Source organism: Pseudomonas sp. HMSC067G02, assembly GCF_001813485.1.
GTDB lineage: Bacteria > Pseudomonadota > Gammaproteobacteria > Pseudomonadales > Pseudomonadaceae > Pseudomonas > Pseudomonas aeruginosa.
In genome coordinates, this window is the sequence record NZ_KV812620.1 from 1 (window position 1) to 49908 (window position 49908).

Below are 49908 nucleotides of genomic sequence, written 5' to 3' on the forward strand. Positions count from 1 at the left end.
AGCCCCTCCTTGTGTTTCCGCGACATTTCCTTATAAGATCGCGCCTTCCCCTATTTTCCCGCACGTTGCGGTCCCGCCGCAGGTCCAGTCCCGTTTTCTCTCGCGAAAGCCGGCCAGTGCCTCGGCCAGCAGTAAAAATAAAAGGTAGTCAGCGATGAGCGTACGGCACTTTCTCTCGTTTATGGATTACAGCCCCGAAGAGCTGATCGGTCTGATCCGCCGCGGCAGCGAGCTGAAGGACCTGCGCAACCGAGGCGTGCTCTACGAGCCGCTGAAGAGCCGGGTCCTGGGCATGGTCTTCGAGAAGGCTTCGACCCGTACCCGCCTGTCCTTCGAAGCCGGGATGATCCAGCTCGGCGGCCAGGCGATCTTCCTCTCCCCGCGCGACACCCAGCTCGGCCGCGGCGAGCCGATCGGCGACAGCGCCCGGGTCATGTCGCGGATGCTCGACGGCGTGATGATCCGCACCTTCGCCCACGCCACCCTGACGGAATTCGCCGCGCACTCGAAGGTGCCGGTGATCAACGGCCTGTCCGACGACCTGCACCCCTGCCAGTTGCTCGCCGACATGCAGACCTTCCACGAGCACCGCGGCAGCATCCAGGGCAAGACCGTGGCCTGGATCGGCGACGGCAACAACATGTGCAACAGCTATATAGAAGCGGCGCTGAAGTTCGACTTCCAGCTGCGCGTGGCCTGCCCCGAGGGCTACGAGCCGAAGGCCGAGTTCGTCGCCCTTGCCGGCGACCGCCTGCGCGTCGTCCGCGACCCGCGCGAGGCGGTGGCCGGCGCGCACCTGGTGAGCACCGACGTGTGGGCCTCGATGGGCCAGGAAGACGAAGCCGCCGCGCGCATCGCCCTGTTCCGTCCCTACCAGGTGAACGCCGCATTGCTCGATGGGGCCGCCGACGATGTACTATTCATGCACTGCCTGCCGGCCCACCGCGGCGAGGAAATCAGCGAAGAGTTGCTGGACGACCCGCGCTCGGTAGCCTGGGACCAGGCAGAGAACCGTCTGCACGCGCAGAAGGCCCTCCTCGAATTGCTGATCGAACACGCCCATTACGCCTGAGCCCATGAGCCACGACCTGCTGCTGAACCTGAAAGATCTCGCCTGCGGCTACGCCTCGCAGAAAGTGGTGCAGGACCTCGACCTGCACCTCAATGCCGGAGACATCGGCTGCCTGCTGGGTCCTTCGGGATGCGGCAAGACCACCACCCTGCGCGCCATCGCCGGCTTCGAGCCGGTGCTGGCCGGGCAGATCGAACTGGGCGGCGAAGTCATCTCGCGTCCCGGCTTCACCCTGGCGCCGGAGAAACGCCGGATCGGCATGGTGTTCCAGGACTACGCGCTGTTCCCGCATCTCAGCGTGGCCGACAATGTCGGCTTCGGCATCCGCAAGCATCCACAACGCGAGCGCCTGGTGCGCGAGCTTCTGGAGCTGGTCAAGCTCGACCACCTCGCCGCGCGCCACCCCCACGAACTCTCCGGCGGCCAGCAACAACGGGTGGCCCTGGCCCGCGCGCTGGCGCCCGAACCGCTGTTGCTGCTGCTCGACGAACCCTTCTCCAACCTCGACGTGGAACTGCGCCGCAGCCTCAGCCAGGAGGTTCGCGAGATCCTCAAGGCACGCGGCACCAGCGCGATCCTGGTGACCCACGACCAGGAAGAAGCCTTCGCCGTCTGCGACCACATCGGCGTGTTCAAGGAAGGTCACCTGGAACAGTGGGACACCCCCTACAACCTCTACCACGAGCCGCTGACGCCCTTCGTCGCCAGCTTCGTCGGCCAGGGCTACTTCATTCGCGGCCAGTTGCTCAGCCCCGATACGGTGCAGACCGAACTCGGCGTGATCCGCGGCAATCGCGCCTACAGCCTGCCTTCCGGCAGCGCGGTAGACGTCCTGCTGCGCCCGGACGACCTGGTGCACGCGCCGCAGGGCGAGCTGAAGGCGCGGATCGTCGGCAAGACCTTCCTCGGCGCCGCCACCCTGTACCGCCTGCAATTACCCACCGGTACCCAGCTGGAATCGATCTTCCCCAGCCATGCCGACCACCAGCCGGGCGATGACGTCGGTATCCGCGTCGCCGCCGACCACCTGGTGGTGTTCGCCGCCCGGGGCAGCGTCGCCGCGCACCTCGCTCCCGTCCAGGCCTGATACCTCGGCGCCGTTCGGTCGGCGGCGCCTTTCCCTATCGACCGCATAGGTGGAGCCGGACGTCTCCAGCCCCTACAATCGCCCGACGATTCGAGGAGCCTGAACGATGCTGATGGTGATTTCCCCCGCCAAGACCCTGGACTACGAGACCCCGCCGGTCACCCACCGCTTCACCCAGCCGCAATACCTGGACCACGCCCAGGAACTGATCCAGCAACTGCGCCAGCTCACGCCGCTGCAGATCAGCGAACTGATGAAGCTTTCCGACAAGCTCGCCGGCCTGAATGCCGCTCGCTACGCCAGCTGGCATCCGGAGTTCACCCCGGAGAACGCCAAGCAGGCGTTGCTCGCCTTCAAGGGCGATGTCTACACCGGCCTCAACGCGGAAGACTTCGGCGAGGACGATTTCGCCTTCGCCCAGGATCACCTGCGCATGCTCTCCGGTCTCTACGGCGTGCTGCGCCCGCTCGACCTCATGCAGCCCTATCGACTGGAAATGGGCACCCGCCTGGCCAACGCCCGTGGCAAGGATCTCTACGCCTTCTGGGGCGAGCGTATCAGCCAGTGGCTGAACGAAGCGCTGGCCGCCCAGGGCGACGACGTGCTGCTCAACCTGGCCTCCAACGAGTACTTCGGCGCGGTGAAGCGCAAGGCGCTGCAAGCGCGGGTCATCGACACCGAGTTCAAGGACCTGAAGAACGGCCAGTACAAGATCATCAGCTTCTACGCCAAGAAGGCTCGCGGCATGATGGCTCGCTACGTGATCCGCGAGCGCCTGCGCGACCCGGCCGGGCTGAAGGACTTCAACGCCCACGGCTATTACTTCAGCGCCGAGCAGTCCGGCCCGGATCAGCTGGTATTCCTCAGGGACGCCCCGCAAGACTGACCTCCCCCGGCCCGCCGCCCTGGCGGGCCGCTCCTCTTTCGGCACGCCGACGCCTCCTGGCGCTACCGTTAGTCCCTCCGACACCCCTGCTGCGTCGCCTTTCTCCCCGGAAAAGCCCTTGTGGCGAATAGGCCTACTCAACCGTTCGTCTGCAAGTCATGCGGAACTGCATCACATTTTTTCACGCCCAGCCCACAGACTTTTCCCCAATTCAAGGCGGAAATGCCATCTCCGGCGTAATCCATTGGCCATTACCAGCCTCCCGCCATTACATGCAAATTACGATTGCAAAGTGCATGGATCGAAGATTAAGGAATCCTTAAGGTTTGCTTAAGGCGGTAAAAGCGGCTTCTGTTTCATTCCGGTGACGCGGAACTTTCAGCCGCCATGCATTCTGCAACTAGTGGCCATTGGCAGGCATTTAACGGAAAGGCCATCAAGTTGGTATCAAGTGATATCAAACGGATATTTCCAAATATTTCGCGAGCGGGACAAACGGCCGGAACTTCCCTCGCAGAGAAAACATCCTATCACCGCGATGCCTATCGATAGTTATGGGCAGAGCAACTTGAAACCGTCTCGAATAATCGGACTCCGCTCCGAGGGACAAACTCAACCTGTTGAAATTAAAGGCCTTTAGAAACTTGAATTCTATGGACCGAACTAAAACGAAGCATCCAAGGTCGGGTTATGCACCGTTATTGAAACCCACCTGAAACATTAAAGGGCATGAACTTATAACTTGCCCTATTAGAGTGCCGAACAACTAAGCACTCTATTCGAAACTGCCTGAAGGCGGATCAAGGGCTCTGGATCGGGGCTCGTAGTAACGGCTCGCCAGATAGGGAAGTGGCCATACGGCCACCTCATTAACGGCGCGACAAACAATCGAGGTGAATGCGATGCGAATCAGCATCTTTGGTTTGGGCTATGTCGGTGCAGTATGTGCTGGCTGCCTGTCGGCACGCGGTCATGAAGTCATTGGTGTGGATGTCTCCAGCACCAAGATCGACCTGATCAACCAGGGCAAGTCGCCCATCGTCGAACCGGGCCTGGAAGCGTTGTTGCAGCAAGGCCGGCAGACCGGACGGCTGTCGGGCACCACCGACTTCAAGAAGGCCGTGCTGGACTCCGACGTATCGTTCATCTGCGTCGGCACGCCGAGCAAGAAGAACGGCGACCTGGACCTGGGCTACATCGAGACCGTCTGCCGCGAGATCGGCTTCGCCATCCGCGAGAAGTCCGAACGCCACACCGTGGTGGTGCGCAGCACCGTACTGCCGGGCACCGTCAACAACGTGGTGATCCCGCTGATCGAGGACTGCTCGGGCAAGAAGGCCGGGGTCGACTTCGGCGTCGGCACCAACCCCGAATTCCTCCGCGAGAGCACCGCGATCAAGGACTACGACTTCCCGCCGATGACCGTGATCGGCGAACTGGACAAGCAGACCGGCGACCTTCTCGAGGAAATCTACCGCGAGCTGGACGCGCCGATCATCCGCAAGACCGTCGAGGTCGCCGAGATGATCAAGTACACCTGCAACGTCTGGCACGCCGCCAAGGTCACCTTCGCCAACGAGATCGGCAACATCGCCAAGGCGGTCGGCGTCGACGGCCGCGAGGTGATGGACGTGATCTGCCAGGACCACAAGCTCAACCTGTCGCGCTACTACATGCGTCCCGGCTTCGCCTTCGGCGGCTCCTGCCTGCCCAAGGATGTACGCGCCCTCACCTATCGCGCCAGCCAGTTGGACGTCGAGCACCCGATGCTCGGTTCGCTGATGCGCAGCAACTCCAACCAGGTGCAGAAGGCCTTCGACCTCATCACCAGCCACGACACCCGCAAGGTCGGCCTGCTCGGCCTGTCGTTCAAGGCCGGCACCGACGACCTGCGCGAAAGCCCGCTGGTGGAGCTGGCCGAGATGCTCATCGGCAAGGGCTACGAGCTGCGCATCTTCGACCGCAACGTCGAATACGCGCGTGTCCACGGGGCCAACAAGGAATACATCGAGTCGAAGATCCCGCACGTCTCCTCGCTGCTGGTCTCCGACCTCGACGAAGTGGTGGCGAGTTCCGATGTGCTGGTGCTGGGCAATGGCGACGAGCTGTTCGTCGACCTGGTGAACAAGACCCCGAGCGGCAAGAAGCTGGTCGACCTGGTGGGCTTCATGCCGCACACCACCACTGCCCAGGCCGAGGGCATCTGCTGGTAGCGGGCCGCCCCTGGCCCCGTGAGCCGGTAAAGAACCTCTTTATCGCCCTCGGACCGAAGGCCGTCTCCGCGGCGTGCGCCATAACAACAACAAGCGCACGCCGGCGTCGAGGCCAAGGTCCCCAGCCCGATGGAACTGATGATGGAAACTTACAAACGTGGCCTCGCCGAAGCCACCGGCTGGCTGGTGTTCCTCAGCCTGCTGATGGTGCTCGCGCTGGCAGTGCCGAAGACCGTGTTCGACGCCGACTCCAAGGATTTCATCCTGCTTATCGGCGCCGTCGGCATCTGGCGCTACTCCATGGGCGGCGTGCACTTCCTGCGCGGCATGCTGTTCCTCCACGTGGTCTACCCGTACTACCGCCGGCGCGTGCGCCAGTTGGCCAGCGCGGCCGACCCGTCGCACGTGTTCCTGATGGTCACCAGTTTCCGCATCGACGCCCTGACCACTGCCATGGTCTATCGCTCGGTGATCCGCGAAGCCATCGACAGCGGCTACCCGACCACCGTGGTCTGCTCCATCGTCGAGATGTCCGACGAGGTCCTGGTCCGTTCTCTGTGGGAGAAGATGAACCCGCCGGACCGGGTCAGCCTCGACTTCGTGCGGATTCCCGGCACCGGCAAGCGCGACGGCCTGGCCTATGGCTTCCGCGCGATTTCCCGGCACCTGCCGGACGACGACGCGGTGGTCGCGGTGATCGACGGCGACACCGTGCTCGACCACGGCGTGGTGAAGAAGACCGTGCCCTGGTTCAAGCTCTTCCCCAACGTCGGCGGCCTCACCACCAATGAATTCTGCGAAGTGCAGGGCGGCTACGTGATGAGCGAGTGGCACAAGCTGCGCTTCGCCCAGCGCCACATCAACATGTGCTCGATGGCCCTGTCCAAGCGCGTACTGACCATGACCGGACGGATGTCGGTGTTCCGCGCCCGGGTGGTGACCAACCCCGAGTTCATCACCGACGTCGAGAACGACCACCTGGAGCACTGGCGCCTGGGTCGCTTCAAGTTCCTCACCGGCGACGACAAGTCCAGCTGGTTCAGCCTGATGCGCCTGGGCTACGACACCTTCTACGTGCCCGACGCGGCGATCAACACGGTCGAGCACCCGCCGGAGAAGAGCTTCATCAAGGCCAGCCGCAAGCTGATGTACCGCTGGTACGGCAACAACCTGCGGCAGAACTCGCGCGCGCTCAAGCTCGGCGCGCGGCGCCTGGGCTGGTTCACCATGCTGGTGCTGTTCGACCAGCGCGTCTCGATGTGGACCAGCCTGCTCGGCCTGGTGGTGGCGATCCTCGCCAGCCTCAAGTACAGCATCGCCTTCCTGCTGGTGTACCTGCTCTGGATCGGCCTCACCCGCCTGGTGCTGACCCTGCTCCTCTCGCTCTCCGGGCACCGCATCGGCCCGGCCTATCCGCTGATCCTCTATTACAACCAGATCGTCGGCGCGCTGGTGAAGATCTACGTGTTCTTCCGCCTCGACCGGCAGTCCTGGACCCGCCAGCCGACCAAGCTGGAGCGCGGCCTGGCCAGCTTCCAGCGCTGGTTCAACGCCTGGTCGTCGCGGGCCATGACCTTCTCTGCCGCCAGCATCTTCGTCGCCGTGCTGCTGACCATCGTATGACCACCGAATCGACTACGGACAACGCCAGGGCCGCGGCCCGCGCGCAAATCGACCCAGATTGGACCGAACAGGACCCGACACCATGAATACAGCCGTCAACGTCAACGTCGTGCACGAATCCGAAGCCCAGCGCCAGTTCGCCCGGGTCAAGCTGCCGGCGCGCATCCGCTACATCGGCGCCAACCGCGAAGGCGTCGACGCACGCCTGCTGGATCTCTCCGCCGGCGGCTTCGCCTTCACCGCGAGCGGCGCGCCGATCCAGCCCGGTGACCTGTACAAGGGCAAGCTGCTGTTCCAGGTCGACAGCATCAGCTTTTCCCTCGAAGTGGAGTTCCAGGTGCGCTCGGTGGACCCCGCCAGCCGCCGGGTCGGCTGCGAGTTCCAGAACCTCAAGCCGCGCGAGGTGGCGGCCCTGCGCTACCTGATCACCTCCTACCTGGCCGGCGAGGTGATCGGCGTCGGCGACATGCTCAATACCCTCCAGCGCGAGAACTTCACCAAGGCCCGCAAGCAGGGCGGCGGCAACGGCGGGATGGGTTTCTTCGGCCGGGTCCGGGCGGTGACCCTGAGCACCGCGATCTTCGTCGTCGGAGTCGGCGCCTTCGCCTTCATCCTCAACCAGATGTACAACCTGTACTTCGTCACCCATGCCGATTCCGGCGTGGTCAGCGTCCCCAACCAGCAGATCACCATGCCCCGCGAGGGCACCGTGCAGAGCCTTCTCGGGCCCAACGCGGAAGTCGCCAAAGGCGCGCCGATCGCCACCTTCTCGGCCAACCTGCTGGACATGCTCAAGGGCAACCTGACCGAGGAGCAGCTCAACCCGGGCAACATCGAGAAGCTCTTCGGCCACCAGATGAAAGGGACCCTGACCAGCCCCTGCGACTGCCGCGTGGTCCAGCAACTGGTAGCCGACGGGCAATACGCCAACAAGGGCCAGGTGATCTTCACCCTCGCGCCGCGCGACAGCGTGGCCAGCATCGAGGCGCGCTTCCCCTACCGCAACGCCGCCGAGCTGGCGCCGGGCACCCGGGTGAACTTCCAGGTCGCCGGCGACGGCGTCAACCGCAGCGGCCGCATCGTCAACACCGCGCCGGTGGACGGCGACCTGTCCTCGGAAATCCGCGTGCAGATCCAGCCCGACCAGCCGCTCGACGCCCAGTACGCCGGCCGCCCGGCCGAGGTCAGCATCGGCGGCCTGCCCGGCCGCACCCTGCTGAACAAGGCCGTGACCCTGGCCACCGCTCGCTGACCGGTACCCGACCATGAAGATGCCCATCCTCCCTCCCCTGCCCCTGGCGTCCCGGCACCTGCTGCTGGCCTCGGCCATCGCCCTGGCCGCCGGCTGCGCCGGGCTGCCCGACCAGCGCCTGGCCCAGGAGGCCCTGGAGCGCGGCGACCTCGCCACCGCCCAGAGCAACTACCAGGCCCTGGCCGCGATGGGTTACGCAGACGCCCAGGTCGGCCTCGCCGACATGCAGGTCGCCAGCGGCGACAGCGCCCAGCAGGCCAAGGCCGAAAAGCTCTACCGCGAGGCCGCGCAGACCTCGCCGCGGGCCCGCGCGCGCCTTGGCAAGTGGCTGGCGGCCAAGCCCGGCGCCAGCGACGCCGAGCACCGCGAGGCCGAGCGCCTGCTCAGCCAGGCCTTCGAACAGGGCGAGGACAGTGCCCTGGTGCCGCTCATCGTGCTCTACCTGCAATACCCGCAGTCCTGGCCGGAAATCGACCCGCAGCAGCGCATCGACCAGTGGCGCGCGCGCGGACTGCCACAGGCCGACCTGGCGCAGATCATCCTCTACCGCACCCAGGGCACCTACGCCCAGCACCTGGGCGAGATCGAGCAGGTCTGCCAGCGCTGGCTGCGGCGCATGGACGTGTGCTGGTACGAACTGGCCACGGTCTACCAGATGCAGGGCAACGCGGAAAAGCAGAAGGCCCTGCTCGAACAGCTGCGCGCCGCCTACAAGGGCGGCGGGGTGCCCGGCGAGCGAGTCGACTCGGTGGCCGGGGTGCTCGCCGACGGCGAACTCGGCCAACCCGACCCGCAGACCGCCCAGGCGCTGCTGGAAGAGATCGCGCCGAGCTACCCCGCGGCCTGGGTCAGCCTGGCCAAGCTGCTCTACGACTATCCCGACCAGGGCGACCTGGAAAAGATGCTCGGCTACCTGAAGAACGCCCAGGACGCCGCCCAGCCACGCGCCGAATTGCTCCTCGGGCGCCTCTACTACGACGGCAAGTGGGCGCCGCAGGACCCGCGCAAGGCCGAGCGGCACCTGCTCAAGGCCGCCGCCAGCGAACCCCAGGCCAACTACTACCTGGGGCAGATCTACCGCCGCGGCTTCCTCGGCAAGGTCTATCCGCAGAAGGCCGTCGACCACCTGATCCTCGCCGCCCGCGCCGGCCAGGCCAGCGCCGACATGGCCCTGGCCCAGCTCTGGTCGCAGGGCCGCGGCATCCAGCCGAACCGGGTCAACGCCTACGTCTTCGGCCAGCTCGCCGTGCAGCAGCAGGTACCGCAGGCCAGCGACCTGCTCGGGCAGATCGAAGCGCAACTGCCGCCGGCCGAACGCAGCCAGGCGCAGCAATTGCTCAAGCGCGAACAACAGAGCCGCGGCAACAACTGGCAGGCCACCGTCAGCCTGCTGCAGAGCCAGGACTCGCCGATCAACGAAGAAGAGCCAGAAAGCCTATGAACAGCTCCCGTTCCGTCAACCCGCGGCCGTCCTTCGCGCCGCGCGCCCTGTCCCTGGCCATCGCCCTGCTGCTCGGCGCGCCGGCGTTCGCCGCCAACAGCGGCGAGGCGCCGAAGAACTTCGGCCTGGACGTGAAGATCACCGGCGAATCGGAAAACGATCGCGACCTCGGCACCGCTCCCGGCGGCACCCTCAACGACATCGGTATCGACCTGCGGCCCTGGGCCTTCGGCCAGTGGGGCGACTGGAGCGCCTACTTCATGGGCCAGGCGGTGGCCGCCACCGACACCATCGAGACCGACACCCTGCAATCGGACACCGACGACGGCAACAACAGCCGCAACGACGGTCGCGAGCCGGACAAGAGCTACCTCGCCGCACGCGAGTTCTGGGTCGACTACGCCGGCCTCACCGCCTACCCCGGCGAGCACCTGCGCTTCGGCCGCCAGCGCCTGCGGGAAGACAGCGGCCAGTGGCAGGACACCAACATCGAGGCGCTGAACTGGAGCTTCGAGACCACCCTGCTCAACGCCCATGCCGGGGTCGCCCAGCGTTTCAGCGAATACCGCACCGACCTCGACGAACTGGCCCCGGAGGACAAGGACCGCACCCATGTGTTCGGCGACATCTCCACCCAGTGGGCGCCGCACCACCGCATCGGCGTGCGCATCCACCACGCCGACGACAGCGGCCACCTGCGCCGCCCCGGCGAGGAAGTCGACAACCTCGACAAGACCTATACCGGCCAGCTCACCTGGCTCGGCATCGAGGCTACCGGCGATGCCTACAACTATCGTTCGAGCATGCCGCTGAACTACTGGGCCAGCGCCACCTGGCTGACCGGCGACCGCGACAACCTGACCACCACCACGGTCGACGACCGGCGCATCGCCACCGGCAAGCAGAGCGGCGACGTCAATGCCTTCGGCGTCGACCTCGGCCTGCGCTGGAACATCGACGAGCAATGGAAGGCCGGCGTCGGCTACGCCCGCGGCAGCGGCGGTGGCAAGGACGGCGAGGAGCAGTTCCAGCAGACCGGGCTGGAGAGCAATCGCTCCAACTTCACCGGCACCCGCTCGCGCGTGCACCGCTTCGGCGAAGCCTTCCGCGGCGAACTGAGCAACCTCCAGGCAGCCACCCTGTTCGGCTCCTGGCAACTGCGCGAGGACTACGACGCGAGCCTGGTCTACCACAAGTTCTGGCGCGTCGACGACGACTCCGACATCGGCACCAGCGGCATCAACGCCGCCCTGCAACCGGGCGAGAAGGACATCGGCCAGGAACTCGACCTGGTGGTGACCAAGTACTTCAAGCAAGGCCTGCTGCCGGCCTCGATGAGCCAGTACGTCGACGAGCCCTCGGCGCTGATCCGCTTCCGCGGCGGCCTGTTCAAGCCGGGCGACGCCTACGGGCCGGGCACCGACTCGACCATGCACCGCGCCTTCGTCGACTTCATCTGGCGCTTCTGAGCCCCGCGAGGAAACCGGACATGCCCGACATTTCCCTTTCGATCCCCCGCCGCCGGCTCCCGCGCCTGCGCCCGCTGGCCGCGGCAGTGCTCGGCGCGGTGCTGCTGCACGGCCAGGCGTGGGCGGCGCAGCCGGTGGAGAAACCGCAGCCGGTCCCGGCGCAGGCCGGCAACGAGCCGGGCCTGACTCAGGGCCTGAAGGAAACCGGCAACTACACGGTGACCACCGCGCCGGCCGAACCGTTGCACCTGGACCCGCCGAAACTGCCCGACCTCTCCGGCTACACCGCCGCCGCGGTGGAAGCCAAGATCGTGCGCAAGCCGGGTGGCCGCGCCAGCGTGCAGCGCATGGTCCAGCAGCAGCCGCTGAAGGAGTTCACCGGTGGCAGCAACCGCCTCGCCGAATGGGTCAAGCGCCAGCGCCAGATGCCCCAGGCGATCTTCATCGAAGGCGGCTACGTGAACCTCGCCCAGCTCGCCGGCAAGCTTCCCGCCAGCGCGCTGGAACAGGTCGAGCCGGGGGTGTTCGTCGCCCGCCTGCCTATCGTGGTCAGCCAGGGCGCGACCCTCGACATCGACAAGCAGGTCAAGGAACTGCGCCTGTCCCAGGAGCGCGGCGCGTTCCTGGTCAACGACGGCATGCTGTTCGTCCGCGACAGCAAGGTCACCGGCTGGAGCGAATCGAAGAAGGAGCCGGCCTGGTTCAAGACGCCCAACGAGTTCCGTCCGTTCCTGATCTCCTGGGGCGGCGCCGAGGTGTACCTGAGCAACAGCACCTTCACCAGCTTCGGCTACAACGCCTCCAAGGCCTACGGCATCTCCATCTCGCAGTACAGCCCGGGCATGGACAAGCAGATGAAGCGCCCGCGCCCCAAGGGCTGGGTGATCGACTCGACCATCGTCGACAGCTGGTACGGCTTCTATTGCTACGAGGCCGACGACCTGGTGGTGAAGGGCAACACCTACCGCGACAACATCGTCTACGGCATCGACCCGCACGACCGTTCGCACCGCCTGATCATCGCCGACAACACCGTCCACGGGACCAGGAAGAAGCACGGCATCATCGTCTCGCGGGAAGTCAACGACAGCTTCATCTTCAACAACCGCAGCTACGAGAACAAGCTTTCCGGGATCGTCCTCGACCGTAACAGCGAGGGCAACCTGGTGGCCTACAACGAGGTCTACCGCAACCATTCCGACGGCATCACCCTCTACGAGAGCGGCGACAACCTGCTCTGGGGCAACCAGGTCCTGGCCAACCGCCGCCACGGCATCCGCGTGCGCAACAGCGTGAACATCCGCCTCTACGAGAACCTCGCGGCGGGCAACCAGCTGATCGGCGTGTACGGCCACATCAAGGACCTCACCAACACCGACCGCAACATCGCCCTCGACCCGTTCGACACCAAGGTCTCGCTGATCGTGGTCGGCGGCAAGCTCGCCGGCAACGGCTCCGGCCCGCTCTCGGTGGATTCGCCGCTGAGCCTCGAACTGTACCGGGTGGCGATGCTCGCCCCGACCAAATCCTCCGGCATCAGCCTGCCCGGCGTTCTCGGCGAGAAGCAGGACCAGATCCTCGACCTGCTGGTGCGCCAGGACAAGGCGGTGCTGATCGACCCCGTGGAAAGCCAGGCCGAACTCCAGGACTGAGGACCCAGACGCATGAAAACCCGCACTTCCCGACTGTTCCGCCTGAGCGCCCTGGCCGCCGGCCTCTGCCTGGCCCAGGCAGCCCTCGCCGCCGACCCCGGCGCGGCGCCGAGCTACCAGGCGCTGCCGGCCGGCAACCTGTGCCCGGCCGCCGCCGACGACTCGCGCTACAACACCAAGTACCTGGGCTTCTTCACCCACCTGGTGCAGGCCCAGGACGACTGGCTGTTCCGCACCACCTACGACCTGCGTACCGACTTCGGCACCAGCGCCGAAGGCTGGCGCGAACTCCGCGCACTGCGCGACGAACTCAAGCGCAAGGGCATCGAGCTGGTGGTGGTCTACCAGCCGACCCGCGGCCTGGTGAACCGCGAGAAGCTCAGTCCGGCGGAAAAGGCCGGCTTCGACTACGAGCTGGCGAAGAAGAACTACCTGGCGACCATCGCCCGCTTCCGCCAGGACGGCATCTGGACCCCGGACTTCTCGCCGCTGTTCGACGAGAAGGAGGAGCACGCCTACTACTTCAAGGGCGACCACCACTGGACTCCCCATGGCGCCCGGCGCAGCGCGAAGATCGTGGCCGAGACGCTGAAGCAGGTGCCCGGCTTCGAGGCGATCCCCAAGAAGCAGTTCGAAAGCAAGCGCGTCGGTCTGCTGTCCAAGCTCGGCACCTTCCACAAGGCCGCCGCGCAGCTCTGCGGCAACAGCTACGCCACCCAGTACGTCGACCGTTTCGAGACCGAGCCGGTGGGCGCCAGCGACAGCGGCGACCTGTTCGGCGACGGCGGCAACCCGCAGATCGCCCTGGTCGGCACCTCCAACAGCGGCCCGGCCTACAACTTCGCCGGCTTCCTGGAGGAGTTCAGCGGCGCCGACATCCTCAACAACGCGGTGTCCGGCGGCGGCTTCGACAGTTCGCTGCTGGCGTACATGACCAGCGAGGAATTCCACAAGAACCCGCCGAAGATCCTCATCTGGGAATTCGCCACCCACTACGACATGGCGCAGAAGAGCTTCTACCGCCAGGCCATGCCGCTGGTGGACAACGGCTGCTCCGGCCGGAAGACCGTGCTCAGCCGCAAGGTCAAGCTGCGCCAGGGCCGCAACGAGGTGCTGCTGAACAGCGCCGCGCTACCGATCCGCAGCGGCAGCTACGTCGCCGACGTGACCTACAGCGACCCTTCGGTACACGAGTTGAAGAACACCATCTGGTACATGAACGGCCGCCGCGAGCAGTTGAAGATCGAGCAGTCGAAAGCCGTCGATACCGGCGGCCGCTACGTCTTCCAGCTACGCAACGACAGCGACTGGGCCGACCAGCAGTTCCTTTCCCTGGAAATCGAAGCGCCGGAGGACATGCCCCAGGGCCTGGAGGTCCAGGCCAGCATCTGCCAGGCGGCGCCCGCCAAGGCCAGCCAGTCGGTGGCCGGGAGGTAAACGATGAAAACGTCCCACCTGATCCGTATCGCCCTGCCCGGCGCCCTCGCCGCGGCATTGCTCGCCAGCCAGGTCAGCCAGGCCGCCGACCTGGTACCCCCGCCCGGCTACTACGCGGCGGTCGGCGAGCGCAAGGGCAGCGCCGGCAGTTGCCCCGCGGTGCCGCCGCCGTATACCGGCAGCCTGGTCTTCACCAGCAAGTACGAAGGCTCCGATTCGGCGCGGGCGACCCTCAACGTCAAGGCGGAGAAGACCTTCCGCTCGCAGATCAAGGACATCACCGACATGGAGCGCGGCGCCACCAAGCTGGTCACCCAGTACATGCGCAGCGGCCGCGACGGCGACCTGGCCTGCGCACTGAACTGGATGAGCGCCTGGGCCCGCGCCGGCGCCCTGCAGAGCGACGACTTCAACCACACCGGCAAGTCCATGCGCAAATGGGCGCTGGGCAGCCTCTCCGGCGCCTACATGCGCCTGAAGTTCTCCAGCTCGCGGCCGCTCGCGGCCCACGCCGAGCAGAGCCGGGAAATCGAGGACTGGTTCGCCCGGCTCGGCACCCAGGTAGTCCGCGACTGGAGCGGCCTGCCGCTGAAGAAGATCAACAACCATTCCTACTGGGCGGCCTGGTCGGTGATGTCCACCGCGGTGGTGACCAACCGCCGCGACCTCTTCGACTGGGCGGTGAGCGAGTTCAAGGTCGCCGCCAACCAGGTCGACGAGCAGGGCTTCCTGCCCAACGAACTCAAGCGCCGCCAGCGCGCCCTCGCCTACCACAACTATGCGCTGCCGCCGCTGGCGATGATCGCCGCGTTCGCCCAGGTCAACGGCGTCGACCTGCGCCAGGAGAACCACGGCGCCCTGCAGCGCCTGGCCGAGCGGGTGATGAAGGGAGTCGACGACGAGGAAACCTTCGAGGAGAAGACCGGCGAGGACCAGGACATGACCGACCTCAAGGTCGACAACAAGTACGCCTGGCTGGAGCCCTACTGCGCCCTCTACCGCTGCGAGCCGAAGATGCTCGAGGCGAAGAAGGACCGCGAGCCGTTCAACAGTTTCCGCCTCGGCGGCGAAGTGACGCGGGTGTTCAGCCGCGAAGGGGGAAGTTGAGGGCGTGGCGGGAAGCGGGCGCACAGGCCGGGGGCCACGCGCCCCTCTACCCCGCTCGCCGACCAGGCGTCCCAACAGGCGCCACACCCCGACCCATGCGCGACAGACGCGGGCGGGCGCAACACCTTAGGCAACACCACGGGGAGGAAAACGGCGGGTCGTCCCGCCTTTCCTCGAGCGCTCCAGGGCGCGGAAAGGCAGGGCCGACCTGAATGGTTGACGCTCTAGAGAGAGAGACGGCATGGTCTTTTCTTCAAACGTGTTCCTGTTCCTGTTCCTGCCGGTCTTTCTCGGCCTGTACTACCTGAGCGGCGAACGTTACCGGAACCTGCTGCTGCTGATCGCCAGCTACCTGTTCTACGCCTGGTGGCGGGTGGACTTCCTCCTGCTGTTCGCCGGGGTCACCGTCTTCAACTACTGGATCGGCCTGCGCATCGGCGCCGCCGGCGTACGCACCAGGGCCGCGCAACGCTGGCTGATCCTCGGCGTGGTGGTCGACCTCTGCGTGCTCGGGTACTTCAAGTACGCCAACTTCGGCGTCGACAGCCTCAACGAGATCATCACCTCGTTCGGCATGCAGCCGTTCGTGCTGACCCACATCCTGCTGCCGATCGGCATCTCCTTCTACACCTTCGAGTCGATCAGCTACATCATCGACGTCTACCGCGGCGATACCCCGGCGACCCACAACCTGATCGACTTCGCCGCCTTCGTCGCGATCTTCCCGCACCTGATCGCCGGCCCGGTGCTGCGCTTCAAGGACCTGGTCGACCAGTTCAACCACCGCACCCACACTGTCGACAAGTTCGCCGAAGGCTGCACCCGCTTCATGCAGGGCTTCGTCAAGAAGGTGTTCATCGCCGACACCCTGGCCGCCCTCGCCGACCACTGCTTCGCCCTGCAGAACCCGACCACCGGCGACGCCTGGCTCGGCGCCCTGGCCTACACCGCGCAGCTCTACTTCGACTTCTCCGGCTACAGCGACATGGCCATCGGCCTCGGCCTGATGATGGGCTTCCGCTTCATGGAGAACTTCAACCAGCCCTACATCAGCCAGTCGATCACCGAGTTCTGGCGGCGCTGGCACATCAGCCTGTCGACCTGGCTGCGCGACTACCTCTACATCAGCCTGGGCGGCAACCGCGGCAGCACCTTCCAGACCTACCGCAACCTGTTCCTGACCATGCTCCTCGGCGGCCTGTGGCACGGCGCCAACTTCACCTACATCATCTGGGGCGCCTGGCACGGCATGTGGCTGGCGATCGAGCGGGCCCTCGGAGTGAACGCCGCGCCGCGCGTGCTCAACCCTTTGAAGTGGGCGTTCACCTTCCTCCTGGTGGTGATCGGCTGGGTGATCTTCCGCGCCGAGAACCTGCAGGTCGCCTGGCGCATGTACGAAGCCATGTTCAGCTTCGGCACCTGGCAGCTCTCCGAACTGAACCGCGCCAGCCTCACCGGCCTGCAGGTCGGCACCCTGGTCCTGGCCTACCTGGTGCTGGCGTTCTTCGGCCTGCGCCAGTTCTACAACCAGCCATTGCAGACCAAGGCGCCCAAGGCCGCGGCGAACAGCGACGAAGTGGCCGCCGACGGCCCGGCCAGTGCCCAGCCGCGCGCCCCGCGCGAGGCCGCCGGCGACCCGGCGGCGATCGCCTACTCGCCGAGCGGCGCGCTGGTCTACCAGCCGAGCTGGCTCAGCCAGTTGCCCGTCCTGGCCACCCGCCTGGCGCTGCTCCTGCTGTTCGCCGCCTCGGTGCTGAAGCTCTCCGCGCAGAGCTACTCGCCATTCCTCTACTTCCAGTTCTGAGCGAGGCCCACGCCATGACACAGAGCATTTCCCGCCCCCTGCAATACGCCTATATCGCCGCCTTCGGCGGGCTGCTGCTGGGGCTCGCCGGATGGTCGCTGAAGAGCGTGCCGGGCTTCTCCGCCGCGGCCGATACGCCACTGCTCAACGGCAAGCTGGCGCACGCCTTCGAAGCCCACTACGACAAGGAATTCCCGATCAAGCGCCTGGGCACCAACCTCTGGGCCGCACTCGACTACACGCTGTTCCACGAAGGCCGCCCCGGCGTGGTGATCGGCAAGGACGGCTGGCTGTTCACCGACGAAGAGTTCAAGCCGGCGCCGAGCGGCCAGCAACTGGAAGACAACTGGGCACTGGTGCGCGGCGTGCAGCGCGAGCTGAACCGGCGCGGCGTCAAGCTGGTGCTCGCGGTGATCCCGGCCAAGGCCCGCCTGTATCCCGAGCACATCGGCCGCGAGCAGCCGGCCGCGCTGCACGACAGCCTCTACCAGGACTTCCTGGCCCGCGCCCGCGCCGCCGGCATCGACAGTCCCGACCTGCTCGGCAGCCTGCGCCAGGCCAAGGACAACGGCGCAGTATTCCTGCGCACCGACACCCACTGGTCGCCGCTCGGCGCGGAAACCGTGGCCCAGCGTCTCGGCGCGGAGATCCGCGAGACGCACCTGCTGGATGTGCCAGCGCAGAACTTCGTCACCCGCGTCGGCGAAGAACGCACGCACAAGGGCGACCTGCTCAGCTTCCTGCCGCTCGACCCGCTGTTCGACGAACTGCTGCCACGTCCGGAGCAGTTGCAGCAACGCACCACCGAAGCCGCGCCGGCACTGCCGGGCGGCCAGCAGTCCGGCGCGGGCGACGACCTCTTCGGCGATAGCCAGCAACCGCGCCTGGCGCTGGTCGGCACCAGCTACAGCGCCAACCCCAGGTGGAACTTCGAGGGCGCGCTGAAACAGGCGCTGTCCGCCGACCTGATCAATTACGCGAAGGAAGGCAAGGGCCCCCTCGAACCGATGCTGGAACTGCTGCAGGACGAAGGCTTCCGCAAGGACCCGCCGCAACTGCTGGTCTGGGAGTTTCCCGAGCGCTACCTGCCGATGGCCAGCGACCTCAGCCAGTTCGACGCCGACTGGGTCGCCCAGCTGAAGGCCAGCGGCGGCCGCGACGAGCGCCTGGCCGCCAGCCGCAACGATTGAACGAACACAGCCAAGGCTGTTTACCCACGGGGCCGAGCGCCCCGCTGAAGAAGAAGCAACGGAGGAATACCCATGAACCCGATGACCCGCCGCCACACCTGGACCCGCCTGGCCTGCGCACTTTCCCTCGGCGTCGCCGCATTCGCCGCGCAGGCCGACGAGGGCGCCCTGTACGGGCCCCAGGCACCCAAGGGCTCGGCCTTCGTCCGCGCCTACAACGCCGGCAACAGCGAACTCGACGTGTCGGTCGGCAGCACCAGCCTGAACGACGTCGCGCCGCTCGGTTCCAGCGACTTCAAGTTCCTCCCCCCCGGCAGCTACACCGCCCAGGTCGGCCAGCAGAGCCTGCCGGTCAAGCTCGACCCGGACAGCTACTACACCCTGGTCAGCCAGCCCGGCGGCAAGCCGCAGCTGGTGGCCGAGCCGCCGTTCAAGAACAAGCAGAAGGCGCTGGTGCGGGTGCAGAACCTCAGCGGCTCGAAGCTGACCCTGAAGACCGCCGACGGCAAGACCGACGTGGTCAAGGACGTCGGCCCGCAAAGCCACGGCGACCGCGAGATCAACCCGGTGAAGGTGAACCTGGCGCTGTTCGACGGCAGCAAGAAGGTCAGCGACCTGAAGCCGGTCACCCTGGCCCGCGGCGAGGTGGTCTGCCTGTACGTCACCGGCAGCGGCGGCAAGCTCGCGCCGGTCTGGGTCAAGCGCCCGGTGAAGGCGGACTGAGACCGACCGGGAGAGGCTCGCCCCTCCCGGCATTCCACACAACAAGACCGGCCCGACACCGGCGCACCAACCGTCAGCGCTCCCGCAGAAGGAGCGCACTGGAGAGGTCACCCGGGGCTCCGTGGAGCCCGGTAACGAGATATCCCGCCGCGCGGCGGGATCCCTAGACAGACGCATCGCTTCAAGGAGAAACAACATGATCCCAGTAATCCTTTCCGGTGGCAGCGGCTCGCGACTCTGGCCTCTTTCCCGCAAGCAGTACCCCAAGCAGTTCCTCGCCCTCACCGGCGACGACACCCTGTTCCAGCAGACCATCAAGCGCCTGGCCTTCGACGGCATGCAGGCACCGCTGCTGGTGTGCAACAAGGAGCACCGCTTCATCGTCCAGGAACAGCTGGAGGCACAGAACCTGGCGAGCCAGGCGATCCTGCTCGAACCCTTCGGCCGCAACACGGCGCCGGCGGTGGCCATCGCCGCGATGAAACTGGTCGCCGAAGGCCGCGACGAACTGCTGCTGATCCTTCCCGCCGACCACGTGATCGAGGACCAGCGCGCCTTCCAGCAGGCCCTGGCGCTGGCCACCAACGCCGCCGAAAAGGGCGAGATGGTGCTCTTCGGCATTCCCGCCAGCCGCCCCGAGACCGGCTACGGCTACATCCGCGCGAGCGCCGATGCGCAACTGCCGGAAGGCGTCAGCCGGGTGCAGAGCTTCGTCGAGAAGCCCGACGAAGCCCGCGCCCGCGAGTTCGTCGCCGCCGGCGGCTACTACTGGAACAGCGGCATGTTCCTGTTCCGCGCCAGCCGCTACCTGGAAGAACTGAAGAAGCACGACGCCGACATCTACGACACCTGCCTGCTGGCCCTGGAGCGCAGCCAGCACGACGGCGACCTGGTGAACATCGACGCCGCCACCTTCGAATGCTGCCCGGACAACTCCATCGACTACGCGGTGATGGAGAAGACCTCACGCGCCTGCGTGGTGCCGCTGTCCGCCGGCTGGAACGATGTCGGCAGCTGGTCGTCGATCTGGGACGTGCACGCCAAGGACGCCAACGGCAACGTCACCAAGGGCGACGTGCTGGTCCACGACAGCCACAACTGCCTGGTGCACGGCAACGGCAAGCTGGTCTCGGTGATCGGCCTGGAGGACATCGTGGTGGTGGAAACCAAGGACGCCATGATGATCGCCCACAAGGACCGGGTGCAGGACGTCAAGCACGTGGTCAAGGACCTCGACGCCCAGGGCCGCAGCGAGACCCAGAACCACTGCGAGGTCTACCGTCCGTGGGGCTCCTACGACTCGGTGGACATGGGCGGCCGCTTCCAGGTCAAGCACATCACCGTGAAGCCCGGCGCGCGCCTCTCGCTGCAGATGCACCACCACCGCGCCGAGCACTGGATCGTGGTTTCCGGGACCGCCCAGGTGACCTGCGACGACAAGACCTTCCTGCTCACCGAGAACCAGTCGACCTACATCCCGATCGCCTCCGTGCACCGCCTGGCCAACCCCGGCAAGATCCCGCTGGAGATCATCGAGGTGCAGTCCGGCAGCTACCTCGGCGAGGACGACATCGAGCGCCTGGAAGACGTCTACGGGCGCACCGCAGAACCGGCCCTGCAAGTGGTCGCCGGCAGCCGCTGAAGCGTCGACCCGGCCCCCTGGCGGAGCGATCCGCCAGGGGGTTGTTTTTTTCCGACGACCCACGGGATTGACTTTCCCTGGCCCTCCCCATGTTTCCATGAAGTTTCCGTAATATTCACGGAGAGCGGACATCAAGTATTAATGAACCCTTAAAGAAACAGGACTCGGGTTATTAATAAAAGCCACTCAGAAAACACCAGAGATCCATTCCAACCAACCCTGCAAGCCTCTGAAAACGCGGCTTCCGGCTTTATCCTCCAGTTTCTTCGAGTTCGTTCAGTCTTCATTCAGCCGTTGTTAAGCGAGTCTTAACAAACGTTCAGGCAGCATTCAGCGACATATAAATAACCTCTTCGTACCGCCCTCCCAGTACCGAGGCTTCATTACATGTCACTGGACTTTCTGCCATTCTCCCGGCCTAGCATCGGCGAGGACGAAATCGCCGCCGTGGAGCAGGTCCTGCGTTCCGGCTGGATCACCACCGGGCCGAAGAATCAGGAGCTCGAACAGCGCTTCGCCGAACGCCTCGGCTGCCGCCACGCGGTGGCGCTATCCTCGGCCACCGGCGCCCTGCACGTCACCCTGCTGGCGCTGGGCATCGGCCCCGGCGACGAAGTGATCACGCCGTCGCTGACCTGGGTCTCCACCGCCAACGTCATCACCCTGCTCGGCGCCACCCCGGTGTTCGTCGACGTCGACCGCGACACCCTGATGTGTTCGGCGCAGGCAGTGGAAGCCGCCATCGGCCCGCGCACCCGCGCCATCGTGCCGGTGCACTACGCCGGCTCCACCCTGGATCTCGAAGGTCTGCGCACGGTCGCCGGGCGCCACGGCATCGCCCTGGTCGAGGACGCCGCCCACGCGGTCGGCAGCGAATACCGCGGGCGCCCGGTAGGCTCCCGCGGCACGGCGATCTTTTCCTTCCACGCGATCAAGAACCTGACCTGCGCCGAAGGCGCGATGTTCGTCAGCGACGACAGCGCCCTCGCCGAACGGGTCCGCCGCCTCAAGTTCCACGGCCTCGGGGTCGATGCCTACGACCGCCTGAGCCATGGACGCAAGCCGCAGGCGGAAGTGATCGAGCCCGGTTTCAAATACAACCTGGCCGACCTCAATGCCGCCCTCGCGCTGGTCCAGCTCAAGCGCCTGGACGCGCTCAACGCGCGCCGCCAGGCCCTCGCCGAACGCTACCTGGAACGCCTCGCCGGCCTGCCGCTGGCGCCGCTCGGCCTGCCCGCGCACGAGCAGCGCCACGCCTGGCACCTGTTCATCCTGCGCATCGACGCCGAGGCCTGCGGCCTGGGCCGCGACGCCTTCATGGAAGCCCTGAAGGCGCGCGGCATCGGTAGCGGCATCCATTTCATCGCCAGTCACCTGCACCACTACTACCGCCAGCGCCAGCCGCGCCTGAGCCTGCCCAACAGCGAGTGGAACTCGGCCCGCCTGTGCTCCATCCCGCTGTTCCCCGACATGCGCGACGACGACATCGAGCGCGTCGCCCGCGCCATCGAGGACATCCTGGAGAAACGTCGATGAAGCCCTATCCGATCGACCTGGTCTCGGTGGTGATCCCGGTCTACAACGAGGAAGCCAGCCTGCCCGAACTGCTGCGCCGCACCGAGGCCGCCTGCCTGGAGCTGGGCCGCGCCTTCGAGATCGTGCTGGTCGACGACGGCAGCCGCGACCGCTCCGCGGAACTCTTGCAGGCCGCCGCCGAACGCGACGGCAGCGCCGTGGTGGCGGTGATCCTCAACCGCAACTACGGCCAGCACGCGGCGATCCTCGCCGGCTTCGAACAGTCCCGTGGCGACCTGGTGATCACCCTCGATGCCGACCTGCAGAACCCGCCGGAGGAAATCCCGCGCCTGGTGGAGCGCGCCGCGCAGGGCTACGACGTGGTCGGCAGCATCCGCGCCGAGCGCCAGGACTCGGCCTGGCGGCGCTGGCCTTCGCGCCTGGTGAACCTGGCGGTGCAGCGCTCCACCGGGGTCGCCATGCACGACTACGGCTGCATGCTGCGCGCCTACCGGCGCAGCATCGTCGAAGCGATGCTGGCCTGCCGCGAACGCAGTACCTTCATCCCGATCCTGGCCAATGGCTTCGCCCGGCATACCTGCGAGATCCGCGTCGCCCACGCCGAGCGCGCCCACGGCGAATCGAAATACAGCGCGATGCGCCTGCTCAACCTGATGTTCGATCTGGTCACCTGCATGACCACCACGCCGCTGCGCCTGCTCAGCCTGGTCGGCGGCGGCATGGCCCTGGCCGGCTTCCTCTTCGCCCTGTTCCTCCTCGTGCTGCGCCTGGCCTTCGGCGCCGCCTGGGCCGGCAACGGCCTGTTCGTGCTGTTCGCCGTGCTGTTCATGTTCAGCGGCGTGCAGTTGCTCGGCATGGGCCTGCTCGGCGAGTACCTCGGGCGCATGTACAGCGACGTGCGCGCGCGGCCGCGCTTCTTCATCGAGCGCGTGGTCCGCGCAACGCCCTCCGCGCTTCCCTCGGCCCTGCAGCGGGCCGGTTTCACCTCTTCATCCAGCGAGCCTTCCACGCCATGACCTCGAAAGCCGTCGTCTTCGCCTACCACGACATCGGTTGCACCGGTATCGAAGCCCTGCTCAATGCCGGCTACGAGATCGCCGCCGTCTTCACCCATGCCGACGACCCACGGGAAAACACCTTCTACGCCTCGGTCGCACGCCTCTGCGCCGAGCGCGGCATTCCGCTGCACGCGCCCGAGGACGTGAACCATCCGCTGTGGCTGGAGCGCATCCGCCAACTGCGCCCGGACTATCTGTTCTCCTTCTACTACCGCCGCCTGCTTGGCGCCGAACTGCTCGCCTGCGCCGCACGCGGCGCCTACAACCTGCACGGTTCGCTGCTGCCGCGCTACCGCGGACGCGCCCCGGCGAACTGGGTGCTGGTCAACGGCGAAACGCAGACCGGGGTGACCCTGCATCGCATGATCGAGCGCGCCGACGCCGGGCCGATCCTCGCCCAGCAGGCCGTCGCCATCGACCCCGAGGACACCGCCCTGAGCCTGCACGGCAAGCTGCGCAAGGCCGCCGGCGCCCTGCTGCGCGACAGCCTGCCGCTGCTCGCCCTCGGCGTGCTGCCGGAAGTCGAGCAGGACGAGAGCCAGGCCAGCCACTTCGGCCGGCGCACCCCGGCGGACGGCCTGCTCGACTGGCACAGGCCGGCACGGCAGTTGTACGACCTGGTGCGCGCGGTGACCCAGCCCTACCCTGGCGCCTTCTGCCAGGTCGGCGAACAGAAGCTGATCGTCTGGAGCGCCGAGGTGGTCGCCGGCAACCACGGTCGCGAGCCAGGCAGCGTACTGTCCTGCGACCCGCTGCGGATCGCCTGCGGCGAGGACTCGCTGGTGCTGCGCTTCGGCCAGCGCGGCGAGCGCGGCCTGTACCTGGCCGGCACGCAACTGGCCACCGAGCTGGGCCTGGTCGAGGGCGCGCGCCTGCGTGGCGCGGCGTCCGGCCCGCAGCGCCGCACGCGGGTGCTGATCCTCGGGGTCAACGGCTTCATCGGCAACCACCTGTCCGAACGCCTGCTGCGCGACGGGCGCTACGAGGTCCACGGCATGGACATCGGCTCCGACGCCATCGAACGGCTCAAAGCCGACCCGCATTTCCACTTCGTCGAAGGCGACATCGGCATCCATTCGGAGTGGCTCGAATACCATGTGAAGAAATGCGACGTGATCCTGCCGCTGGTGGCCATCGCCACGCCCATCGAGTACACGCGCAACCCGCTGCGGGTGTTCGAACTGGACTTCGAGGAAAACCTGCGGATCGTCCGCTACTGCGTGAAATACGGCAAACGCGTGGTGTTCCCTTCCACCTCCGAGGTCTACGGCATGTGCCAGGACCCGGACTTCGACGAAGACCGCTCGAACCTGGTGGTCGGGCCGATCAACAAGCAGCGCTGGATCTACTCGGTGTCCAAGCAGTTGCTCGACCGGGTGATCTGGGCCTACGGCCAGCAGGGCCTGCGCTTCACCCTGTTCCGTCCGTTCAACTGGATGGGCCCGCGCCTGGACCGCCTGGATTCGGCGCGGATCGGCAGCTCGCGGGCGATCACCCAGCTCATCCTGCACCTGGTCGAAGGCACGCCGATCCGCCTGGTCGACGGCGGCGCGCAGAAGCGCTGCTTCACCGACGTCGACGACGGCATCGAGGCCCTCGCGCGGATCATCGACAACCGCGACGGCCGCTGCGACGGGCAGATCGTCAACATCGGCAACCCGGACAACGAGGCGAGCATCCGCCAGCTCGGCGAGGAACTGCTGCGCCAGTTCGAGGCCCACCCGCTGCGCGCGCAGTTCCCGCCCTTCGCCGGCTTCCGCGAGGTGGAGAGCCGCAGCTTCTACGGCGACGGCTACCAGGACGTGGCCCACCGCAAGCCGAGCATCGACAACGCCCGGCGCCTGCTCGACTGGCAGCCCACCATCGAACTGCGCGAGACCATCGGCAAGACCCTCGACTTCTTCCTCCACGAAGCGCTCCGCGAGCGCGAGGCACAGGCGTGATCCAGGCCGGCCTGCGCATCGACGTCGACACCTTCCGCGGCACCCGCGACGGGGTGCCGCGGCTGCTCGAGCTGCTCGACGAAGCCGGGCTGAAGGCGACCTTCTTCTTCAGCGTCGGCCCGGACAACATGGGCCGCCACCTCTGGCGCCTGGCGCGCCCGGCGTTCTTCTGGAAGATGCTCCGCTCGCGCGCCGCCAGCCTGTATGGCTGGGACATCCTGCTGGCCGGCACCGCCTGGCCGGGCAAGCCGATCGGCCGCGAACTCGGCCCGCTGATGCGGCGGACCCAGGCCGCCGGCCACGAGGTCGGCCTGCACGCCTGGGACCACCATGCCTGGCAGACCCACGCCGGCGTCTGGAGCGTGCAGCAGCTCGGCGAGCAGATCCGCCGCGGCAGCGATTGCCTGGCGGACATCCTCGGCCAGCCGGTGCGTTGTTCCGCCGCCGCCGGCTGGCGCGCCGACGGCCGGGTGGTCGAGGCCAAGCAGCCCTTCGGCTTCCGCTACAACAGCGACTGCCGCGGACGCGGCGCGTTCCGCCCGCGCCTGGCCGACGGCAGCCCCGGCATCCCGCAGGTGCCGGTGAACCTGCCGACCTTCGACGAGGTGGTCGGTCCCGGCCTGCCGCGCGAGGCCTACAACGACTTCATCCTGGAACGCTTCGCCGCTGGCCGCGACAACGTCTACACCATCCACGCCGAGGTCGAGGGGCTGCTCCTCGCCCCAGCGTTCCGCGAACTGCTGCGGCGCGCCGAACGGCGCGGCATCCGCTTCCGCCCGTTGGGCGAACTGCTGCCGGACGATCCGCGCAGCCTGCCGCTGGCCGAACTGGTGCGCGGCCGCCTGGCCGGCCGCGAGGGCTGGCTGGGAGTGCGCCAGCCATGAGCCGCCGCCAGACCTGGTCGCTGCTGCTGATCGCCTTCGGCCTGTTCTACCTGGTTCCACTGAGCAACCATGGCCTGTGGATTCCCGACGAGACCCGCTACGCGCAGATCAGCCAGGCGATGCTGCTGGGCGGCGACTGGGTGTCGCCGCACTTCCTCGGCCTGCGCTACTTCGAGAAGCCGGTCGCCGGCTACTGGATGATCGCCCTCGGCCAGGCGGTCTTCGGCGAAAACCTGTTCGGCGTGCGCATCGCCTCGGTCGTCGCCACCGCCCTCAGCGTCCTGCTCGCCTACCTGCTGGCCCGCCGCCTGTGGCGCGACCCGCGCACCAGCCTGGCGTGCGCGCTGCTCTACGCCAGCTTCGGCTTGATCGCCGGGCAGTCCGGCTATGCCAACCTCGACCCGCAATTCACCTTCTGGGTCAACCTGAGCCTGGTGGCGCTGTGGCATGCCCTCGACGCGGGGAGCCGCCGCGCGCGCCTGCTCGGCTGGACCCTGCTCGGCCTCGCCTGCGGCATGGGCTTCCTGACCAAGGGCTTCCTCGCCTGGCTGCTGCCGGTGCTGGTCGCCCTGCCCTACATGCTCTGGCAGCGGCGCTGGCGCGAGCTGCTTGGCTACGGCGCGCTGGCGGTGCTGGTGGCGCTGCTCGTCTGCCTGCCCTGGGCGCTCGCCGTGCATGCGCGGGAAGCGGACTACTGGCGGTTCTTCTTCTGGCACGAACACATCCGCCGCTTCGCCGGCGAAGACGCCCAGCACTCTCGCCCGTGGTGGTTCTACCTGCCGTTGCTGGCGGTCGCCTGCCTGCCCTGGAGCGGCCTGCTGCCGAGCGCTCTGCGCCAGGCCTGGCACGAGCGGCGCCAGGCGCCGGTGGTCTTCCTGGCGCTATGGCTGCTGTTGCCGCTGGCGTTCTTCAGCCTGAGCCGGGGCAAGCTGCCGACCTACATCATGCCCTGCCTGCTGCCGCTGGCACTGCTCATGGGCCACGCCCTGGTGCAGCGGCTGCGCCTGGGGAACAGCGTCGCGCTGCGCGGCAACGGGCTGCTCAACCTGGGCCTGGCGCTCCTCGCGCTGGCGGCCCTGGCCTACCTGCAACTGCGCAAGCCGGTGTACCAGGAAGAACCCTTCGAGCTGTTCCTGGTCCTGCTGGTGATCGGCGCCTGGGCCGCCGCCGGCCTCGCCCAGTGGCGCTACCCGCTACGCGCCTGGGCCGCGCCGCTGCTGGCGAGCTGGGTGCTGATCGCGCTGCTGCCGGCAGCGATGCCCAACCATGTGGTGCAGAACAAGACCCCCGACCTGTTCGTCGCCGAACACCTCGACGAACTGGCCGGCGCCCGCCATCTGCTGAGCAACGACCTCGGCGCCGCCTCGGCCCTCGCCTGGCGCCTGCGCCGTAGCGACGTGACGCTCTACGACACGCGCGGCGAGCTGAAGTACGGCCTCTCCTACCCCGAGCACAGCCAGCGCAGCGTGCCCTTGGCAGACATCCGCCAGTGGCTCTGGCGGGCACGCCAGGACGGCTCGGTTGCCGTGCTGCTGCGGATCAACAGCGCCAGCGACCGCTACCAGCTGGCGCTGTTGCCGGGCGACGGCGAACGCTACCGGAACGGCAACCTGGTCCTGGCGATCCTGCCGCAGGTGCGCCCATGAGCGCCGCGCTGCTGCTCGCCACCCTGCTCATGACCGGCCTCGGCCAGGTTGCGCAGAAGCTCACCGTGGAGCACTGGCACCTGGTCGCCGCCGACGGCTGGACGGCGCGCCTGCGCAGTCCGTGGCCGTGGCTGGCGCTGCTCGCCCTCGGGCTCGGCCTGCTCTGCTGGCTGCTGCTCCTGCAACGGGTGGAAGTCGGCAGCGCCTATCCGATGCTGGCGCTGAACTTCGTCCTGGTCACCCTGGCGGCACGCTTCGTCTTCGATGAGCCGGTGGATCGCCGCCACCTCGCCGGCCTGTTGCTGATCGTCGCCGGCGTGGCCCTGCTCGGGAGGAGCGCATGAACGCGCTACGCGGCTGGCTGGCGGCCCTGGGCAGCGTGCTGCTGGCCAGCGCCGCCCAGCTCGGCATGCGCTGGGGCATGAGCCGCCTGCCGCTGCCGGAAGCCTGGGCCGGGCAAACGCCGGAGCGCGCCGCGCTGCTCGCGGTAGCCCTGGCGGTGGCGGCCTACGCCGCCTCCCTGCTGTGCTGGCTGGCCGCCCTGCGCCACCTGCCGCTGGGCCGCGCCTACAGCCTGTTGAGCGCCAGCTACGCGCTGGTCTACCTGCTGGCGGCGAGCCTGCCGGCGTTCGATGAAACCTTCAGTACCAGCAAGACCCTGGGCGTAGGCCTGGTGGTGCTCGGCGTGTTGACCGTCAACGCCCGCCGCACCGCTGCCGCGCCCGCGCATCATCCGTCGAGGAAAGCACCATGAAGATCAGCGTATTCGGCAGTGGCTATGTAGGACTGGTGCAGGCCGCCGTCCTCGCCGAAGTGGGCCACGATGTACTGTGCATGGACATCGACCGGAACAAGGTCGAACGCCTCGCGCAGGGCCTCGCCAGCATCTACGAACCCGGGCTCGACGCCTTGCTGCGCGAAGGCCTGGACAGCGGCCGCCTGCGTTTCAGCAGCGATGCGCGCCTGGCCGTGGAGCACGGCCGGGTGCAGTTCATCGCGGTCGGCACCCCGCCTGGCGAGGACGGCGCGGCCGATCTCGGCGCGGTCTTCGCGGTGGCCGATGCCATCGCCGAGCATCGCCGCAAGCCCGTCATCGTGGTGGAGAAATCGACCGTCCCGGTAGGCACCGGCGACCGCCTGCGCGCGCACATCGAGCGGCGCCTGGAAGCCGACGGACGCGAACTGGAATTCGAGATCGTCTCCAACCCGGAATTCCTCAAGGAAGGCTCCGCCGTCGCCGACTGCCGACGCCCGGACCGCATCGTGGTCGGCTGCGACAACGAAGAGGTGCGCCAGGTGATGCGCGAACTCTACGAGCCGTTCAACCGCAACCACGACCGCATGCTGTTCATGGGCCTGCGCAGCGCCGAACTGACCAAGTACGCGGCGAACGGCATGCTGGCGACCAAGATCAGCTTCATCAACCAGATCGCCGAACTGGCCGAACACCTCGGCGCCGACATCGAGGCGGTGCGCCAGGGCATCGGCGCCGACCCGCGGATCGGCTACCACTTCATCTACCCCGGCTGCGGCTACGGCGGCTCCTGCTTCCCCAAGGACATGCGCGCGCTGATCCACAGCGCCGAGCAGGCGCATTGCTCCAGCGACCTGTTGCAGGCGGTGGAAGCGATCAACCGGCGGCAGAAGCACAAGCTGTTCGAACGCATCCGGGTGTTCTACGACGGCGACCTGCGCGGCAAGACCTTCGCCCTCTGGGGCCTGGCCTTCAAGCCGAACACCGACGACATGCGCGACGCGCCCAGCCGCGAACTGATGGAAGCGCTCTGGCGCCACGGCGCGCAGGTGCGCGCCTACGATCCCGAAGCCATGCAGGAAACCCAGCGGCTCTATGGCCACGACGAACGCCTGAGCCTGATGGGCACCCCCGAGGCGACCCTGGGAGGCGCCGATGCGCTGGTCATCTGCACCGAGTGGCAGCAATTCAAGGCACCGGATTTCGAGCTGCTCAAGGAGCGCCTGAAGGCCCCGGTGATCTTCGACGGGCGCAACCTCTACGACCCCGAGCGCATGGCCCGCCACGGCTTCCACTACTACCCGATGGGACGCGGGCAGTCCTGCTCGTTGCCGATCAACGAGGCCAGCCTCGCACAGGAAGATGGCGTGCGCCTGTTGCGCCAGGCCTGAGGCCGCCCCAGGTCGGATCGACCGCTGGGGCGAATAACCGCTGCGGTTATCCGCTGGTTCGCCGGAGTATCGGCGGATAACGCCTGCGGCGTTATTCGCCCTACCCCTGCCACGTCGCTCAGGTGGCGTAGGGCGCATGGCCGCCTCGCGGCTATCCGCCAGCCGCCGGCTCCCGCGAGGACGAGGTCCCCAACGCCAGTCCCGGCTCGGCGCCGCGCTTGAGCACGGCGTAGAGCAGCCCGGTAAGCAGGCTGCCGGCGACGATCGCCAGCAGGTACGCCAGGGCGTGGTTGATCGCGTTGGGCACCAGCATCACGAACAACCCGCCGTGAGGCGCCTGCAACTTGCAGCCGAAGTACATCGACAGAGCGCCGGTCAGCGCGCCGCCGGCGATGCTCGCCGGGATCACCCGCAACGGGTCCTTGGCGGCGAACGGGATCGCGCCTTCGGAGATGAAGCACAGCCCCAGCACCGAGGCGGCCTTGCCGGCCTGCCGCTCGCTCTCGGCGAACTTGCGCCGCGCCAGCAGGGTCGCCAGGCCCATGCCGATCGGCGGCACCATGCCCGCCGCCATCACCGCCGCCATCGGCGCGTAGCTGTGCGACGAGAGCAGGCCGACGGAAAAGGCGTAGGCGGCCTTGTTGACCGGTCCGCCGAGGTCGACGCACATCATCCCGCCGAGCAGCAGGCCGAGGAGGATGGCATTGGAGGTGCCCATGCCGTCGAGGAACCCGGTCAGGGCCGCGAGCATCCCGGCCACCGGCTTGCCGACCACGTAGAGCATCAGCAGGCCGGTGACCAGGCTGGCCAGCAACGGGATGACCAGGATCGGCTTCAGCGCTTCCAGGCTCGCCGGCAGCCTCAGCCCGTGGCTGATGGCCCGCGCCGCATAGCCGGCGATGAAGCCGGCGACTATCCCGCCGATGAACCCGGCGCCGAGGGTCCCGGCGAGCAGGCCGCCGAGCATGCCCGGCGCCAGGCCCGGGCGGTCGGCGATGGAATAGGCGATGTAGCCGGCGAGCATCGGCACCATCAGGACGAAAGCCGTGTCGCCGACCGTCCTCAGCACCGCCGCCAGGCTGCCCGGCTGCTTGTAGGCATCGATGCCGAAGGCCAGCGACAGGGCGATCAGCAGGCCGCCCGCGACCACCATCGGCAACATGAACGACACCCCGGTCAGCAGGTGCTTGTACACCCCGCGCTTCTCGTCCCTGGCGACCACCGCGCTGGCTGCGCCCGCGCTCTCGACCTGCCCTTCCGCCAGCGCCCGCTCGAGCGTCGCGCGGGCCTGCTTGAGGGCCACGCCGGTGCCGCAACGGTAGATCTTCTTGCCGGCGAAACGGGCCGTGTCCACGTCGATGTCGGCGGCCAGCAGGACCACGTCGGCGGCGGCGATGTCCGCCGGGTCGAGCGGGTTGCGCGCGCCGACCGAGCCCTGGGTCTCGACCTGCAACGCGAAGCCCAGTTGCCCCGCCGCGAGCTGCAACGCCTCGGCGGCCATGAAGGTGTGCGCCACGCCGGTCGGACAGGCGGTCACCGCGACGATCCGCGGTGCCGCTCCGGCCTCCGGCGCAACCAGGCCGGCCTCGTCCCCGGCGACCTCCACGCTCGCCAGGGCGGCGGCCCGCTGGAGGAAGGCGCGCGGATCGGCCAGCGCCTCGGCGGGACGCGCGCGATACACCGGCTTGCCGACGAAACGCGCCGCCGCCAGCGGCTCGACGCCGACCAGCAGGACCCAGTCGGCTTCGGCGATCTGTTCGGCGCTCAGTTCGCCCTCGGGCCTCGACCCGGCATTCGCCTCGACGCAGGTTTCCCAGCCCAGGCGCTCGGCGGCGCCCCGCAGCAGGCGCGCGGCGAGCACGCTGGTGACCTGTCCGCCAGGGCAGGCGGTGACGATCGCTAGTTTCATCTCAGGCCTCCTCGACCAATGGCTGCACCACGACGCCCGCTTCGATCCGCGCCAGGCGCTGCGGATCGCCGATGCCGAACTCGAACTGGGTCACCGCCAGGCTGGCGATGGCGGTGGCCTGACGCAGCACCCGCTCGGCCGGCCAGCCGCTGGCCAGGCCGTGCAGCATGCCGGCCAGCAGGGAATCGCCGGCGCCCACCGTGCTGGCCACTTCCACCGCTGGCGGCCGCGCCTGCCAGGCACCCTCGGCGGCGAACCAGTTGACCCCCGCAGCGCCCTGGGAAATCACCACCTGGCCTACCCCGTCATGGCGCAGGCGTTCGGCCGCCTGGCGCTGTGCGGCCAGGTCGTCCATCGGCGCCGAGCAGAGGTCGGCCAGTTCCTCGACGTTCGGCTTGATCATCCACGGCGCAGCCTTCACACCTTCGCGCAGGGCCGCGCCGCTGCTGTCGAAGGCGACCTTCAGGCCGAGGCGCCGCAAGCGCCGCAGCAGTTCGCCCAGCCACTCCGGCTCGACCCCGCGCGGCAGGCTGCCGGCGACCACCGCCAGCTCGTGCTCTCCGGCAAGCCGGTCGAGGCGTTCGAGCAACGCCGCCTGGGCTCGCTCGTCGGCCTCCGGGCCCGGCCCGTTGAGGTCGCTGACGCGCCCGCCGCGCTCGGCCAGCTTGATGTTGCTGCGGGTTTCGCCAGGCACCCGGACGAACGCATCGGCGAAGCCACGACGCTGGAACATGGCGGTGAACGGCGGCTGGTTGTCTTCGCCGAGGAAGCCGCTGACCGTCAACCGATGGCCGAGGTCGGCAAGCACCTGGGCGACGTTCAGGCCCTTGCCGGCGGCCTGGGTCAGCACCGCCTCGCTGCGGTTAACCGCCCCCAGTTCCAGCTGGCGCAGGCGCACGGTGAGGTCCAGCGCCGGATTCAGGGTAATCGTCAGGATCCGCGCCATTACTGCACCTCCGCTTCCACCAGGGCCCGGACCTCGGCGGCGCTCGCCAGGCCCAGGGCTTTGCGGGCCAGGCCGCGCGCAGCGACCAGCTGCAGTTCGCGCACGCCGGCCTTGACCAGGGCGATGCTGCGCGCCGAGACGCTCAGCTCGTCCACTCCCAGGCCGACCAGCAGCGGCAACGCCAGCGGGTCGGCCGCCAGTTCGCCGCAGACGCCGACCCACTTGCCCTCGGCATGGGCGGCGCGGACGGTCATGTCGATCAGTTGCAGCACCGCCGGATGCAGGCCGTCGGCCTGGGCCGAAAGACTCGGGTGGCCGCGATCGATAGCCAGGGTGTACTGGGTCAGGTCGTTGGTGCCGACGCTGAAGAAATCCACCTCGCGGGCCAGCACCGGCGCGAGCAACGCCGCCGAGGGCACCTCGACCATGATCCCCAGTTGCAGGTCGGCCAGCGGGATTTCCTCGCGCAGGCGCAGCGCCAGGTCACGCGCCTGGCGCCATTCGTCGAGGCTGCCGACCATCGGGAACATCACCCGCAGCGGCCGCTCCCCGGCGGCGCGGAACAGCGCGCGCAACTGGGTCTCGAGGATCTGCGGTCGCTGCAGGGTCAGGCGGATACCGCGCAGGCCCAGATAGGGATTCTCTTCGTGGGGAATCGGCCAGTACGGCAGCGGCTTGTCCCCGCCGACATCCAGGGTCCGCGCCACCAGCGGACGTCCGTCGAGGGCGTCGAGCACCCGACGGTATTCCGCTTCCTGGGTCGCCAGGTCCGGCGCGCGGGCGTTGTTCATGAAGACGAACTCGGTGCGCAGCAGGCCAACGCCCTCGGCGCCCAGCTCCACCGCGCGCGCGGCGCCGGCGGTGTCGCCAAGGTTGGCGCAGACTTCCACCGCGTGGCCGTCGCGGGTCCGCGCAGGCTCCAGACGCTGCGCGTCGGCGCGGGCCTGGCGCTGCTGGCGGGCGTCGCGCTCGGCGGCGGCCTGCTGCAACTGTTCGGTGCTCGGCGCCACCTGCAGCCAGCCGTGTTCGCCATCCAGCAGCAGTACCGTGCCCGGCTCCAGGCCGAGCACCGCCGCGCCGGCGCCGACCAATGCCGGAATGCCGAGGGCGCGGGCGATGATCGCGCTGTGCGAAGTGGCGCCGCCGCGCGCCGTGAGGATGCCGGCGACCCGCTGGGCGTCGAGGCGGGCGACATCGGAGGGGCCGACCTCGTCCATCACCAGGATGTACGGCTGCTCCGGCTCGCGCGGCGCCTCCACCCCGCAGAGCCTGGCCAGCACCCGCCGGCCGAGGTCGCGGAGGTCGGCGGCGCGCTCGGCGAGCAAGGTGTCGTGCAGCGCCTCCTGCTGCGCCGCGCTGTCTTCCACTACCCGACTCCAGGCCGCTTCGGCGCTTTCGCCGCGATTCAGGCGCAGTTGCACCTGCTCGGCCAGTTCCGGATCGTCGAGCATCTCCCGGTGGGTGACGAAAATCTCGCGGATCGCCTTCACCGTGCTGCGTTCGACCAGGCCGACGATCTCCTCGTCCACCGCCCGCTTGGCCCGCAGCAGGCGCTCGCGTTCATGGGCCGGCGACTCGCCACGCGGCTGGAACTCGAAGCGCTGCGCCACCTGGACATGCGCCGGACCACTGGCGATGCCCGGCGACGCGGCGATCGCCTGCAGGCGCTCGCCGGCGCGCAGCGGCGCCGGCCGGGCATCCTCTTCCGCCTCGCCGACGGCATCGGGCAAGGCCTCCTCCGCCAGCGCTTCGACCTCCTCGCCGAGCCCCTCGCGCACCGCGGCCAGCAAGGCTGGCAGCGCGTCCTCGGCGATCGCCGGCTCGGCGCTGAACTCCAGCGTCTGGCCGCGTCGCGCGCCGAGGGCGAGCAGCTTGCTCAGGCTCTTCGCCGAGACGGGGGCCGCCTCGCTGTCGGCCAGGCGTACCCGGATCTCGCCGGCGAAGCCCTTGGCCAGCTGCGCCAGCGCCTGCGCCGGGCGGGCATGCAGGCCATGCGGGTTGGCCAGGACCGCTCGCGCGCTGGGCCAGTCCGGCGGCAGCTCGCCACCGAGCGCCGCGAGTACGCTGCGGCTGCTGGTGGCGCGCACCAGCTCGGCGCCACGCCCTTCCAGCAACAGGTCGCACAGGCGTTCGAGCAGCGCCTGGTGCGCTTCGCCCAGGCTGGCCAGGCAGAACAGCCCGGTGACCGGTTGCCCCTGGTGCTGCAACGGTTGCGCCGGAGTGACGAAGGCCAGCCCGGGGCGCTTCACCAATTGTTCGCTGTGCAACCAGCACAGCCCGTCGCCCAGCGGCAACGGTTCGGTCTGCTGGAGCACGGCGGCGAAGCCGTTCTCCACGCAGCCGGCCTTCTTCAACAGGCGCGCGCCGAGCCAGGCCAGTTCGTCGAGCTCCTCGGCGTTCTGGCCGAGGCCGACCAGTTGTGCGTCCAGCGCCAGTTCCTGCGGCGCGCCCTGCAACAGGCCGAGGACTTCCTCGGCGCTGGCGGCCGCGCTCAGCGCCGGTCCCAGGTCGGCCTCGCCGAGGGCGCGGGTGAGCAATTGCAGGAGCTGCAGGTGTTCGTCGGACTTCGCCGCGATGCCGATGGCCAGGTAGACCTGCTGGCCATCGCCCCAGTCCACTCCCTCGGGGAATTGCAGCAGGCGCACACCGGTGCTGAAGACCAGCTCGCGGGTATCCGGGGTCCCATGGGGTATGGCGATGCCCTGGCCGAGGTAGGTGGAGCCTTGTGCCTCGCGCGCCTTCAGGCCCTCGGCATAGCCGGGCGCGGCCAGGCCGTCGGCGACCAGCGCCGCGCCGAGCAGGCGCAGGGCTTCGGCCTTGTCCGCGGCGCGCTGGCCCATGCGGATCTGCCGGGTATCGAGTTCGAGCATGGAAACCTCCTCAGGAGCGAACGGCTCCCCGTCTCACGTCCGGATCGTCCCGCCGCGCCGAGGCGCGGGCGCGGGATGTGCCGGCGGTAGCGGAAAGCGGCTCGCGGGAGCCTTCCGTACAGCCTGGGGCGGTGATCCGCTTGTTGTCATTGACCTGCCATAGCGTAGGCGGCGCCGCGTTCGGGCTGCGCGAGGCAGCCTGGGGCAGGGGGCGCCGGCTTCGCCGGAATCTTTTGCTGAATCGATTCACTTAATTAAATTGGCACGTTACCCGATAATGATTGATCCTTGAAGCCCAACTTGTCGTCGCCTCCAGTAGAGATCGGTTTGAAACTCAGTGATATCGCCCGCCTGGCCGGGGTCTCGGTGACCACCGCCAGCTACGTCATCAATGGCAAGGCCGCCCAGCGGCGCATCAGCGCCGCCACCGTCGAGCGCGTGCTTGCCGTGGTCGAGGAACACGGCTACCAGCCGGACCAGCAGGCCGCCGGCCTGCGCCGCGGGCAGACCCGCACCCTCGGCTTCATCCTCCCGGACCTGGAAAACCCCAGCTACGCCCGCCTCGCCAAGCAACTCGAACAAGGCGCCCGGGCACGCGGCTACCAGTTGCTGATCGCCTGCTCCGACGACGAGCCGGAGACCGAGCGCCAGGTGGTCAACCTGTTCCGCGCGCGCCGCTGCGACGCGCTGATCGTCGCCAGTTGCCTGCCGGCCGGGGATGATACCCATGCCCGGCTGGTCGCCGAAGGCCTGCCGGTGGTGGCCATCGACCGCCAGCTCGACCCGCAGCGCTTCGCCTCGGTGATCAGCGACGACCAGGACGCCGCGCGCCGCCTCACCGAAACCCTGTTGCAACCGGCGCCGCGCCATATCGCCCTGCTCGGCGCGCGGGCGGACCTGATCATCAGCCACGACCGCGCCGCCGGCTTCCGCCAGGCGCTGAAAGACTTCCGCGGCGAGGTCATCGTCGAGCATGCCGAGGTGTTCAGCCGCGAGTGCGGACGCCGCCTGATGGAGCAATTGCTCGAGCGCCTGGGCTACCTGCCCGACGCCCTGGTGACCACTGCCTATGTACTCCTCGAAGGCGTCTTCGATGTGTTCCAGGCGCGCGCCGACGGTTGGCCCGAAGGCTTGCGGGTGGCGACCTTCGGCGACACCCAGTTGCTCGACTTCGTGCCGCTGAAGGTCAACTCGATCTACCAGCAGCACGCGCTGATCGCCGCCAACGCCCTCGAACTGGCGCTCCGCGCGGTCGAGGAGAACGACTACCGGCCGGGCCTGCACGCCGTCCCCCGGCAACTCAAGCTGCGCGACTGAGCCGGCCGCCATGCGCCTGGTCGACACCCACAACCACCTCGACTTCCCGGACTTCGACGCCGACCGCGCCGCGCTGCTGCAACGCAGCCGCGCGCTGGGGGTCGAGCGCCAGGTGGTGCTCGGCGTCTACCGCGAGAACTGGCAACGGGTCTGGGACCTGGCGCAGGCCGAGGATGGCCTGTACGCGGCGCTCGGCCTGCACCCCGTCTACCTGGCGCGGCACCGCCCGCAGCACCTGGACGACCTGCGCCAGTGGCTGCAACGCCTGCGCGGCGAGACGAAGCTCTGCGCGGTCGGCGAGATCGGCCTGGACTATTACCTGGAACACCTCGACCGCGACGCCCAGCAGGCGCTGTTCGAGGCCCAACTGCGGCTGGCCGCGGAATTCCGCCTGCCGGCGCTGATCCACGTGCGCCGCGCCCACGCGGCGACCATCGCCACCCTCAAGCGCATCCGCCTGGAGCGCCGCGGCATCATCCATGCCTTCGCCGGCAGCCGCGAGGAAGCCCGCGAGTACCTCAAGCTCGGCTTCCGCCTCGGCCTCGGCGGCGCGCCGACCTGGCCGCAGGCCAACCGCCTGCGCAAGGTGGCGGCGGAGCTGCCGGCCGAGGCCATCGTGCTGGAAACCGATGCGCCGGACATGGCGCCATCGATGCATCCCGGCCAGCGCAACAGTCCGGAGCACCTGCCGGACATCTGCCGCGCCCTCGCCGAGCTGCGCGGGGTCGACGCCGAGGAACTGGCGGCGAGCAGCAGCCGCAACGCCGCCGAGCTGTTCGGCTGGGACTGATCAAGCGTCGCGCAGGACTTCCGGCGCCAGTTGCGGGTACGTCTCGCGCAACGCCTCCAGGCAGGCCGAAAGCTGCGCCGCTTCCTCCGGCAGGCGCCGGGCGAAGTCGCTCCAGCCTTGCAGACGCAATCGCCGGGGCATCGGCACCAGGCCGCTGATGGCGTCCCAGAAGGCATCCCAGTTGCATCCGTACCACGGCGGCAACGCCAGGGCCTCGCGCAGGCGTTCGTGCAAGCGCGCGGCGCTGTCCACGTCCGCCAGCTCGATGGCCAGGCTCGCCGCCCGGTTCAGTTCCTCGTCCATGGAGCCTCCGCCAGCAATGCGTCGCAACGCTCGCGCACGAACGCGCGCAAGAGGGTCACCGGACGGGTCAACTGAGCGCGGTGGGTACACAAGAGGTTCATCGGCGTCGCCTCGCCCTGCCACTCCGGCAGCAGCAGGCGCAGGCGCCCGGCGCGCACGTCCTCGGCCACGTCCAGCCAGGACTTGTAGACCAGCCCCTTGCCGGCCAGGGCCCAGCGCCGCACCACGTCGGCGTCGTCGCAGACACGGTCGCCGGCGACCGTCAGGGTCAGGCTGCGGCGGCCCCGCTGGAACGCCCAGCGGTCGTGTACCCGGCCGCCGAGTTGGTAGAGCAGGCAATTGTGCTCGCGCAGGTCGTCCGGCTGGCGCGGCTCGCCGCGCTCCGCCAGGTAGCCCGGCGCGGCGCAGAGCACTCGCCGGTTGTCCGGCGCCAGCGGCAGGGCGACCAGGCTGGAGTCGGCCGGTGCGCCGTAGCGGATCGCCACGTCCACCGGTTGCCGGTAGAGATCGGTCACCCGGTCGCCGAGCAGCAGGCGCAGGCTCAGTTGCGGATAGCGCGCCTGGAACTCGTCGAGCCAGGGCAGCAGCAGATTGCGGCCGAAGTCGGAGGGCGCGGAAAGCTGCAGTACCCCGGCGATCTGGTCCTTGCCGCCCTGCAGCAACCGGCGCCCCTCCTCCAGGCTGCGCAACGAGGCGCGGGCATGCAGGAGGAACGCGTCGCCCTCGGGAGTCAGGCGCAGGCTGCGGGTGGAGCGGGCGAACAGGCGTACCTCCAGCTCGCTTTCCAGGCGCTTCAGCGCCGCGCTGGCCACCGCCGGGGAAATCTCCAACTGGCGCGCGGCGGCGGACAACGAGCCGCTGTCGCTGGTGTGGACGAACACCTGGAGGTCGTCGTAACGCAGCATTTTCAAGATTCCTTTGAAAGAGTCTTCCCTGATAGCCTGTTTTTCAGCGATTTGAAATAGCCCATCCTGACTCCACCTCATCGAAGGACTCCACCATGAGCACACCCCTCACCCTGATCGCCACCATCGCCGCCGCCCCCGGCCACGCCGAGGCCCTGGAGCGCGAATTGCGCGCCCTGGTCGCCCCGTCGCGCGCCGAGGCCGGCTGCCTGCAGTACGACCTGCATCAGGACCGCCACGACTCCCACCTGTTCTACATGATCGAGCAGTGGCGCGACGACGCCGCCCTGGAGCGGCACCAGAACACCGAGCACTTCCTGCGCTTCAGCCGCGGCAACGAAGCCCTGCTGCAGAACGTGAAGATCGACCAACTCTATCGCCTCGCCTGAGGCCCGTTTCCCGGAGCCCCCATGAAAGCTGTCGGTTACTACCAGTCCCTGCCCATCGACCATCCCGATGCCCTGCTCGACCTCGAACTACCCGAGCCCACGCCGGGCACGCGCGACCTGCTGGTGGAGGTCCGCGCCATCTCGGTCAACCCGGTGGATACCAAGGTCCGCCAGCGCGCCCAGCCGGAAGCCGGCCAGGCCAAGGTGCTGGGCTGGGACGCGGCGGGCGTGGTGCGCGCGGTCGGCAGCGAGGTCAGCCTGTTCCGTCCTGGCGACCGGGTCTGGTACGCCGGGGACATCACCCGCCCCGGCAGCAACAGCGAGCTGCATCGGGTCGACGAGCGCATTGCCGGGCACCTGCCGAAAAGCCTCGACTTCGCCCAGGCCGCGGCCCTGCCGCTGACCACCATCACCGCCTGGGAACTGCTCTTCGAGCGCTTGCAGATCGCCGAAGGCAAGGCCGACCAGGGCCAGAGCCTGCTGGTGGTCGGCGCCGCCGGCGGGGTCGGTTCGATCCTGGTCCAACTGGCCCGGCAACTGACCGGCCTGAACGTGATCGGCACCGCTTCGCGCGCAGAGACCCAGGCCTGGGTCCGCGACCTCGGCGCGCACCATGTGATCGACCACGGCAAGCCGCTGGCCGAAGAGCTGAAGCGGATCGGTGTCGCCGAGGTCAGCCACGTCGCCAGCCTGACCCACACCGACCAGCACCTCGAACAGATCGTCGCCGCGCTGCGCCCGCAAGGCCGCCTGGCGCTGATCGACGACCCGGCGTCGCTGGACATCGGCAAGCTGAAGCAGAAGAGCCTGTCGCTGCACTGGGAGTTCATGTACACCCGCTCGATGTTCCAGACCGACGACATGATCGAGCAGCACCGGCTGCTGGAGCGGGTCGCCGGGCTGATCGACGAAGGCGTGCTGAAGACCACCGTCGGCGAGCATTTCGGCCGCATCGACGCGGCCAACCTGCGCCGCGCCCACGCGCTGCTGGAGAGCGGCCGGGCCAAGGGCAAGATCGTTCTCGAAGGGTTCTGAACGGCAGGACCACGGGGCGCGGCGTTTTCCACCCTACCGCCGTGCCCCTGGCCTTTGCTATCCCGCCTTGCGCACCCTCAGCGCAGCCTCGATCTCGCCAAGGATCGTCGGGTCGTCGATGGTCGATGGCGCCGCGTAATCCTCGCCATCGGCGATCTTGCGCAGCACCGCGCGGAGGATCTTCCCGGAGCGGGTCTTCGGCAGCCGCTTGACCACCACCACCCGCTGGAAGCAGGCCAGCGCGCCGATCTGTTCGCGGACCAGCGCCACCAGCTCGCGCTGCAGTTGCTCGGCGGCGATCCCGGCATCGTCCTTGAGCACCACCAGGCCCAGCGGCACGTGGCCCTTGAGTTCGTCCCGCACGCCGATCACCGCGCACTCGGCAACCGCCTGGTGCTGCGCCACGCGTTCCTCCATCTCGCCGGTGGAGAGGCGATGCCCGGAAACGTTTATCACGTCGTCGGTGCGCCCCATGATGTAGACGAAGCCGTCCTCGTCGAGATAACCGCCGTCGCCGGTGTGGTAGTAGCCGGGATAGTTGCCCAGGTAGGCCTGCAGGTAGCGCGGGTGGTCGCCCCAGAGGGTCTGCGCGCAGCCCGGCGGCAACGGCAGGGCGATGACGATCGCGCCCTGGCGGTTCGCTCCCAGCGGCCGGCCTTCGTCGTCCAGCACCTGCACGTGGTAGCCGGGCACCGCGCGGTTGGTCGAACCGGCCCGCAGGTCGTGGCCGGCGATCCCGATGCAGGGCGCGGTCACCGGCCAGCCGGTCTCGGTCTGCCACCAGTGGTCGTGGACCGGCCGCCCGGTGTGCTCCTCCAGCCAGTGCTGGGTGCTGCTGTCGAGCTTCTCGCCGGCCAGAAACAGGTGGCGCAGCGAACTTAGGTCGTAGCGCTTCACCCGTTCGCCATGCGGGTCTTCCTTGCGGATCGCACGGATCGCCGTCGGCGCGCAGAACAGGCTGTTCACTCTGTGCTCTTCGATCACCCGCCAGTAGGCGCCGGCGTCCGGCGTGCGCACCGGCTTGCCTTCGTAGAACACCGTGGTACAGCCGCACATCAGCGGGCCGTAGACGATCAGCGAGTGGCCGACCACCCAGCCGACGTCGGAGATCCCCCACCAGACGTCGCCGGCCTGCATGCCGTAGATAGTGCGGACCGCGTAGCGCACCGCCACCGCGTGGCCACCGTTGTCGCGGACGATACCCTTGGGCTTACCGGTGGTGCCCGAGGTGTACATGATGTACAGCGGATCGCCGCTGGCCACCGGCAGCGGATCGGCCGGCTCGGCGGCGGCGAGGCAGTCCTGCCAGTCCAGGTCGCGGCCCGGGTGCAGGCGCGCGGGCGCCTGCGGGCGTTGCCAGACCATGACGTGGGCAGGCTGGTGGATCGCCAGTTCGAGGGCCTTGTCCACCAGCGGCTTGTATTCGATCACCCGGTCGAACTCCAGCCCGCAGGAAGCGGTGAGCACCAGCTTCGGCGTGGCGTCGTCGATGCGCAGGGCCAGTTCGTAGGGAGCGAAGCCACCGAACACCACCGAATGCACCGCGCCCAGGCGCGCGCAGGCGAGCATCGCCATGGCCGCCTGCGGCACCATCGGCATGTAGATGATCACCCGGTCGCCCTTGCCGACCCCGAGGGCCCGCAGGGCGCCGGCCAGGCGCGCCACTTCGTCGCGCAGCCGCAGGTAGCTGTAGCGGTCCTGGGTGCCGGTCACCGGCGAGTCGTAGATCAGTGCGGTCTGTTCGCCGCGCCCCTCCTCGATCTGCCGGTCGAGGGCCAGGTAGGCGCTGTTCAGACGGCCATCGGCGAACCAGCGATGGGTGCCGTCGGGCAGGCTTTCGAGGATGTTCGCGGGCGCCTGGTACCAGGCCAGGGAACGGGCCTGTTCGGCCCAGAACGCGGCCGGCTCGGCGATCGAGCGGGCGTGCTGCTGCAGGTACGTCATGTTCCAGCCCTCTGATTGTTCTTATTAGGGATGAAGCAGTGAGTGAGCCTTGGAGTATGGGCGGGCGCCGGGCACCCGCCATCAACCTTTGGTCGTAGGGGTCAGTCCTTGCCGCGGTAGAGCTTCTGGATGCTGGAGAAGTCCAGCCCCTCGTGCTCGGCATCGGCCTGGGCATGCAGGCTGAACAGGTTGCGCGCCAGCGCGCCGAGTGGCGTCGAGGCCTGCACCGCCTGGGCGTTGGCCAGCGCCAGGCCGAGGTCCTTGTTCATCAGGCGCACCTGGAAACCGCCGGCATAGCCGTTGCTCGCCGGCGCCTGCGGCATCACCCCGGGCCAGGGGTTGTAGAGGTTCAGCGCCCAGTTGCCGCCGGAACTCTGCTTCATCACCTCGGACAGCACCGCCGGATCGAGGCCGTTCTTCACCCCCAGCGCCAGGGCCTCGGCGGTGCCGGCCATGAGGATGCCGAGGAGCATGTTGTTGCAGATCTTCGCCACCTGGCCGGCGCCGTGATCGCCGGCGTGGAAGATGTTCCGGCCCATGTTCTCGAGGATCGGCCGGGCCCGCGCGAAGCCTTCGGCGGGGCCGCCGACGATGAAGCTCAGGGTGCCGGCGCGGGCGCCGCCGACGCCGCCGGAAACCGGCGCGTCGAGCAGGGTCAGGCCCTTCGCCGCGGCGGCCTCGGCGACCTTGCGCGCGGTCTCCGGGGCGATGGTCGAGCAGTCGATCAGCAGGGGCTTGCCGGCGACCCGCGCGAGCAGGCCGTCGTCGCCGAGATACAGGCTTTCCACGTGCTGCCCGGCCGGCAGCATGCTGATCACCACTTCGGCGCCTTCGCAGCACTGCAAGGCGCTATCGGCGCCCTGCGCGCCCTGCTCGACCAGGCTCAGCACGGCCTTGGGCTGCAAGTCGAAGACATTCACCCGGTGGCCGGCCTTGAGCAGGTTGGCGGCCATCGGCCCACCCATGTTGCCCAGGCCGAGGAATGCGATGTCGGTCATCGGTCCGTCTCCCTTTCAGCGCATCTGGATCGAGAAGTTGGTCCCGGCCACGCTATCGCTGTCGAACCAGCGCGCGGTCACGGTCTTGGTCTCGGTGTAGAAGCGCACGCCCTGCTTGCCGTAGGCGTGCAGGTCGCCGTAGAACGAGCCCTTCCAACCGGTGAAGGAGAAGAACGGCAGCGGTACCGGAATCGGGATGTTGATGCCGACCTGGCCGACCTCGATGTGGTGCTGGAAGGTCCGCGCCGCGGCGCCGGAGCTGGTGAAGATCGAGGTGCCGTTGCCGTAGGGGCTTTCGTTGATCAGGCGGATCGCCTGCTCCAGGCTGTCGACCTCGGCCAGGCAGAGCACCGGGCCGAACACCTCTTCGCGGTAGATCGCCATGTCCGGGCGCACCCCGGCGAACAGCGTCGGGCCGACCCAGTTGCCGTCCGGGTATCCCTCGACCTTGTAGCCGCGGCCATCCAGCAGCAGTTGCGCGCCCTCCTCCACGCCCTGGCCGATCAGGCGCTCGATGCGCGCCTTGGCCTGCGGGTTGATCACCGGGCCGTAGCTGGCGCCGCTGTCGTCCCATGGGCCGGGGCGGACCTTGGCCAGCGCGTCGCGGATTTCCGGAATCCACTCGCGGGCGGCCCCCACCAGCACCGCCACCGAGATCGCCATGCAGCGCTGCCCGGCCGCGCCCACCGAGGCACCGACCAGGTTGCTGATGACCTGTGCCTTGTCCGCGTCGGGCATGATCACCATGTGGTTCTTCGCCCCGGCGAAGCTCTGCACGCGCTTATTGTGCGCGGTGCCGGTGTGGTAGACGTACTGGCCGACGGCGACCGAGCCGACGAAGGACACCGCCTTCACCTGCGGGTGCTTGAGCAACTGGTCGACCTGTTCCTTGCCGCCATGCACCACCTGCAGCACGCCCTTCGGCGCACCGGCCTCGAGGAACAGCTCGGCGAGCCGCACGCTGGTCAGCGGCACCTGCTCGGAAGGCTTGAGGATGAAGGCGTTGCCGCAGGCGATGGCCAGCGGGAACATCCACAGCGGGATCATCGCCGGGAAGTTGAACGGGGTGATGCCAACGCACACGCCCAGAGGCTGGGTGATGCTGTAGGTGTCGATGTTGCGGGCGACGTTCTCCACCGTCTCGCCCATCAGCAGCGAGGGCACGTTGCAGGCGTGCTCGACCACCTCGATACCGCGCCAGACGTCGCCCTTGGCGTCCTCGAAAGTCTTGCCCAGCTCGCTGGAGACGATCTTCGCCAGTTCGTCGTGGTGTTCCTTGAGCAACGCCTGGTAACGCAGCATCACCCGCGCGCGCTCGGAAACCGGGGTTTCCTTCCAACTGGCGAAGGTTTCGCGGGCACTGGCCACCGCCTGCTCGATCTGCTCCGCGCTGGCGCAGGCGATCTCCGCCAGGGTGCTGTTGTCGAGGGGATTGCTGACCGGGATGCGCTGGGCGCCGAGACCTTCGACGAAGGCTCCCGCGATGAGGTGGCGGACTGGGACTGACATGAACCCTCCTGCACCGGCCAGGCCGGCTTTTATTGTTGTGGCGGACTGGTACGAGGTCGATTCGGACCTCGCTTTGGCCAAGAAGCTATCACTGGGCGGAAGGTCGCGAGATCGACTAAATTGTGTTGTTCATGGACTATATTGCGGAGCCGGCTACCGACATGTCGCACACCTCCGACTGGCCCCTGCCGGCCGACAGCCTGCGCTTGCCGATCCCGGCGGCGCTGCTGGAGAAACTGGCGGTCCACCCGCTCAGCCGCGACCTCTACCCCACCTCCCTGGGCCACTACCGGCGCGCCCGCGACCACCGCATGAGCCGCGAGCGCCATGACGAGCACCTGCTGATCTATTGCAGCGAAGGCCAGGGCCTGTTGCGCGTGCGCGAGGGCGAGGCCTGGCGCGAATACCGGGTCGGCAGCGGCGACCTGCTCTGGCTGCCGCCGGGCATGGCCCACGACTACGCCGCCGACGACCGCCAACCCTGGACCATCTTTTGGACCCACCTGCGCGGCGACAGCGCCACCTGGCTGCAACACAGCGCCGGCTACCGCGACACCCCGCTGCGCCATTGGGGCCTGCAACACGCCCTGCTCGGCGGCTTCGAGCAACTGCTGGAGGTGCGCCACAGCGGCTACCGCTTCCAGCACTTCCTGCTCGCCGCCAGCCGCCTGCGCAGCCTGCTCTGCCAGCTACCGCTGCTGCGCCCGCTGCGCGAGGGCAGCCTGGACCTCGACGGGCTGCACGCCTACATGCGCGAACACCTGCATGCGCGCCTCGAACTGGAACGCCTGGCGGCCTTCTGCAACCTGTCGAAGTTCCATTTCGTCAGTCGCTACAAGGCGATCACCGGCCGTACGCCTATCCAGCACTTCCTGCACCTGAAGATCGAGTACGCCTGCCAGTTGCTGGACAGCAGCGACCAGAGCGTGGCCCGGGTCGGCCAGGCGGTCGGCTACGACGACAGCTACTACTTCTCGCGCCTGTTCAGCAAGGTCATGGGTTTGTCGCCGAGCGCCTACCGGCAGCGGGTAAGGCAGGGCGAGGGAGGAGCCTGAAGCGCTCTGCGGCGGGGCTGTAAACGAAGCGGCGACCAGTTGTCGGCAAACTGATCCCGGTCAGTGTTTTCCGGGCCGACAGGACTAGACTGAAGCTCCCTTTCCAGCCCCGATGGATGAATCGCCATGAACATCCTCGTCCGCCCGTCGCAAACCCCGAAAGGCCAATGCTGGCAGGTCTGCCTCGACCAGCAGGCCGTCAACTTCCGTAGCGAAAGCGAGGCCCGGCGTTTCGTCGACCGCCTCGAGGCGCGCCTGCGCGCGCCCCATGTGCTGCCCGAACTGAAGCAGCGAACGGCCTGATCCGCGCTCAGGCGGCCTGGCGCTCCAGGCGCCCGGTCTGCCAGGCGAGCAGGGTCGCGACCGCGCCGCAGACGGCGATCACCAGAGTCATGGGGATCGCCGTGCCGTCGTGGAGTACGCCGACCAGCGCCGAAGCGCCCGCCGCCACGCTGAACTGCAGGCTGCCCATCAGCGCCGAGGCGCTGCCGGCGTGCTGTCCCTGTCCGGCCATGGCGCAGGCGGAAGCGTTGGGAATGATGCAGCCGAGGCTGGCCACGCATCCGAACAGCGGAACCAGCAGCGGCCACAGCGTGGCCGGTTGCAGCGAAGCGATGCCCAGCAGGGCCAGGCCGCACGCCAGGTAGCCCCAGATGATCCGCCGCAGCCAGAACGCCGGCCCGCGATAGCGCAGCAGCCGCGCGTTGACCTGTGCCATGACGATGAAGCCCGCGGCATTGCTGCCGAACAGCCAGCCATAGTGCTCGGCGGGAATCCCGTAGAGCTGGATGAACACGTAGGGCGAACCGGCGATGTAGGCGAACATCCCGGCCATCGCCACCCCGCCGGAAAGGCCATAGGCGAGGAACAGGCGGTCGGCGAATAGCCGCCGGTACTGCCCCAGCGCGCCAGACAGCGGCGGTCGCTCGCCGTCGGCCGGGATGGTTTCCGGCAGCCACAACGCCACGCCGAGGCCGGCCAGGGCGGCGAACAGGGTCAGGCAGACGAAGATCGATTGCCAGCCCTGCCAGTCCAGCAGCAGGCCGCCGGCCACGGGGGCGAGGATCGGCGCCAGGCCCATCACCAGCATCAACTGGGAAAACGCCTTGGCGGCGCCGATCGGATCGCACAGGTCGCGCACCACTGCCCGCGAGATGACCATCCCGGCGCAGCCGCCGAGAGCCTGGACGAAGCGCGCGGCGATCAGCCACTCCAGGGTCGGCGCCAGGGCGCAGGCGGCCGAGGCCAGGGTGAAGATACTCACCCCCACCAGCAGCGGCAGGCGCCGGCCATAGCGGTCGGCCACCGGGCCGTAGAGCAACTGGCCGATGGACAGGCCGGCGAAGTAGGCGGCCAGGCTCAGCTGGACGTGCTCGACGTCGGTGGCGAAGGCCTTGGCCAGGGTCGGGAAGCTCGGCAGGTAGAAGTCGATGGCCAGTGGCCCGAAGGCGCTCAGGGCTCCCAGTATCAGCAGGATGCGCAGGTTCATGGATCGCTCGGCACGGGGCGCGTCGGTGGCAGGCAAGGCACTTCCCTGCGGCTCCCGGCAAGCGGGACGACGACGCCTATCATTGAATCGTCTGTGAGGGCGGGCGGCTCCAGGCCTGAAGGCCGGTACTGGCGGGAAGATGCTACGGACAGCCGGGGAGTCGCCGAAAAAGCAGCGCGCAGCATAACACCGAAGACGCCCGCCGATCATGGCCGGAGACCGTGGAACCGCGGAATCCACGGCTCATGAATGAGCAGCATTAGACAAAGGTGGTGTCGAAATACTTCGAGTCCGCCCGAGCGCGGCTAAAATCGGTACACTCCCCGCCCCGTTGCCGAGACCGATTCGACTACCCAGCACAGCATGCGACGCACAAAGGAAGATTCTGAAAAAACCCGTACGGCCATCCTCCTGGCCGCCGAGGAACTGTTCCTGGAAAAGGGCGTGTCCCATACCAGCCTGGAACAGATCGCCAGGGCCGCCGGGGTGACCCGTGGAGCCGTCTACTGGCACTTCCAGAACAAGGCCCACCTGTTCAACGAGATGCTCAACCAGGTACGCCTGCCGCCGGAGCAACTCACCGAGCGCCTGTCCGGCTGCGATGGCAGCGACCCGCTGCGCTCGCTCTACGACCTCTGCCTGGAGGCCGTGCAATCGTTGCTGACGCAGGAGAAGAAGCGCCGCATCCTGACCATCCTGATGCAACGTTGCGAATTCACCGAGGAACTGCGCGAGGCGCAGGAACGCAACAACGCCTTCGTGCAGATGTTCATCGAACTCTGCGAGCAGTTGTTCGCCCGCGACGAATGCCGTGTGCGGCTGCATCCGGGCATGACCCCGAGGATCGCCTCGCGCGCCTTGCACGCGCTGATCCTGGGCCTGTTCAACGACTGGTTGCGCGACCCGCGCCTGTTCGATCCGGATACGGACGCGGAACACCTGCTGGAGCCGATGTTCCGTGGCCTGGTGCGCGACTGGGGTCAGGCCAGCTCGGCGCCGTAGCCCTCCTCACGGATCGCCTCGAGTACCTGGGCGCTGTCGAGCCGGCTGGCGACCCGGACTTCGCCGGCGCCAAGATCCACCTGGACGTCCGCCGCCGAATCCTTCGCCTGCACCGCATGGGTGATCGCCCGTACGCAGTGGCCGCAGGTCATGCCCTGAACCTTGAAGACTTGCATGGTATTGCCTCCTGTTGGTCATCGATGGGGCGATTTTCGACCTTGACATGGTGTCAAGGTCAATCCTCGAAATATCCGGTAACCGACAAAGCGTCAAGAACGGGTAAAGGCGGAGTAAAGAGGCTTAAACCCTACAAAGCACATGGTTAACATGTTCACCTTGTTCTTCACGAGGTAGAACCATGTCCATCCGCCGCTATTCCCCGTCACAGATCGCCCTGCACTGGCTCAGCGCCGTCGCGGTCCTGCTGATCATCGCCCTGCCCTACGGCGCCGACTTCTTCGCCGGCCTGCTCGGCGGCAAGGGCAACGTCTTCACCCTGCACAAGTCGCTGGGCGTGGCGGTACTCCTGCTGACCCTGACACGCCTGGCGCTGCGCCGCGTCCAGGGTGTCCCGGATACCCTGGAGGGGAACCCGGACTGGCAGCGCGCGGCCGCCAAGGCCGGGCATTTCCTGCTGTACGCGGTGCTGATCGTCATGCCGCTCTCCGGCATGCTCGCCGGCAAGCGTCCGCTGGACCTGTTCTGGCTGGTGCAGATCGGCCCGTTCGACCTGCCGGAAGCCTTCAAGGCGTTCGCCGGCGGCACCCACGTCACCGTCCAGTACCTGCTTTTCGCGCTGATCCTCGGCCACGCCGCCGCAGCCATCTGGCACCACCGCGTGCAGAAGGACGACGTACTGCGCGCCATGCTGCCGCAACGCGGCGCCTGACCCCAGCGACGGACGGGCACGCGGATGCCCGTCCCGACTTGTCCCGGGCCCCGGCTTCGGCCAAGCTTTTCCTTACGCCCCCCGCCGCCGAGGCCCGCCATGTTCCCCATCCTTCGCCCGCTGCTCCATACCGCTGCCCTGGCCTGCGCCCTCCCGGCGCTCGCCGCGGACCCGCAACCGGCCAGCGGCGGCTGGGCGCAACCCGACCCGGCGCCGATCGGCTATGCGGTGCTGAACGTTTCCCGCGAGCGGGTCGAGTCCGGCACTGCCTGCGATGTCGGCCTGTACGTCCACGACGAACTGGTCGGCAACCTGCAACCGGGCGCCAGCCTGGCCCTGAACCTGCAACCCGGCGCGGTGGACGTGCGTCTTGCGCCGAACGGTCCTGGCGACGCCTGCCGGAACGGCATGACCATCCTCGCCGGACAGACCCTGACCCTGCGCCCCGGGGAGATCCGCAACCTGCGCATTACCCTCGGTGCGGGCGGGCTCTACCTGGCGCCGGTGGCGGATGGGTACTGAGGGGTAGCGACTTGCCGTGGAGCATTGGCCATGACTCAGGGCACGAAGGTGGCGTTTCGGCACCGGGTGCACGGGGACTGCCTGGCGGGCCGTGAATGCGTGACTGGCCCCCAGCTCCCGTCGCTGCCTGCACGGCACTAAGGGGGGAAGCTGTTGCTTAGCGCTTGAGCGGGCGTCGTGCTTGCCTTGGCATCTTGTTTCGCCTTTCCAGGCGAGTTCCTTCTGC

42 protein-coding genes are annotated in these 49908 nt (G+C 68.1%); 32 read left to right on the forward strand and 10 right to left on the reverse strand.

What is annotated here, in order from left to right:
- Positions 1-154: 154 nt before the first annotated feature.
- The 23 genes from argF (at position 155) to HMPREF2914_RS01355 (ending at position 29810) form a co-directional block, all read left to right on the forward strand.
- The gene (argF, locus tag HMPREF2914_RS01245; RefSeq protein WP_003092090.1) at positions 155-1072 is read left to right on the forward strand and encodes an ornithine carbamoyltransferase; all 918 of its coding nucleotides are present in this window, start codon (positions 155-157) and stop codon (positions 1070-1072) included.
- A 4-nt stretch (positions 1073-1076) separates the two neighbouring features.
- The gene (locus tag HMPREF2914_RS01250) at positions 1077-2159 is read left to right on the forward strand and encodes an ABC transporter ATP-binding protein (RefSeq protein ID WP_003092092.1); all 1083 of its coding nucleotides are present in this window, start codon (positions 1077-1079) and stop codon (positions 2157-2159) included.
- A gap of 106 nt (positions 2160-2265) precedes the next feature.
- Positions 2266-3045 carry a peroxide stress protein YaaA gene (gene yaaA, locus HMPREF2914_RS01255; RefSeq protein ID WP_003092094.1) on the forward strand — a complete coding sequence of 260 codons (780 nt, stop codon included), beginning with the start codon at positions 2266-2268 and terminating at the stop codon, positions 3043-3045.
- Positions 3046-3947: 902 nt separating this feature from the next.
- Positions 3948-5258, forward strand: a complete 1311-nt coding sequence (algD, locus tag HMPREF2914_RS01260; protein WP_003110461.1) for a GDP-mannose 6-dehydrogenase — start codon at positions 3948-3950, stop codon at positions 5256-5258.
- 138 nt (positions 5259-5396) lie between these two features.
- The gene (gene alg8, locus HMPREF2914_RS01265) at positions 5397-6881 is read left to right on the forward strand and encodes a mannuronan synthase (RefSeq protein WP_073668203.1); all 1485 of its coding nucleotides are present in this window, start codon (positions 5397-5399) and stop codon (positions 6879-6881) included.
- An 82-nt stretch (positions 6882-6963) separates the two neighbouring features.
- Positions 6964-8133 (forward strand): alginate biosynthesis protein Alg44, encoded by a 1170-nt coding sequence (alg44, locus tag HMPREF2914_RS01270; RefSeq protein WP_003092101.1) that lies wholly within the window; start codon positions 6964-6966, stop codon positions 8131-8133.
- A 13-nt stretch (positions 8134-8146) separates the two neighbouring features.
- On the forward strand, positions 8147-9574 hold the full coding sequence (gene algK / locus HMPREF2914_RS01275) for an alginate biosynthesis TPR repeat lipoprotein AlgK (RefSeq protein WP_023092596.1): 1428 nt from the start codon (positions 8147-8149) through the stop codon (positions 9572-9574).
- Positions 9571-11043 carry an outer membrane porin AlgE gene (algE, locus tag HMPREF2914_RS01280; RefSeq protein WP_003092105.1) on the forward strand — a complete coding sequence of 491 codons (1473 nt, stop codon included), beginning with the start codon at positions 9571-9573 and terminating at the stop codon, positions 11041-11043. Before algK ends, algE begins: the two co-directional genes overlap by 4 nt.
- A 20-nt stretch (positions 11044-11063) precedes the next feature.
- Positions 11064-12695, forward strand: a complete 1632-nt coding sequence (gene algG, locus HMPREF2914_RS01285; protein ID WP_003110465.1) for a mannuronan 5-epimerase AlgG — start codon at positions 11064-11066, stop codon at positions 12693-12695.
- A 12-nt stretch (positions 12696-12707) separates the two neighbouring features.
- Positions 12708-14132, forward strand: a complete 1425-nt coding sequence (algX, locus tag HMPREF2914_RS01290) for an alginate biosynthesis protein AlgX (protein ID WP_070702794.1) — start codon at positions 12708-12710, stop codon at positions 14130-14132.
- 3 nt (positions 14133-14135) lie between these two features.
- Entirely contained in the window at positions 14136-15239 is a 1104-nt protein-coding gene (gene algL, locus HMPREF2914_RS01295) for an alginate biosynthesis protein AlgL (protein WP_003092108.1), read from the forward strand.
- A gap of 241 nt (positions 15240-15480) precedes the next feature.
- Positions 15481-17043: an MBOAT family O-acyltransferase gene (locus HMPREF2914_RS01300; RefSeq protein WP_022579708.1), complete on the forward strand. Its 1563-nt coding sequence runs from the start codon at positions 15481-15483 to the stop codon at positions 17041-17043.
- Between the two features lie 14 nt (positions 17044-17057).
- Positions 17058-18233, forward strand: coding sequence for an alginate O-acetyltransferase (gene algJ, locus HMPREF2914_RS01305; protein ID WP_003092111.1), 1176 nt, complete (start codon positions 17058-17060; stop codon positions 18231-18233).
- A gap of 72 nt (positions 18234-18305) precedes the next feature.
- Positions 18306-18956 carry an alginate O-acetyltransferase AlgF gene (gene algF / locus HMPREF2914_RS01310; protein ID WP_003092112.1) on the forward strand — a complete coding sequence of 217 codons (651 nt, stop codon included), beginning with the start codon at positions 18306-18308 and terminating at the stop codon, positions 18954-18956.
- Between the two features lie 196 nt (positions 18957-19152).
- Entirely contained in the window at positions 19153-20598 is a 1446-nt protein-coding gene (locus tag HMPREF2914_RS01315; protein WP_003092113.1) for a mannose-1-phosphate guanylyltransferase/mannose-6-phosphate isomerase, read from the forward strand.
- Positions 20599-20985: 387 nt separating this feature from the next.
- Entirely contained in the window at positions 20986-22134 is a 1149-nt protein-coding gene (arnB, locus tag HMPREF2914_RS01320) for a UDP-4-amino-4-deoxy-L-arabinose aminotransferase (RefSeq protein ID WP_003110468.1), read from the forward strand.
- A complete protein-coding gene (gene arnC / locus HMPREF2914_RS01325) occupies positions 22131-23150 on the forward strand; it encodes an undecaprenyl-phosphate 4-deoxy-4-formamido-L-arabinose transferase (RefSeq protein ID WP_003112880.1) in 1020 nt (339 codons plus the stop codon). The genes arnB and arnC overlap by 4 nt, the downstream gene beginning before the upstream one ends.
- Positions 23147-25135 (forward strand): bifunctional UDP-4-amino-4-deoxy-L-arabinose formyltransferase/UDP-glucuronic acid oxidase ArnA, encoded by a 1989-nt coding sequence (gene arnA, locus HMPREF2914_RS01330; RefSeq protein ID WP_023083378.1) that lies wholly within the window; start codon positions 23147-23149, stop codon positions 25133-25135. The genes arnC and arnA overlap by 4 nt, the downstream gene beginning before the upstream one ends.
- Positions 25132-26019, forward strand: coding sequence for a 4-deoxy-4-formamido-L-arabinose-phosphoundecaprenol deformylase (gene arnD / locus HMPREF2914_RS01335; protein ID WP_003112878.1), 888 nt, complete (start codon positions 25132-25134; stop codon positions 26017-26019). The genes arnA and arnD overlap by 4 nt, the downstream gene beginning before the upstream one ends.
- A complete protein-coding gene (gene arnT, locus HMPREF2914_RS01340) occupies positions 26016-27665 on the forward strand; it encodes a lipid IV(A) 4-amino-4-deoxy-L-arabinosyltransferase (protein ID WP_023092595.1) in 1650 nt (549 codons plus the stop codon). Before arnD ends, arnT begins: the two co-directional genes overlap by 4 nt.
- On the forward strand, positions 27662-28009 hold the full coding sequence (locus tag HMPREF2914_RS01345; protein WP_003110471.1) for an EamA family transporter: 348 nt from the start codon (positions 27662-27664) through the stop codon (positions 28007-28009). Before arnT ends, HMPREF2914_RS01345 begins: the two co-directional genes overlap by 4 nt.
- On the forward strand, positions 28006-28419 hold the full coding sequence (gene arnF, locus HMPREF2914_RS01350) for a 4-amino-4-deoxy-L-arabinose-phosphoundecaprenol flippase subunit ArnF (protein ID WP_003110472.1): 414 nt from the start codon (positions 28006-28008) through the stop codon (positions 28417-28419). Before HMPREF2914_RS01345 ends, arnF begins: the two co-directional genes overlap by 4 nt.
- On the forward strand, positions 28416-29810 hold the full coding sequence (locus HMPREF2914_RS01355) for a UDP-glucose 6-dehydrogenase (protein WP_003117510.1): 1395 nt from the start codon (positions 28416-28418) through the stop codon (positions 29808-29810). The genes arnF and HMPREF2914_RS01355 overlap by 4 nt, the downstream gene beginning before the upstream one ends.
- 151 nt (positions 29811-29961) lie before the next feature.
- Here HMPREF2914_RS01355 and HMPREF2914_RS01360 read toward each other — a convergent pair whose 3' ends face one another.
- Genes HMPREF2914_RS01360 through ptsP form a run of 3 tightly spaced genes read right to left on the reverse strand, consistent with a single transcriptional unit; the run spans position 29962 to position 35535 of the window.
- The gene (locus HMPREF2914_RS01360; protein WP_003107161.1) at positions 29962-31719 is read right to left on the reverse strand and encodes a PTS fructose-like transporter subunit IIB; all 1758 of its coding nucleotides are present in this window, start codon (positions 31717-31719) and stop codon (positions 29962-29964) included.
- 1 nt (position 31720) lies between these two features.
- Positions 31721-32665 carry a 1-phosphofructokinase gene (gene pfkB / locus HMPREF2914_RS01365; protein WP_023083376.1) on the reverse strand — a complete coding sequence of 315 codons (945 nt, stop codon included), beginning with the start codon at positions 32663-32665 and terminating at the stop codon, positions 31721-31723.
- Positions 32665-35535 (reverse strand): phosphoenolpyruvate--protein phosphotransferase, encoded by a 2871-nt coding sequence (gene ptsP, locus HMPREF2914_RS01370; RefSeq protein ID WP_023981206.1) that lies wholly within the window; start codon positions 35533-35535, stop codon positions 32665-32667. The genes pfkB and ptsP overlap by 1 nt, the downstream gene beginning before the upstream one ends.
- A 327-nt stretch (positions 35536-35862) precedes the next feature.
- Between ptsP and cra the strand changes: the two genes are divergently transcribed.
- Together cra and HMPREF2914_RS01380 are read left to right on the forward strand one after the other, a co-directional pair.
- Positions 35863-36852, forward strand: coding sequence for a catabolite repressor/activator (cra, locus tag HMPREF2914_RS01375; RefSeq protein ID WP_003104372.1), 990 nt, complete (start codon positions 35863-35865; stop codon positions 36850-36852).
- 10 nt (positions 36853-36862) lie between these two features.
- On the forward strand, positions 36863-37642 hold the full coding sequence (locus HMPREF2914_RS01380; RefSeq protein ID WP_003104370.1) for a TatD family hydrolase: 780 nt from the start codon (positions 36863-36865) through the stop codon (positions 37640-37642).
- On the opposite strand, the gene HMPREF2914_RS01385 is transcribed toward HMPREF2914_RS01380, so the two are convergent.
- Positions 37643-37945 (reverse strand): barstar family protein, encoded by a 303-nt coding sequence (locus tag HMPREF2914_RS01385; RefSeq protein WP_003111769.1) that lies wholly within the window; start codon positions 37943-37945, stop codon positions 37643-37645.
- On the reverse strand, positions 37930-38850 hold the full coding sequence (locus HMPREF2914_RS01390; protein WP_003092132.1) for a LysR family transcriptional regulator: 921 nt from the start codon (positions 38848-38850) through the stop codon (positions 37930-37932). Before HMPREF2914_RS01390 ends, HMPREF2914_RS01385 begins: the two co-directional genes overlap by 16 nt.
- A gap of 95 nt (positions 38851-38945) precedes the next feature.
- On the opposite strand from HMPREF2914_RS01390, the gene HMPREF2914_RS01395 reads away from it, so the two are divergent.
- Positions 38946-39239 (forward strand): putative quinol monooxygenase, encoded by a 294-nt coding sequence (locus HMPREF2914_RS01395; RefSeq protein ID WP_003122161.1) that lies wholly within the window; start codon positions 38946-38948, stop codon positions 39237-39239.
- A gap of 21 nt (positions 39240-39260) precedes the next feature.
- The gene (locus tag HMPREF2914_RS01400; protein ID WP_023092593.1) at positions 39261-40274 is read left to right on the forward strand and encodes a zinc-binding alcohol dehydrogenase family protein; all 1014 of its coding nucleotides are present in this window, start codon (positions 39261-39263) and stop codon (positions 40272-40274) included.
- Positions 40275-40331: 57 nt separating this feature from the next.
- On the opposite strand, the gene HMPREF2914_RS01405 is transcribed toward HMPREF2914_RS01400, so the two are convergent.
- The 3 genes from HMPREF2914_RS01405 to mmsA all read right to left on the reverse strand — a co-directional run bounded on the left by HMPREF2914_RS01405 (position 40332) and on the right by mmsA (position 44725).
- Entirely contained in the window at positions 40332-42218 is a 1887-nt protein-coding gene (locus HMPREF2914_RS01405) for a propionyl-CoA synthetase (RefSeq protein WP_003130019.1), read from the reverse strand.
- Between the two features lie 101 nt (positions 42219-42319).
- Positions 42320-43216, reverse strand: a complete 897-nt coding sequence (mmsB, locus tag HMPREF2914_RS01410) for a 3-hydroxyisobutyrate dehydrogenase (RefSeq protein WP_003117505.1) — start codon at positions 43214-43216, stop codon at positions 42320-42322.
- 15 nt (positions 43217-43231) lie between these two features.
- Complete coding sequence (gene mmsA / locus HMPREF2914_RS01415; RefSeq protein WP_003092142.1) at positions 43232-44725, reverse strand: CoA-acylating methylmalonate-semialdehyde dehydrogenase; 1494 nt, start codon at positions 44723-44725, stop codon at positions 43232-43234.
- A 131-nt stretch (positions 44726-44856) separates the two neighbouring features.
- On the opposite strand from mmsA, the gene mmsR reads away from it, so the two are divergent.
- A complete protein-coding gene (gene mmsR / locus HMPREF2914_RS01420) occupies positions 44857-45780 on the forward strand; it encodes an MmsAB operon transcriptional regulator MmsR (RefSeq protein WP_003122160.1) in 924 nt (307 codons plus the stop codon).
- 126 nt (positions 45781-45906) lie between these two features.
- A complete protein-coding gene (locus HMPREF2914_RS01425; RefSeq protein WP_003104346.1) occupies positions 45907-46083 on the forward strand; it encodes a hypothetical protein in 177 nt (58 codons plus the stop codon).
- A gap of 7 nt (positions 46084-46090) precedes the next feature.
- Here the strand turns inward: HMPREF2914_RS01425 and HMPREF2914_RS01430 are convergent, their stop codons facing one another.
- Positions 46091-47269 (reverse strand): multidrug effflux MFS transporter, encoded by a 1179-nt coding sequence (locus HMPREF2914_RS01430; protein WP_023092592.1) that lies wholly within the window; start codon positions 47267-47269, stop codon positions 46091-46093.
- Positions 47270-47632: 363 nt separating this feature from the next.
- Between HMPREF2914_RS01430 and nalD the strand changes: the two genes are divergently transcribed.
- A complete protein-coding gene (gene nalD / locus HMPREF2914_RS01435; protein ID WP_003092152.1) occupies positions 47633-48271 on the forward strand; it encodes an efflux system transcriptional repressor NalD in 639 nt (212 codons plus the stop codon).
- Here the strand turns inward: nalD and HMPREF2914_RS01440 are convergent.
- Positions 48250-48447: a heavy-metal-associated domain-containing protein gene (locus HMPREF2914_RS01440; RefSeq protein WP_003111818.1), complete on the reverse strand. Its 198-nt coding sequence runs from the start codon at positions 48445-48447 to the stop codon at positions 48250-48252. The genes nalD and HMPREF2914_RS01440 overlap by 22 nt on opposite strands.
- Before the next feature lie 182 nt (positions 48448-48629).
- On the opposite strand from HMPREF2914_RS01440, the gene HMPREF2914_RS01445 reads away from it, so the two are divergent.
- Both HMPREF2914_RS01445 and HMPREF2914_RS01450 read left to right on the forward strand, forming a co-directional pair.
- A complete protein-coding gene (locus tag HMPREF2914_RS01445) occupies positions 48630-49160 on the forward strand; it encodes a cytochrome b (protein ID WP_003092155.1) in 531 nt (176 codons plus the stop codon).
- Between the two features lie 99 nt (positions 49161-49259).
- Entirely contained in the window at positions 49260-49682 is a 423-nt protein-coding gene (locus tag HMPREF2914_RS01450; RefSeq protein WP_023092591.1) for a hypothetical protein, read from the forward strand.
- Positions 49683-49908 lie beyond the last annotated feature (226 nt).

Excerpts from the sequence above, each read along its gene's own strand:
- argF (WP_003092090.1), top strand. The coding sequence starts at position 155 with ATGAGCGTACGGCACTTTCTCTCGTTTATGGATTACAGCCCCGAAGAG.
- HMPREF2914_RS01250 (WP_003092092.1), top strand. The coding sequence starts at position 1,077 with ATGAGCCACGACCTGCTGCTGAACCTGAAAGATCTCGCCTGCGGCTAC.
- yaaA (WP_003092094.1), top strand. The coding sequence starts at position 2,266 with ATGCTGATGGTGATTTCCCCCGCCAAGACCCTGGACTACGAGACCCCG.
- algD (WP_003110461.1), top strand. The coding sequence starts at position 3,948 with ATGCGAATCAGCATCTTTGGTTTGGGCTATGTCGGTGCAGTATGTGCT.
- alg8 (WP_073668203.1), top strand. The coding sequence starts at position 5,397 with ATGATGGAAACTTACAAACGTGGCCTCGCCGAAGCCACCGGCTGGCTG.
- alg44 (WP_003092101.1), top strand. The coding sequence starts at position 6,964 with ATGAATACAGCCGTCAACGTCAACGTCGTGCACGAATCCGAAGCCCAG.
- algK (WP_023092596.1), top strand. The coding sequence starts at position 8,147 with ATGAAGATGCCCATCCTCCCTCCCCTGCCCCTGGCGTCCCGGCACCTG.
- algE (WP_003092105.1), top strand. The coding sequence starts at position 9,571 with ATGAACAGCTCCCGTTCCGTCAACCCGCGGCCGTCCTTCGCGCCGCGC.
- algG (WP_003110465.1), top strand. The coding sequence starts at position 11,064 with ATGCCCGACATTTCCCTTTCGATCCCCCGCCGCCGGCTCCCGCGCCTG.
- algX (WP_070702794.1), top strand. The coding sequence starts at position 12,708 with ATGAAAACCCGCACTTCCCGACTGTTCCGCCTGAGCGCCCTGGCCGCC.
- algL (WP_003092108.1), top strand. The coding sequence starts at position 14,136 with ATGAAAACGTCCCACCTGATCCGTATCGCCCTGCCCGGCGCCCTCGCC.
- HMPREF2914_RS01300 (WP_022579708.1), top strand. The coding sequence starts at position 15,481 with ATGGTCTTTTCTTCAAACGTGTTCCTGTTCCTGTTCCTGCCGGTCTTT.
- algJ (WP_003092111.1), top strand. The coding sequence starts at position 17,058 with ATGACACAGAGCATTTCCCGCCCCCTGCAATACGCCTATATCGCCGCC.
- algF (WP_003092112.1), top strand. The coding sequence starts at position 18,306 with ATGAACCCGATGACCCGCCGCCACACCTGGACCCGCCTGGCCTGCGCA.
- HMPREF2914_RS01315 (WP_003092113.1), top strand. The coding sequence starts at position 19,153 with ATGATCCCAGTAATCCTTTCCGGTGGCAGCGGCTCGCGACTCTGGCCT.
- arnB (WP_003110468.1), top strand. The coding sequence starts at position 20,986 with ATGTCACTGGACTTTCTGCCATTCTCCCGGCCTAGCATCGGCGAGGAC.
- arnC (WP_003112880.1), top strand. The coding sequence starts at position 22,131 with ATGAAGCCCTATCCGATCGACCTGGTCTCGGTGGTGATCCCGGTCTAC.
- arnA (WP_023083378.1), top strand. The coding sequence starts at position 23,147 with ATGACCTCGAAAGCCGTCGTCTTCGCCTACCACGACATCGGTTGCACC.
- arnT (WP_023092595.1), top strand. The coding sequence starts at position 26,016 with ATGAGCCGCCGCCAGACCTGGTCGCTGCTGCTGATCGCCTTCGGCCTG.
- HMPREF2914_RS01345 (WP_003110471.1), top strand. The coding sequence starts at position 27,662 with ATGAGCGCCGCGCTGCTGCTCGCCACCCTGCTCATGACCGGCCTCGGC.
- arnF (WP_003110472.1), top strand. The coding sequence starts at position 28,006 with ATGAACGCGCTACGCGGCTGGCTGGCGGCCCTGGGCAGCGTGCTGCTG.
- HMPREF2914_RS01355 (WP_003117510.1), top strand. The coding sequence starts at position 28,416 with ATGAAGATCAGCGTATTCGGCAGTGGCTATGTAGGACTGGTGCAGGCC.
- HMPREF2914_RS01360 (WP_003107161.1), bottom strand. The coding sequence starts at position 31,719 with ATGAAACTAGCGATCGTCACCGCCTGCCCTGGCGGACAGGTCACCAGC.
- pfkB (WP_023083376.1), bottom strand. The coding sequence starts at position 32,665 with ATGGCGCGGATCCTGACGATTACCCTGAATCCGGCGCTGGACCTCACC.
- ptsP (WP_023981206.1), bottom strand. The coding sequence starts at position 35,535 with ATGCTCGAACTCGATACCCGGCAGATCCGCATGGGCCAGCGCGCCGCG.
- HMPREF2914_RS01380 (WP_003104370.1), top strand. The coding sequence starts at position 36,863 with ATGCGCCTGGTCGACACCCACAACCACCTCGACTTCCCGGACTTCGAC.
- HMPREF2914_RS01385 (WP_003111769.1), bottom strand. The coding sequence starts at position 37,945 with ATGGACGAGGAACTGAACCGGGCGGCGAGCCTGGCCATCGAGCTGGCG.
- HMPREF2914_RS01390 (WP_003092132.1), bottom strand. The coding sequence starts at position 38,850 with ATGCTGCGTTACGACGACCTCCAGGTGTTCGTCCACACCAGCGACAGC.
- HMPREF2914_RS01395 (WP_003122161.1), top strand. The coding sequence starts at position 38,946 with ATGAGCACACCCCTCACCCTGATCGCCACCATCGCCGCCGCCCCCGGC.
- HMPREF2914_RS01400 (WP_023092593.1), top strand. The coding sequence starts at position 39,261 with ATGAAAGCTGTCGGTTACTACCAGTCCCTGCCCATCGACCATCCCGAT.
- HMPREF2914_RS01405 (WP_003130019.1), bottom strand. The coding sequence starts at position 42,218 with ATGACGTACCTGCAGCAGCACGCCCGCTCGATCGCCGAGCCGGCCGCG.
- mmsB (WP_003117505.1), bottom strand. The coding sequence starts at position 43,216 with ATGACCGACATCGCATTCCTCGGCCTGGGCAACATGGGTGGGCCGATG.
- mmsA (WP_003092142.1), bottom strand. The coding sequence starts at position 44,725 with ATGTCAGTCCCAGTCCGCCACCTCATCGCGGGAGCCTTCGTCGAAGGT.
- mmsR (WP_003122160.1), top strand. The coding sequence starts at position 44,857 with ATGGACTATATTGCGGAGCCGGCTACCGACATGTCGCACACCTCCGAC.
- HMPREF2914_RS01425 (WP_003104346.1), top strand. The coding sequence starts at position 45,907 with ATGAACATCCTCGTCCGCCCGTCGCAAACCCCGAAAGGCCAATGCTGG.
- HMPREF2914_RS01430 (WP_023092592.1), bottom strand. The coding sequence starts at position 47,269 with ATGAACCTGCGCATCCTGCTGATACTGGGAGCCCTGAGCGCCTTCGGG.
- nalD (WP_003092152.1), top strand. The coding sequence starts at position 47,633 with ATGCGACGCACAAAGGAAGATTCTGAAAAAACCCGTACGGCCATCCTC.
- HMPREF2914_RS01440 (WP_003111818.1), bottom strand. The coding sequence starts at position 48,447 with ATGCAAGTCTTCAAGGTTCAGGGCATGACCTGCGGCCACTGCGTACGG.
- HMPREF2914_RS01445 (WP_003092155.1), top strand. The coding sequence starts at position 48,630 with ATGTCCATCCGCCGCTATTCCCCGTCACAGATCGCCCTGCACTGGCTC.
- HMPREF2914_RS01450 (WP_023092591.1), top strand. The coding sequence starts at position 49,260 with ATGTTCCCCATCCTTCGCCCGCTGCTCCATACCGCTGCCCTGGCCTGC.